This is a genomic window from Ruegeria sp. K11, assembly GCF_056531905.1.
In genome coordinates, this window is record NZ_JBQFMP010000005.1 from 1 (window position 1) to 57,671 (window position 57,671).

Consider the following 57,671-nt stretch of genomic DNA (forward strand, 5'->3'; position numbering starts at 1 on the left):
GTTCGGTTGGTCCCGGCAGCGCGGGCTTTCCCCGCGCTGCCGGGCCCAAGGCCGCTTAGGGGTATCGGCGCAGCCGATGGCCCGTGGCGGGCGCGGGAGCGTTCCGGGGATCGGAGCGGCGTCAGTCTTCCTCGAACGGGTCCCATTCGTCTTCGACCTCGGGCAGGGCTTCAGTTTCGACCTGTGCCGCGCGTTGTTCGGGGGTTTCTATGCTTTTGATCCGGGCCTTGGGGAAATGCATCAGGACAGCCTGAACCAATGGGTGTTTCTCGGCCTCAGCCTTGATCGCCAGATCGGCAGCATCGCGCAGTTCGGCGATGGTTGCAGCCTCTCCGTTGGTCACGATCGTGACGGCCCAGCGGTTTCCGGTCCAGCGTTGCAATGCTGTGCCCAAACGTGCGGCAAGGTCCGTTGGCGCGGAATCGGTTGGGGTGAACTCAATTCGTCCTGGCTGGTATGAGACCAGCCGAACACTGTTTTCGACCTCGACCAGCAGTTTCACATCCCGGTTGGTCCGGATGAGTTCGACCACATGCTCAAAGTTGGGGTAGCGGGCCAGAGCCGTCTGCACATCCTGGGCCAATGCGGTGGTCGGGGCGCCTGCCCCGCCGCGCGCGGGCGGAGCATAGGCCGTGGCCACCGGGGCCTGCGCGGTATGCGACGGTGCGGGCAGGCCGCGTCCGGGTCCGCCATTGGGCGGCGGCGGGGGGGTATCCTGCAGCCGTTTTATCAGCTCTTCCGGGCTGGGCAGGTCGGCCACATGGGTCAGGCGGATCACGGCCATTTCGGCGGCCATCATGGCGTTGGGGGCAGCCGAGACCTCTTCCAGCGCTTTCAGCAGCATCTGCCACATGCGAGTCAGGACACGCATTGGCAGCGCCTCGGCCATTTGCTGGCCGCGGGCGCGTTCGTCGGGGGAAACGGTTGGGTCCTCGGCAGCGTCGGGAGTGATCTTGACGACCGAAACCCAGTGCGTGATCTCGGCCAGATCGCGCAGAACGGCCAGAGGGTCGGCCCCTTCAGCGTATTGGGCGCTCAGTTCGGTCAGGGCCCCCGCCGCATCGCCGCGCAGGATCATGTCGATCAGGTCCAGCACCCGGCCCCGGTCGGCCAGGCCCAGCATCGCACGCACCTGATCGGCGCTGGTCTCGCCCGCGCCGTGGGATATGGCCTGATCCAGCAGCGAGGTTGCATCGCGGGCTGAGCCTTCGGCGGCCCGCGTGATCAGCGCCAGCGCATCTTCGGCGATCTGGGCGCCTTCGGCGTCGGCGATCTTGCGCAGCAGGCCGATCATGTCTTCGGGCTCGATCCGGCGCAGGTCGAAGCGCTGGCAGCGCGACAGCACCGTCACGGGAACCTTGCGGATCTCGGTGGTGGCAAAGATGAACTTCACATGCTCGGGCGGTTCCTCAAGCGTCTTGAGCAGCGCGTTGAAGGCGCTGGTCGACAGCATGTGGACCTCGTCGATGATATAGATCTTGTAGCGGGCCGAGGCCGCGCGATACCGAACGCTGTCGATGATCTCGCGAATATCATTGACGCCGGTGCGGCTGGCGGCGTCCATCTCCATTACATCGACATGGCGGCCTTCCATGATGGCCACGCAGTGTTCGCACTGGCCACAAGGCTCGGTGGTCGGTTTGCTTTCGCCGTCGGGACCGATGCAGTTCATGCCCTTGGCGATGATCCGGGCGGTGGTAGTTTTGCCGGTGCCGCGGATGCCGGTCATGATGAAGGCCTGCGCGATCCGGTCGGCCTCGAACGCGTTTTTCAGGGTGCGCACCATGGCGTCCTGGCCGACCAGATCGGCAAAGGTTTCCGGGCGGTATTTTCGGGCGAGAACCTGATAGGCGGGGCTGGGCGTGTCGGTCATGTCTGCTTTCGCGGATTCGAGTTCTGCCGCAGCGTAGAGGCCGCTGCTGTCCGCGTCCACATCCGCAGCGCAGGAAATTTCTTTGGATTGTGGTGGCGGGGCGATAAAGTCGATTGCAGGTTTTCAAGGGTGGTTTTTTTGTGTGTTTTGAAAGGGTCGGCAAATGACTCAGCTGGTGGTTTACGCTCTGCAAGTGGGCGGAGGGACGCTTGCGCTGACCTCGATGCCGGGGCGTGGCGGGGATTACGCCGGAGATCTTGAGCTGATTGTGGCCTGGAAGCCGGGGCTTGTTATCTCAATGACCACCGAAGTCGAGATGCTGCAGGATGGTGCAAGGTATTTTGGCAGCGACATTCAGGGGCGTGCCAGCCGGTGGGCGCATTTGCCGGTTGAGGATTTTGGGGCACCCGGACCCAATGTCACCGCGGCCTGGCCCGAAGTCGGCTTAGCAGTTCGGCATTCTCTTGCCGGTGGCGGTCGGGTGCTGGTGCATTGCCGAGGCGGATGCGGGCGGTCCGGGATGATTGTGTTGCGGGTTATGGTGGAATGCGGCGAACACCCGGACGCCGCATTGGCGCGATTGCGCAAGGTACGCCCTTGCGCGGTCGAGACGGATGCCCAGTTGGCATGGGCGCGAGCCCCCGCGAATATCCGGGCTCAAAGCTGACCTCAGGCGTGGGCGCCTTCAAACTGCTGATCGGCAATCTCGGACGTTAGCGTCAGTGCCTCGATCATCGCGCAGGGCGGTGTGGCTGCGCGTATCGAAGGCAGGCCAGTGCAGCCGTCGCCAAACATCATGTCAGCATAGACATCCAGCGTTTCGATCTCTGCATCCGCTGTGGCCCCGCAAAAGATACGGACCTCGTCGGGGTTTGCCCGGAACCGCGCGGTACATCCGTCCGCGCAATGGGTCAATTCGCTGCTGCCTTCGACCTGAAATGTCTCATGCGTTACGGGGTGCGCGGTTGCCATGGCCCGTGTCAGGCCGCGTGCCATGCGGGCAAGTGCCGGGCACGGTTGGCCGGTGACTTGGCATACGGTTGCCGAGAATGTGTGTGTTTTGGTCTTCCAGATCATATATGCGCCCTCCGCGCTGGACGAAGGGTGAAAGACAGGTGTGACAGCAAGCTGACGACCCGCCCGGACACCCCGCCCGAGTTTCGGTTTTTGTTCAGATGGCAGGTCTCCTGACTTGCGGGTCGTTGCTTTGCCGGCCTTCCCAACCTTTCGGTCAGTGGCATTCCGGCATCGCTCTCCGCTTACAGTTGCGGGGGCAGTCGCGGCCTTGGTTCGTCCCGAGCGTCGTCGGGCAGAACCGCACCGTGTTCCCTTTTCATTTCGACCTCGGATGAGGTGCGAAAACCATCGGTTCATGGCTAGCGGCGGTGCAACATCCGAGTCAAGCGGAATACGATAAAATCGCTTGCGTACGGCGACCATGATGCCTGGACAATCCGGTGACGTCGGGTCTGTCTTGACATGAAGCTGTATGACAGGGCGTATTGAGGGGTGAACCGAATAGTTCAGTTGCGTCCGGAGGGTCGAATGTTGGACGACCAGCACGCCGTTTTGATCGAAGACATACAGCTTCCATCCGGTCCGGCGCGTTTGTCCGGTCGGTTGTATCTGCCTGCTTCCGAGCCCGAAACCGTTGTTGTTATGAACAGTGCAACCGGCGTGCCACGGGATTATTATCAGCATTTCGCGCATTGGCTGGCGGCAGAACAAGGGATGGCCTGTCTGACCTATGACTACAGGGATTTTGGACATTCGTTGACCGGGCACCTTAGGGTGTCTCGGGTGGCAATGGCGGATTGGGCGCTGGTGGATATGCCTGCAGCACGCGCAGAGATGCATCGACGGTTCCCCGGGGCGGCTTTGTGGACCATAGGTCATTCCGTGGGCGGTATGCTGGGACCGGTTCAGCCGGATATCGAAGCGATCGACCGGATGATTTGCGTCTGTGCGGGCATGGTCACTTTGGCAGATCACCCGTGGCCCTATCGCGCATTGGCGGGTTTGTTCTGGTACGGACACGCCCCTTTGGCGGTAAGAACATTGGGATACCTGCCGGGTAAGGCGCTGGGCTTTGGGTCTGACCTGCCTGCGCCGGTCTATTGGCAATGGCGTAAGTGGTGCACCTCGCCCGTCAGTTATCATCCCGATATCGGTGGGGCCCTTCCCGCGGCCACATGGCATGAGACCGGAACCCCCGTCGATCTGTTTGCTTTTGAAGACGATCAGATGGTGCCCCCAGACGCGGTTTGGAGGCTGGCGGATCTTTATGGCCCCAAGGCGCGGCGGCACCTTCTGAAACCGGCGGATTACGGCCTGCCCGGGATCGGGCATATCGGTGTGTTTGCGCGTCGCAACGCAGCGGTTTGGCCCAGCCTGATCCGGCAGAGTTAAGGCACCGGCGAATCGGTGCCCCAGTTGATCAGGTCCGCCGCTGCGATTTCTTGTCCTGCATGACGGATCGCACCATCTTGCCGAACGCCTTGTCCCGCGCCCTCGATTGAGCAACGGTTTCCGAATTGCGCTGATCCTCACGCCGCAATTTGCGCCAGCGGGCAACCCGGTCCGGATCCAACTCTTCGGATTCGATGGCGGCCAAAACCGCACATCCCGGTTCGGTCAGATGCTGGCAATCGGCAAACCGGCAGGCGTGAGACAAATCGGAAATGTCCGAGAATACCTCATCCACCCCGTCGCGCGCATCCAATAGCCGCAAGGCGCGCATTCCCGGCGTATCGATCAGCCAGCCACCATTGATCATCCGGTTCAGAGACCGCGCGGTTGTTGTGTGCCGCCCGCGTGCGTCGTCTTCGCGGATGCCCGCTGTGGCCGCGCTGTGCCCGGTCATCCCGTTGGCCAGAGTTGTCTTGCCGACACCAGAGGATCCAACCAAAGCCGAGGTCTGACCTGCCGGGCACCACGACAGCACCTGATCCACCTGCGCGGGGTCCAGCGCGTCGAGTGTCAGCACAGTCACAAACGGACCCAGCTTTTGAGCCTGATCCGAAAACGCGCAGGGATCGGGGCATTCATCGGCCTTGGTCAGGACGATCACCGGATAGCATCCGGCCTGATGCGCCAGCGCCAGATAGCGCTCTAGCCGGGGCAGGCTGAAGTCGGCATTGCATGAGCTGACAATGAACAGCACATCGACATTGGCTGCGATCAATTGCTGGGCGGCACCCGTTCCGGCCGCGCGACGTTGCAGAATACTGCGACGGTCCAGAACCTGGTGAACACGACCCTGCGCATCCGCCAGCACCCAGTCCCCAACCGCAAAATCGCCGGTTGGTCGAGCGGGGGTGATCAAAGGTATCTCACCCTCCGGTGTCAGTCCGATAAGGTGGTCGCGGTGCACAGCGGAAATTCGGTGCGGCACCAGAGAAGGATTTGCCTCAAGTTGCCCGGCAAAGAAAGAGGACCATCCGAGGTCCGAAAGAGAATTGGACATTGTTCTGCCTGTCATCAGGTACAACGATTCCAACAGATGGCGCACGCGCATCCGTCAGAGGTGTGCTCAGGCAGTCGGTGATGTCAGTGGTTCAGAACCGATCCGCCCGAGGAGCTTTTGAAACAATCATAAAAACCCTCCTGCGGCTGGTGGTTACAAGTGAGAGGTTGGACATCGACCCAAGCGGGGCTCGTTGTGGCTGCTTCCTTCCGGACCTGACCAGGTTGGCGAGGCGCTCGCCCGCGCCAACCTCTCAAACGCTGATATAAGTCCGCACAATGAAAATGGCAACCCGTCAGAGTGTCAGCTCCACCTGCAGAAAGCCATCGGCGTTCAGGCCAAGAGGCTGCGGATCATAGGTCTGTAATTCGTCCAGATAGGCGTGAGCTTCGGGGCTGGTGAGCGCCACCGCTTGCTGGCCGTGTGCCGGGGCAAAAGTGAAGGGGTGCGGCGCGTCCGCCAGCGGGTCTGTGGGCAACTGCCCGGCAACATAAGCGCACAATATGTCGTGAATCCTCAAGGTGGGCAGAGGGATAGGCGTGATCTGATCGACCAACGGGAAATTCCCTCCGCCGTTCAGGCGATAGTCATTTGATGCAATGATGAACTCTTGCCGGGGGTCGATGGGGACTTCGCCAAAACGCAAATCCCGAATTCTGGAGCTTTTCGGATCAATGACCCGTCCCGCCTCGTCAAACCGCGCTGACGCGGACAGGTCGATCTGGTAGGTCACCCCGTGCAAGACGTCCAAGTTGTGACCGGTGCGTTGGGGGTCGGCCAGCATTCGGGCTGGTCCGTCAGACAGACGGTTGTAAATCCCGGCTGACATGTCCAGCCAGTCTTTGATCTGCGCGCCCGAGACCACTGCCGCCCTTATTTCGTTGGGAAAAACATGCAGGTCAGCGATGTGGCGGACGGAAATTTCGCCTGCTGGAACATGCGTATAGTAGCCTGGCCCCGCGCGCCCTCCGAATTTCGCGGGGGCGGCGGCAGAGAGGATGGGGATGCCTTCAAAAGCGGTGCCGGCGAGAATGGGGCGCAGGGCCGCGGCTTGCGCGGCGGCGATCAAAGCCAAACAGCGATCCGGCGCGAAAAAAGAGAAAAAACTATGCAATGGCTGCGACAGTTGCCCAACGGGCTTCGCCACGCGTTTGCGGGTTTTTTCGTGCCCCGGAGTGAACAAGCGTAGCATTTCGGGATCTTCGGCGACGGAATCCCCGGCCTTGACAATTGGTCGCGCCTCGGTCCGGCTGTGGGTGATTTGCCAGGTGTTGGATGAATTCCGGACCAACTCCAGATCGATGATACCCAGATGAGAGCCGGCCCAGCCCTGCATCACCACGGGTGTGCCGTGGACCCGGCCCTGTTTCGCGTCGACATGGGGCAGGCCAGCATGTGCAGCACCGGGCAGCGTCAGGTGTGTATGCCCCGCAATGATTACATCAATCTGGGCGATTTTGGCCATCGGAATCACCGCGTTTTCCATTCCCGGACGAGGGTCCGCCTGGGCCAGACCGGAATGGGCAAGGGCGATGACCAGATCGCATCCTTCATGTCGCAGTTCGGTTGCAACCTCCTGCGCTATTTCGAGCATGTCGCCCACGTCCAGACGACCTTCAATGCGGCGTGCCTCCCATCGTGTGGTCTGAGGGGGAATCACAGAAAACACACCGATCCGGATCGGAACATCGCGACCTGAAACCGATAGGGCGCGCTGCAAGACAACCTTGCGCAGAAGGAACGACTTGCCTGTCAAAGCTCGGACATTGCTACCCAGCGCAGGACAAGGGCTGTGCGCCAGAATCGCCTTCAAAGTATCGATACCAAATGCAAAATCGTGGTTCCCCAATCCGATTGCATCATAACCCAACGCGGCAAACGCCTTGGGCAGCGGATGCTCGCCCGGCGGTTGCTCTGCGGCCCAATCGCCAAGCGGAGTGCCCTGAAATGCATCCCCGTTGTCGAACAGCAGGACCTGCGCACCATTTGCAGTCGCCTCAGACCGCGCGGAACGTATTAACGTGGCTGTTCGGGACAGACCGACACCCGGGTCGGGCCGATCGACGTAATAGTCAAACCCGGTCAGATTCATGTGAAGGTCGGAGGTGGCCAGAATCCGGACGCGCGCGCGCGGAACCTGTTTCTGAGAGGGCGGTGGGGAGGGCTTCAAGTCTTCTACTTTTGGCTGTGTAAGTAACTGAATGTTCACTAAGCGGTAGATTTAGTGCAAATTCCGAGGCAATGCTGCGGTCATTCGGCGGCGCACGAAAATTTTTTCTGGCGAAATGCCGTTGCACCACAGCCGCCGACATGGCAGCCCTTTCAGGCGGCAGGCAGGGATCATGGAATGAAACGCGCAGAACAGGTGACCTTTGGCGGCTCGGGTCTGGATCGGGCCGCGCAGATACGCGCCGATGCAGACGCGTTGACCCAAGCCATGACCGACCAGGCTGCTCGGTGTCTTTTGCTGTGGCGCGGCAAGTTGCTGGTCGAGGGTGAGGCGCTGGATCGGCTGGCCATGGTCTCGATGTCGCACCCGCTGCTGCAAAGCGGCCCCGGCGGCATGATCGAAAGCCCGGTCCTGCTTGGCTTGTCCAATGATCGTGCGCCGGTCTTTGCGATGGATATCTCGAATTGGGCGGCGGAGGGGTTGGACCTGACCGGTGTCGGAGATTTTGTCGACCGCAGCACACAGCAGCACCCGGATCTGCCGGACGGTCAGGTCTTTGCCGAACTGCGCCGGATCATGACGCATCTGACGCCCCGCGATGCCGAATTGGCGGCAACCGCCAAGGCAATTGTCGGCTGGCACGAGACGCATAAATTCTGCGCCCGCTGTGGGGCGGCCAGCCAGATGTCGCAGGCCGGGTGGCAGCGCGGCTGCCCGTCTTGCGGTGGCCAGCATTTCCCCCGCACAGACCCGGTGGTGATCATGCTGATCACCCATGGCAATTCGGTGCTGATGGGCCGCTCGCCCGGATGGCCCGAAGGCATGTACTCATTGCTGGCGGGATTTGTGGAGCCGGGTGAAACGCTTGAGGCCGCAGTGCGTCGCGAGGTAATGGAAGAGGCCGGCGTGCCTGTCGGAGAGGTACAGTATCTCTCCAGTCAGCCCTGGCCCTTTCCCGCTTCGCTGATGTTCGGCTGTGCAGGCGAAGCGCTTTCGCGCGATATCCGAATTGACCCGGTCGAAATTGAAGACGCAATGTGGGTCAGCCGATCCGAGATGATGCAGGCCTTTGCCGGAGAACATCCGACCCTGATGCCCGCCCGTAAAGGCGCGATTGCGCATTTTCTGTTGCAAAGCTGGCTTGCCGATACGTTGGATTAAAGGCAAATCGCCACGTGAGAGGGCCGAGAAGACGCAAAAATGCAGTTTGTAGCGCACGAAGATATCGAAGCACCGATCGGCACGGTATTTGACATGGTCGCCGATTTTGATCGGTTTGAACGGATGGCCATGCGGCGCGGAGTTGAGGTTCGCCGTTTGAACGCGCAGGCCACACCTCAACCTGGTATGACCTGGGAAACTCAACTCAATATCCGCAACAAACCGCGTCAGATCACGATTGTCATGACGGAATTCGATCAGCCATCGCTGTTGCAGTTCGAATCCAGCAGCAAAGGTATGAGCGGCAACACGGCCATCGAGTTTCTTGCTTTGTCGCAACGCCGTACACGGCTGAGCGTCCAGATGTCGCTGGCGGCAAAAACCCTGCCCGCGCGCCTGCTGCTCCAGTCGCTTAAACTGGGACAGGCCCGATTCCGGCGACAGTTCCAGTCCCGCTTGAGCGACTTTGCCCGCGAGTTGGAAGAACGGCACTTGCACGGGTTCTAGTCTCGCGCTCGTCTGGGCCAAGGGGGGCTGCATGAGTCACATCATTTTTCTCCACGGCGCATCCAGTAGCGGAAAGACGACTGTGGCGGTTCACCTGCAAAATACAATTGATCAGCCGTTCTGGCACATTTCAATTGATCATCTGCGTGATTCCGGTGTTCTGCCTGTGGAACGGTTCAATAGTGGAGAATTTGTGTGGCAGTCCCAACGGGAGGCCGTGTTCGATGGCTTTCATCATTCGTTGGCTGCCTATGCCAACGCCGGGAATAATCTGATTCTTGAGCATATTCTGGATACGAGCGGGTGGGTGGAAACCCTGAAGCGGCAACTTGCCAGCCACGACGTTCTGTTTGTCGGCGTACAATGTCCGCTGGACGTTCTGGTTGAAAGAGAGAAAACCAGATCAAACCGACAACAGGGAAGCGCCGCGCGTGATTTCCACACGATTCACGTTGGCAGGACTTACGACCTCGAAATCGACACAACCAAAGATATCGAAGCAAACGCCGCATCCGTAATTGCGGCGTGGCGCGGCGGCAAGCGAAGGTCCGAGTTCAGTGTCCCCGAACTGCTCTAGCCGCGCGGTTGGGCCGCTGGATAGACGCCGAGGATTTCGACATTTGTGGTGAAATGCTCCAACTCGTCCATGGCCAGTCGGACGTTTTCGTCGTCCGGGTGGCCCACGATGTCCGCATAGAATTGCGTCGCGGTAAAAGACCCGTCCACCATATAGCTTTCCAGCTTGGTCATGTTGACGCCGTTGGTCGCAAAGCCGCCCATCGCCTTATAAAGTGCCGCCGGGATGTTGCGCACCTGAAAGACAAAGCTGGTGATCATACCATGGGTGCCGCGGCGTGACATGTTGGCCGCACGGGACATCACCAGAAAGCGGGTGGTGTTGTTGTCCCGGTCTTCGATATGACGGGCCAGCACATTCAGGCCGTAAATCTCGCCCGCCAGTTCGCTGGCCAGGGCCGCTGAATGCACCTCACCCTGTTCTGAGACTTCGCGGGCCGCGCGGGCGTTATCTGGGCTGACGCGGCCACGAATGCCGTGCTCCTTCAGGAACCCTGCGCATTGAGGCAACAGGACCAGATGAGAATGCGCCTCTGTGACATCAGCCAGACTGGCCCCCGGAACACCCAGTAGGTTGATATGTACACGCACGAAGGCTTCGTCGATGATGTGTAGCCCGCTATGCGGCAGCAGCCGGTGAATGTCAGCCACCCGGCCATAGGTCGTGTTTTCAACCGGCAACATCGCCAGATCCGCATCGCCGGACCGAACCGATTCGATGACGTCTTCGAAGGTGCGGCAGGGCAGGGCCTCCATATCGGGGCGGGCGTTGCGGCAGGCCTCGTGGCTGTAGGCGCCGGGTTCTCCCTGAAATGCGATACGATTGGTCATTTGGTCGATTCCGTGCAACAAGTTCGTGGATTGGGCGTTTAGTCGCGGTGTCTATACCTTGCCTCTTGTCAGGGGAAGCCTTAGACACCCCGCAGACAGCTGAAATGGACTCGCGATCAATGTTCGACACGATGACAGTTACCAAGGCCGCAGCAGGCCTGTTTGGCACCTTCCTGGTGCTGCTTCTGGCCAAGTGGGGCGCAGAGGCTCTTTACCATGTTGATGGGCATGGCGAGACGGCCTCGTACATCATCGAAACCGACAGCGCTGGCGAAAGCGCCGACGGCGAAGAAGTGGTCTTTGAAGACCTGCTCGCCGCTGCTGACCCCGAAAAGGGTGCGCGCGTGTTCCGCAAATGCTCGGCCTGCCACAAGCTGGAAGATGGCGCGAACGGCACCGGTCCTTACCTGTACGGTGTGGTTGATCGCCCGGTCGCATCGGCCAGCGGCTTCGGCGGGTATTCCCCCGCAATGCAAGCCCATGGCGGCAATTGGACACCCGAGGCGCTGGATGCGTTCCTGGCCAAGCCGCGTGATTACATCTCGGGCACCACCATGAGCTTTGCAGGCCTCAACAAGCCGCAGGAGCGTGCAGATCTGATTGCCTATCTGCAGACCATCGGCAACTGACCTTTCCTGATCCGGGATTTCTTGAAAAGCCGCTGTTTCGAACAGCGGCTTTTTTTGCGGATGTCGCCCAGGGCACGCAACCTTGCATCAATTGCGCAATCACGCCTGTACCGCTTTAAGAATCTGTGATTCAACAAATGCCAAAAAATCTGAGGCTGATCCGAATATGGCTAATGCGAGCTTTCTGCTGTCTACCGGGCGAACCTCCACCCAGAACATTGCATCGATTGCAGCCCGATCTCATCCAGATGCAATTGTCGAACATGAAAGTTTGGGACCGGACTTTTTTTCCAGACGTGTGTTTCGACGACCGCAAAAACTGCCAGGCGCACTGGGAAGAAACATACCCCTGCAGCGGAAACTGATAGAAATTGAGGATGCGATTGCCGGCGGTGTTTCTTATCTGGACGCGGGCTGGCCGTCTTATGCATGGCTGCCTTACCTGGCGGATCGTTTCAAGGGGTCTTTCAGATTTGCGCACCTGGTTCGAAATCCGTTCCATGTGGCGGCCTCCCTGACGACGCACGGCCTGTTTTGGCCCGAGATCAGGCGGGGGAAGCCCTTTGAACGCCGGGCTATGATCCACACCAGCGATTCCAATCTGCACTACAGCGAAATTGCAGAACGCGGGCAAGGGTTCAGCCCTTTCGAACGAAACCTGTTCCATTGGCTGGAGCTGAACCGGTTCGTGTTGGAACAGCATAACAGACAGGGTTTCATAGGGCTTTTTCGCTTTGAAGACTTGTACAAAAGTGGCGAGAAGGAAGTCACAACCCTTTTGGATGCACTTTTGGGTCCGGCAGTTTATGACCTGAACGCTCCGCCGGTTGACAATATCCGGTTCACGCTGCCCTCTCCAATAACGCCTCCGAACGGGCAACTTGTGGAGGCCGTTACAGACCTGGCCCGGCAACTCGGTTATTCTGAAAACGATCTGACGGTGGCCGCAGACGTAGATATGCTAAACAAGCGCTATGGCGAGCAACGTCTCTAGCGGGGTCATCATCAATGGGCACCCAGAATGTGCAGGCCAATTCACGATCAGCGATCCGATCCATCGTCAGACCCGGCGTAACCTTAGAATTCAGAAGGCCTGAGTAAAACGCTCGGAGAACACGCGAGGGGGGTGGGAGCATTGAACCTCAAAATCTCGTTGGTGCCAGAACGCATCCACAGGTTATTTCTGTGACATCGGTGGAATTCACCCCGTTTTGCGTCCGCAGTTCATGCGAACTAAGCCATTCACATGGTACCTGCCGATTACACAGCGGGCTTCAAGCTACCGGTTTTCTGAGCCGAAAAGGCGTGCGCCCTGCTCGTCAATCACCTGCTTCGCCTTTGCGATGCTGAAGCTTTCAGCCTGATCCCGGCTTTCAAAGACATCCGCACTGATCACCGTATGGGTCTTGCGATCTCCGTCTATGATCTTCTCGATACGGGCCAATAGGCGGTATTTACCGCCCTCGGGCATCAGGTCAGGGAAAATCTCGAACCCTTTGTACGAAACCGGCTCCGGCTCAGACTTTCCGCTGGCACCGAATAGTTTAGAAAAGAGGGACATTGGGCGGCTCCTTTCAGCATTGCCAGGACCGGAGACTAGCGCCGCTTAAGTCAGGCGTGAAGCTACTCCTGTTATCAAATCACTGATCGTCAATCTTATGGTACGCTCTGTTCGTGGTCTCCAACGTCCCGATCGACAGCGAAAACCGATTTCTCCGCCCCAATCTCACATTTGCGGATCGGCCCTGAAGCTGTTGATATTTTCTCGAATACGGATGTGCATTGGCACAAGCAACTGGGCGCGTCTGAACGCGCCCAGTTTCGTCAAGTCGCGACGTGAGATACCTCTTTGTCCGGCGAGTATATGTCCAAGATGTTCCAATGTCCGGTCGTTGGGGTTGGGTTATTGATCATTGGCACATCAAGCACGGTTGCCTTGCCACTGGCGATTGCCGCTTCCAGTGCAGGCAACAGTTCGTCGGCAGCGCTGAGTCTGTGCCCTTCCGCGCCGTAGGCTCGCGCTATGTCGGCATAGCCCGGTCCGTTTGCGGGTGCGGCGGCTGATCCGGGGAACGTGGTTCCATAGGTCAGACCGTAATGCGCTTTTTGAAGGCCGGCGATCGTTCCGAAGGCGTTGTTGTTCATAACCAGCCAGATGATGCCCAGATCAAGCTCGACCGCTGTCGCCAACATTGACGGGTTTTGACCAAACCCACCATCGCCAACGAGGCTAAGCACCACGCGATCCGGGGCTGCCAGTTTCGCGCCGATCGCGCCCGGAGGGCCAAAACCCATCGTCGCGAACCCGCCCGGGGTCAGTATTGAACCGGGTGTTAGGATATCGAATTGCTGTCCGACGCCGTTCTTGTTCCATCCCACATCCGTAGTGATAATGGCATCCTCGGGCAGTGCCTTGCGGGTATCTGCCAGAATACGCTCGGGCATCATTGGAAAGGCCGATGAGGTCGCCATTTCCACGTTGCGCGCTTTGAAGTCCGTCCGGAAGTCAGCGATCTTCTGTTCCAGCGCGGGGCGTTTGAAGCCCTCAGGATACATCTCGCGGGCGACCCGGTTGAGGACGCGCAAAGCGGCCTTGGCGTCCGCAACGACGCCGACCTCAGTGGGATAATTACGGCCGATTTCCTGCGGTTCGATGTCGATATGGATGACCTTCGAACCGGGAATGTTGAACGTATAGCCGGGATACCAACTGGAACAATCTGCCTCTTTGAACCGTGTTCCCACGGCGAAGATGTAGTCGGCGTCAAGGCAGGATTGGTTGACCAGTTCTGTGCCCCAAAAGCCAGTCATTCCCAGAACAAGCGGATGGTCGTCCCGCAGCGCGCCCTTGCCCATCAGGGAATGCGCGACGGGCAGTCCCATATGTTCAACGAATGCATGCAATTCCTCACTGGCTTGCGCCAGCAGGATGCCGCCGCCGACATAAGCGACAGGGTTTTCGGCTTTAGCCAACGCTTCGACAATCTCTCCCGCTGTCTCGTCGTCAATCGACGGTTTCTTGAGCGCGCGCGTGTTGTCGCGAATACGGTCGAAACTGTCCGAGGGGATCACCTCGGAGAAGATGTCCATGGGGACGTTGACCAGTACCGGCCCGGGCTGGCCACTTTCAGCGAGATGAAACGCCTTTTCCAGAATTTCGGCCATCAGGTCTGCCCGGTCGACCCGCCAGGCGCGTTTTACGAAGGGACGATAGATCTCCCACTGGGCGGCGTCTGCATGCAGGTTCACTTCCTGATGAGGATGTTTGCCGTAGTAGTGCGTAGGAATATCGCCCGCGATCACGACCATCGGGATACAGTCCAGTGCGGCGTTGGCGACCCCAGTGGCGCAGTTTGTCAAACCTGGGGAGAGGTGAGACAAGACCACCGAGGCCTTGACCGTCACGCGGGCATAAGCGTCCGCCGCATGGCTGGCTATTTGTTCGTGCCGTACGGTGACGAAATCGATGGGACTTTCCGCCAGCGCAGCCAGTACCGCGATGTTCGTGTGGCCGCACAGGCCGAAAACGTGCTTGACCTCACGGCGTTCGAGAAAGTCAACGATATGTTCGGCAACGGTTTTGCCGTCCAGTTTCGCTCCGTCCATCACGCGACCTCCTGTCCGTAGAACTCACCGAACAAGTCCGCCTCCGAGGGGCGATCCTCGGGGATTGGACGGCTGACCCAAGTGTAGTTCATCATATGTTTCATGGTGACGTTTTCATTGGTGATGTTGCCGCCCCAGATGCCGCAGCCCAGGCTGCTGGTCATGGGCATGCCATTGGTCCAGGCACCCGCATTGGCCTTGGATTGAGGCTGACGCACCATCATACGGCTGACCGGAGCCAGACGCGCCAACCGATCGATGTGATCGTCATTGTGGCTGTAGATGCCGCAGGAATGGCCCTTGCCCCCCGTGTTGTATATCTGGCTGACTGTTTCCAGCGCATCATCGAACGTGTCGAAGTGATAAAGCGCCATCAACGTGGTCAGTTTTTCCTTGGAGAACTTGTGCTGCGGGCCGATTTGCCCCTGATTTTCAACCATCAGAAACTTGCGATCTTCGGGGATGCTAAAACCGGCGACCTTGGCCGTTTGCTGCGGCGGACAGGCGATGGTCGGAAACGTACGGTTTCCCTTTTCATCCCACATGGCCGCTTCGAGCATGGCCTTCTCTTCATCCGAACACAGGTAGCCGCCCTCGGCTTGAAGCGCCTTGACCATATCGTCGTAAACTGAGCGCTGGATGATGATGTTGCCGTCGGCCGAGCAGCCCGACCCAAAGTCGGAGGTCTTTGAAATGCGAGTGTTCTGCGCGGCGATGTCCAGATCGGCGGTTTCATCGATGACGATGGACGAATTGCCCGCGCCGACACCATAGGCCGGGCGCCCAGAACTGTAGGCCGCTTTGACCATCGGCTTGCCACCCGTTGCCAGAGTCAGGTCACAAATTTCCATGAGGTGCTGTGTTAACGGGATCGATGGTTTGCGGATCGACTGGAATAGGTCTTCGGGGGCACCGGCCGCACGGCAGGCTGCGCGCATGACCTCGACCATCTCAAAGGTGGTATGGGCGGTTCGCGGGTGCGGGCTGAAGATGACCGCATTCCGGGCGTTTGCGGCGGACACGCCGGTCACCGGTGGCGTCATCGCAGGGTTGGTCATGGGAATCAAGGAGGCGATCACACCAGCAGGTTTGGCGTATTTCACGAGCCCCTTTTCTTCGTCGACTTCGACGATCCCCGTCGAGGGCGTGCGCAGTACATCACGCAGCACCATGTGAATCTTAAATCGCTTCGCAGGGCGCCCTTCGCGATCTCCGATACCGCTTTCGTCCACGCCTTGCTGGGCCAGACGCGTGAAGGTTTTCTCATTGCCCGCATACCACGCTATGGCCTGAGACAGGCGGTCCAGCCTGTCCTGATCCCAATCCTCGATTTCGGCCATGGCAGCGCGGGCGCGCGCCAGCATATCGGCCGCCATATTACGGTCGTTTTCAGTGAGCTCTTTGCCCATGATGATCCTCTTGGTGTTTTAGAATGGCTGCATCGGGCATACGGCGCTGTGACCGCGCCTCGCCGAATGTTTGCTTGGCGTGGCTGAGACAGCGACGCGCGTGTTCTTCATATCCCAACTCGGCAACGCGGCTTTGGTTGGGCAGTTCAATAGAATAGTCGACGGGCGGCATCCGTTCGATGATGCCGGTGAAATCGATCCAACCTTCGCCAGGATAGAGCCGCGCATCGCGCGCTAGCTGGATCATGCCCTCGCGCGTATCAGCGATGCCGGGTAGGCAATCGGAGATATGCAGGAAATGGAACAGGTCCGAAGGGACGTGCAAAAGCTCTCCCAGATCGACACGGCTGAGATGCAGGTAGAGCGTATCGACCAGAATACCGCCATTCGGCTGATCAGAGGCGCGGACAATATCCAGCGCCTCATCCAGAGTGCGCAAGCGGGAGAAGCTTGGGAACTCAAGGTCCACCGTCAGTCCATAGGGTGCTGCCAGTTCGCAGGTCTCAGAATAGACGTCGATCAGAAAGTCACGATCATCGCGGGTATTGGTCCACGCGCTCATGATCATACGTTTGGCGCCCAGTTCTCCGCCGATCTCCAGTGACGGCTCAAAACTGCGCGGATCGACATCTTCGGTGATACGCGCAAGCTCGACATCCAGGACTTTCAAGCCGGTGGTGGAAAGAGCCGTCTTGGTGGCCTGCACCTGCGCCTTGTCGATCGGGGATTGGGTGAATTCGCCGGGCACATGCATCGGAATGAACCGAGGGCTGACGGCACCGTAACCGGCCCGCGCGGCGATATAGACCAGCTCGGGCGGCGTACAGCCGATCAGCGTCAGATGCGCCAAGGAATAGAGAGAGGGGCTTGTGCCAGCCTCTTCGGGTTTCACCATGAACGACAGCTCCACGTGTCTGCGAATCTAAAATTCATCACACGTAGTAAAAAATATCTGATATTTTTTAAAATATCAACTTTTAATACTGGGCAGGAAATGAAAATGCCCGGGCAATAGCCCGGGCGTGTTTTACATTCGTGTTGGCAGGGCCTTAGAGAGTGACCCAGTTCCCTCCGGACTGGTGAGAGCGCACTGAGGCGTCAATAAACCGGACGCCATCTGCCCCTTGTTCGACACTGGGATAAGTAAGCCAATCGGCCGGAACAGTAACGCCATCCCGACGCGCAGCTACAGCCATAGCAAATTCCGTATAGAGGTTGGCCCACGCTTCGATAATCCCTTCAGGGAAGCCACGCGCGGTACGGATCAGACGTTCTGCGCCGGGTCCGATACCATGCCCGTGACCTCGGCTGATGGTACGATCCGGCTCACCGAACCGATTGAACTTCAGCTGTTCCGAATTCTCCAGGTCCCACTCGAGGCCTCCTTCGTTCCCGAATATCCGCAACCGCAACCCACCCCGATTTCCGGGAGCAAGGCGCGTCGCCATCAGGGTGCCCGGAACTTCATTTTGGTAACGGGTGAACATGAAAACTGTGTCTTCCAAAGGCTTTGGCGCGCCGCAAACATGGAATTCAGCCCGCAGATCGGTCATCGGCAGACCCGAGACAAAACTGGCGAGATGCGCGGCATGGGTGCCGATATCGCCGACGCAACTAGTCGGGCCAGAAATCTTTGGGTCCAGCCGCCATTTGACATGGGGCGCATCAGCCACATCATCGGGCGTCATCCAGTCTTGCATGAACTCGACGTGGATTTGGTTGATTTTACCGATGCCGCCTTCCGCCACGATTTGTTTGGCCTGACGGATTACTGGAAAACACGACATCGCATAGCCGACAGCAAAGATGTTTCCCGTGCGCGCGGTGATCTCTTCAAGCCCCTCGGCCTCGGCAACTTCGTTAGTCAGGGGTTTGTCGCACAGTACATCAATGCCTGCCTCCAGAAACGTTTTGGCAGCTTCAAAATGAACGTGGTTCGGAGTAGTGATCATGACGGCATCAACGCCATCCGGGCGTGCCGCCTCGGCCTGCGCCATCTCCTCGAACGACGCGTAGCACCGGTCGGCCGGCAGGAACCACTCGGCCCCGCGCGCTTTGCTGCGCTCCGCATCTGAACTGAGCGCGCCTGCGGCGACCTCCCACCGGTCGGCCATCCGCGCGGCCGTTGCCTGCGTGACAGAGATACGTCCGCCGCCAACGACGCCCAGCCTCAAACGACGAGACAAACGGGGGAAAGGTCCGTCAAAGTTCAGGTCTTCGGAAAAAAGTCTCTCAGCCATTCTGAATCTCCATTTCCGGGACCCGTGCGCCCTCGGGCAGCATTTCCACCGCCATGAAGATGCTGGGGGTAATCGTCTCGTATTGATGCCAGGGATAGTTGCCTTCAGCGTCATACATCGGCTTGTGCGTCGTGCCGGGGGCCATGAATTCTTCGAGGTAAAGGGTTTCAACGTCCCGTTCGCGGCATTGCTGCATTTTGCCAAAGCCTACGATTTGCGTATGCACTTCGCGAAACCCCGGTACCGGGCAGAACGGATGATCCTTGTGCAATCCGACATTCAGCGGCACCGAGCCCGAGTGGTACATGGTCAGTCCAACGTTACCCACGAAGACCTTCGGCGACATGTAGTGGCTGACACCGCGCAGTCGCTCCTCTTGGCGAACATCAAAAGCAGATGGCCATGTATCTTTCACCCATGCAAACAACTCGTTGTCATCGGCATGGGCGTCGAAATCGCGGACAATGACTGCACGTTCCACGCCGCTAAGCGTGCTGTCTTGCACGATCACGGAGGAAAGCGGCGCAATGATCTGATCCTCGACACAGAGATTTCGCCCCCCAAGGTTAAGGACGATGGCGCGACCCTCGATAGAAATTCTGCGCTCGTCAGTTATGTGCTGGACGCGAAAGAATGGCTGAGCAAAGTCGAGTGTCTCAATCGGCATGAACCAATTCCTTCCTCTCATCATTCAGGAAATCGACCGGTAAAGGCTCGGGTGCCGCGCAACGGCTTTCTATCGTCTGATAGGCGCCGAATTTCGGTGCCCGTTCAATCGCGTCCATGACTTCGAAAACGTGATAGGCCAACGCTCCACTTGCACGGGGTTGGCGTCCTTCTTGCGCCGCCAGGGCCAGATCCAAAAGGCCGAGCCCGCGGCTGTCTTCATTAAACCCATGTTTGTTCTCGACCACCTGCCAGTCTTCGCGACCGGTTGGACGAGGCTGATGAGACCAACGCGAGGTCTCCCGCGTTTTCAGCCAGACATCCCCTTGAAAGATATTGGCACCATGAACCGGGTCAGGGTCAGGGATGCTGATGGTTCCGTTTTCACCATAGATCTCGAACCGCGGAGTTTCGCTGTCCCAGACGTCGAAGCTCATGGTCATCGACCCTATAGCTCCGGATGAGAACTGAAGCAGGCTTAGGGAGTGCGTGTCCACCTCGACATCCATCCATTCACCGTTGCGAGGGCCATTTTCGATCATCCTTTTGTCGAACGTGCGCCGAGCCATTCCGGCAACCCGGTCAACGGGACCAAGGCAGCAGATCATGGCGGTCAGGTAGTACGGCCCAAGGTCCAGCAAGGGCCCTCCGCCCGCCTTATAGTAGAAATCCGGGTTGGGATGGTGGCGCTCCGTCCCGTGGGTCCCGACATGGGCAAAAACCCCTGTGGGTTTGCCAATGGCACCCTCGTCGATCAAGCGCCGAACGGTCTGCCAGCGACCGCCCAGAAATGTGTCGGGCGCGCAACCGACCAGTAACCCTTTTTCAGAGGCTGTGTGCAGAATCGCCTTACCATCCGTTCGATCCATAACCAGTGGCTTTTCGGAATAGACGTGTTTCCCCGCCTCCAGCGCGCGCAGGCTGATTTCGGCATGCGCCGCCGGAATTGTCAGGTTCAGAACGCAGTCAATCGTCGGATCGTCAAACACTTCATCTGGCGTGCAGGCCTTGGCGACACCGTATTGATCCGCTTTGGCGCGACTTTCCGAAGGATCAAGGCTTGCGCAAGCCACGACCTCGACGCTCGAAAATTTGGATAGTGTTATTAGATAGATATCGCTGATACGACCACAGCCGATAAGGCCGACCCGGAAGGATTTCGATGTCTCACGTATCATCATTCCTGTCTTCGTAGAGGGGTAAGTAATTCGGGGGCATCGGCCCTTTGTTCCGCCCACCCTGGTTCATCTGTTCCCATGCGTGGGCGAGTATTCCGACCGAGCGGGACAGGCAGAACAACCCTCGCGACAAGGGCGCAGGAAAGCCAAGCTCGCAGAAGACCACTGCTGTCGCGCCGTCAATATTCATAGCAATTGGCAGACCGCCGCGTTGACGACCGAGTTCGGCTTGAACCTCTTCCCCGATATCAGCAAAGCGATCCGATACAGTGTCTTCTGCCGCCGCATCACGAACAAGTTGCATCAATCGAGGCGCACGTGGGTCGACGGGTTTGTGGAACCTGTGACCAAAGCCCGAGACGATCTTGCCGTAAGTTTCGCGCCAGTTGTTCAGACCGTCCCGAACCGCATCGTTCAACGATGCGCCAGCATCCAGCCGGGCCGAAATATCATAGTACAGCTCTGCGCACTGCTCTCCTGCCCCGCCATGCACGTCGCCCAGCATGTTCACCGCAGTCGCCATCGCATTATTGAGACCTACCCCGCAGGTGGCGGCCATACGCGCTGCCGCGATTGAGGGAGCCTGTGGGCCGTGATCCACGCCTGCGACCAAAGCAGCTTCGAACAGGCGCGCTTGGGCGTCGCTGGGCAGATCGCCCCGCACCATCATCCAGATCATCTGCGGGAAAGATACGCTCCCGATCAGATCCTCTATGGCGTTGCCGCGAAAAGCGATCTGTCCGGGTTTCATGTCGATGATGGAGGTACGCCACCACTGGCGAACGGCGCGCTCATCGTCTGTCATCTGCGCGGTCATTGCGTCTGCACCTCTTTCACCGGCTGGGTTTTGCTTTGCGCAGCAAGGCGAATGGGTGCATTGCGCGCGCCATAACCGGCATAGCCCATACGGCGTTCAACGATTTCGAAGAAGAAGCCGTTAAAGATGGGGCGGCTGTATATCTGAAAATACTCGGCACCTGCTGCCCGATCGTAGAGAATGTTGCCCCGGCGCAGTTGGGCGATCAGGTCGTCTTCCAATCCGAAAGTCGCTTGCAGATCAGCGTAGTAGTTCTCCGGGATGGACAGGCTGGGAAAGTCGGACTTGAGCAACTGGGCTGAGGTTTCAAAAATATCATCCGACTGGAAGGCAATGTGCTGAACACCAGCCCCAAAGCCATCTTCAAGGAATGACGCTGCCAGAGTTCGGCGCCCAACCGCCCCGTTCAGGTTCAGGCGCACTTCGCCTTCGGGGCTTTCGATAGCCTGGCTTTGCACGACACCGGACGGGTCGGCAACGTTCACGATTGGCGACTTCGCCATCTCGAAAGTCGAAATGTAGTAGAGCAGCCAGCTTTGCATCTCATCGTGACGCATCGTCTGTGCCAGATGATCGATGCGGCGCAGACCGGCAGGTTGGGTCGCTTTGGTCTTGGCGACTGGCTCAAACTCGATGTCCCAAACCCGATGCAGATCGGATTTCTCATCGATGAAATGAACGACGTTGCCGCCAACGCCCCGAATGGCCGGGATATCCAACTCCCCGGTCCCCACCGGCTGTGAGAAATCCGGCGCGCCCAACGCGGTCGCCCGCTGAACCGTCTGATCCGCATCTTTGACACGCAACCCCATGTCACACACAGAGGGGCCGTGACCCAGGAACGCCGAATGGGCAAAACCTTCCTTTTCGGTATTCACAACGATGTTTATCGCGCCCTGCCGCCACAACTCGACGGACTTGCTCATATGCTTTCGCTCCATTCGAAAACACATTGCTGACAGCATATCTGCCAGCTGCTCGCCGCTTGTTTCGTCGGCTGTAAATTCGACGAACTCAAAGCCTGACGCATAGACGCGTTCCGGCAGGTCCGGGATGCTAAAATCGGTTCCCGGCTCGGTCCGGGATACCTCATCCAGGAGGTTCACCAGCGACCTGTAGCTGTCTCGGGCCAGTGTCCGGCCACCAGGTTGAGGCGCTGCTTCGTTGACGCGTGCAATTGACCAAGGCCCTTTGTATCCGGCGCGGGACAACACGCGAACGAAGCCCGCAAGGTTCAGCGATCCAAGCCCCGGCAGAAGCCCAAAGTGCCGTTTGAGCCTGCGAATATCCATCTCAAGTCGCGGTGCATCGGACAGCTGTACATGGAACAGCCGCTCTCCGGGAATGTCCCTAAGGCGGGCTGGTTTGGATCCGTCGGCAAGCGAGAAGAAGGAATTCAAAGCCAACCCCAAATGAGGGCTGTCGATTGCTTCGACGATGCCTAACGCCTGCTCATCCGAGTGAACAAGATCCGACCATGGCAAACCCATATAAGCCAGACGCATCTCCATTTCCTTAGCGATCTGGGCCGCCTCGCCAAGATCTGCGATTACCTGTTCTTCGGTCACTGCGACATCGGCCTCGAAGGCTGACCCGATAAGCAGCAATTCCGTTCCCAACTCGCTCATCAGATCGAGTTTGCGCTTCAGTCGATCAAAGGCGCGCTCCCGTCCACCGCCGGACTGGCCTTCAAGATTATGGAAGGGTTGCAGCAGGCAAATCTTAAGGCCGAGATCTGATGCAATGTTCCGAATTTGCGATGGCGGCCCGTCAAAAGCGGTCAAATCCGGTTCGTGTAATTCGACACCTCCGAACCCCGCGTCGGCGATAGCACTCAGTTTTTCGGCCAGATCACCGGGGATCGACGTTGTCGAAACCGAGAGGCACATTATCCCTGATATCCAAACATACGCGGCAACCACAGGACCAGATCCGGCATCAGCATCATGATCACCAAGGCGAAGATGAGAACCGCGAGGAAGGCCCAGATTTCGGAGATGATTTCGCGCAGCGGAATGTCCGTCACGGCGTTGATCACAAAGAGTAGAATGCCATAGGGCGGCGTGATCAGACCGATCATCGAGTTCACGACGACCAACACTCCGAAATGCACCAGATCAATCCCGAGCGCTTCGCAGGTCGGGATGAACAGGGGCACGATCACCAGAATGATCGTAGTTGCGTCCAATACGCATCCCAGTGCGAGGATCAGCAGGTTCACCAGGATCAGGAACACAATCGGGCTGACATCCGAACCTTCCAGCAAGGCTGAGATCGACTGCGGGATCTGTTCCTGAATGACGATGAAGTTCAGTATGAACGCGCCACCAATGACCACCCCGACGGCGGCGGAGGAGCGCGCGCTATCGACGAACACTTGATAAAGGCCACGGAAGGTCAGCGCGCGGTAGAACAACGCTGCCAGTAGCAGAGCGTAGAATGCAGCAACTGCGGCGGCTTCGGTCGGAGTGGTGACGCCGCCATATATACCGTACAGCAGGATTGCGGGCATCAGCAGTGCCGGAAACGCGTTGGCGGTTTTAGCCGGCAATTCGCGCAGAGGAACAGGTTCTTCCAATGCAAAGTTCCGCTTTCCGGCCAGGTAATAGTTCATTGCCATGAGGACGACGCCCATGATCAGGCCCGGCAGGATACCGGCCAGGAACAGCGACCCGATAGAGGCTTTCGACACAAGCGCATAAAGGACCATCGGGATCGAGGGCGGGATGATCGGGCCGATCGTCGCGGATGCCGCTGTGATTGCGGCTGCATAGCCCCGGCTGTAGCGGCCATCCTTGGTCATCATCTCAATGATGATCTTGCCGATCCCGGCGGCATCCGCGACAGCCGAACCGGACATACCGGAAAAGATCAGAGACGCCACAACATTGACGTGCCCAAGGCCGCCCTTGAAACGCCCGACGGCAGCGACGCAGAAGTTCAGCAGACGATCCGTGATCGACCCTGCGTTCATGATATTGGCAGCGACGATGAACAAAGGCACGGCAAGCAGGATCGTGCTTTTGTAGAAACCTTGCAGGATTTTTTCGCCCGCCAGCGCAACGTCCAGACCTGCGACACCCAGATACATCAGTGACGCCAAAAGGATGGAATAGCCGATAGGTGTCCCGATGCCTGCCAGAACGAAGAGGGTCAGCAGACAGGTTAGAAGTTCAAAACTCATTTGCTTGCGTCCTCGTCGTCTTCGCCGTCAACGCGGGGGTGATCGTCGACCACGTTAAATCCCACGACCATTTCAAGTTCGGTTTTAGGTGGGCCGTTGCGCATGATGTCGAAGAACAGCCAGCCATAGCGCGCAGCGACGACCAGCATGAACACGGCATAGATCGAGAACACGGTGCGCAGCGGTATCTTCTCGCCCGAGAACGGGTTGCGAACCGTCGCGGTCTTGCGGATTTTCATCCAGTCGATGTAGTCCCACGTCGGCAGGAAACTGTAGAGCATCCCGACCACAATCGCCGCGGCGGCCAGCATCGCAAAGACCTGACGCACGCGCATCGGCACCGAAAGGTAGATGATGTCGAACTTCACGTGATCTCTCTCGCGCACGATGAAGGCGCAGCTGAAAAAGATCACCCAGACCCAGAGGATGCCGATCAGTTCAAGCGTCCAACCGGCGGGGGTAAAGAAGTACCGCAAAAGAATTTGCAGAAGGAAGATCAGGAAGATTGCCGCCAGCATCCCGCCGGCAATCGCTTCGGTGAGTCGGGAGAACCCCTTTATGAAGCTTTTCATCGTGGTTCTCCCTCCCGTCTTCAGATGAGCTTAGTTGCCCAGAGCGTTGATCTGCTCCAGAACACCGTCCGGCCATGATCCGGCGAACTCGCTTTCCAGATACATCGACTGTACCTGATCGCGGAACGCCGCCAGGTCGGGCTCGTAGACCTCCATGCCCTGCTCCTTGAGGAAGCTGACAAGGTCCTCTTCTTTCTGAAGCTGCTTTTGCCGGCCGGATTCGGCTGCCGCATCCGCAGCTTCCTGAACCTTGGCCTGCTGTTCCGGTGTCAGCCCGTCCCAAACCTCTTTGCCGATGGCGATATAGTTTAGGTCCACCAGATGTGACGTCAGAACGATCTGGTTGGTCACTTCGTAGAACTTTGCGTCCACAACGGTCGGTAGCGGGTTGTCCTGACCGTCAACCGCACCGGTCGACAAAGCGGTGTAAACTTCCGAGAACGCCATCGGGGTCGGCGCGGCACCCAGCGCTTTACCAAGGAACTGCCATGCATCGGTGCCCGGCATCCGCAGGTTCACACCTTCCAGATCAGCCGGAGTGCTGACGGTCAGTTCATCCTTGGGCTGGCGCAGGTTCACCTGACGACGGCCCAGATACATGACCGACAGCAGTTTCACGCCCAGTTCTTCTTCGGCCTTTTGCTTGAAGGCATCCATCAATGGATCATTGAAGACTGCCACCTGATGCGCGGCATCCTGATGGACATAGCCTGCAGTAAAGATCGAAAACTCGGGGAAGAACTGCGCCAGTTCCTGAGCTGAGGTGATCGACATTTCCAGGTTGCCCCGGCTGATCGCGTCCAACTCAGTGCCTTGGGCAAAGATGGTTCCGTTATAGCTGGGCTCATAACTTGCGAAATCGGCGACCATCGGCGCGAAAACCTCGGCCATAGCGACCGAGCGCTGGTCAGTCTCTGACCCTGATGTTGCGAGGCGGAGTTGCACTTTGTCTGCCGCCAGCGCTCCGCTTGTTGCGGTAATCAGGACACCGGTTGCGATCAGGGCTGATACAGCAGCCCGACGGGTTAGATAGGTAATCACTTTGTTCCTCCCTGAAACATCATGAGCGTTTTTCTGTGATTCTCATTTTTGCCATTTTTATACATTTTTACAAGATTTTTTTAAAAATATATGATATTTTATTATGAGGCCGCTTTTACCTTTTCTGTCTGATAAACGCGCTCTATTCGGACGATCTCTCCGGTCCGACAGGAATTCTGAATAGCTTCAATGACTTGAAGCGTTCTAAAACCTTCCCACCCCGATACAATCGGATCTACTTCATGCCTTGCAACTTCAACAAAGTGACTGATTTGACGAACCAGAGGGTCAGAGGCCCCCTTCTTCAGCGCGGTTGATGAGATTGGCATCCACCAATCCCTTTTCTCGCTCTGGTAACTCCACAGTCGAAGATCGGGAACGGACAACGAACCATGAGAGCCGCCGATCATGTAGCTACTCTCAGTGGTCGACGGATAGATTGGATATTCCTGAGACGTCATCTCCCAGCTCCAGGGAGCAACGATGCTGTCGGACACACTTATGGTTCCTATCGCTCCGCTTTCAAACGTCAACAGTGCTCCTGCAACATCTTCGTTGTCATAACCGCGCAGCGATGCAGCCGACTGAGCCTGAACGGTCAAGACTTCTCCGGCCAGGTACCGCAGAAGATCCACATCGTGCACAAGATTGACCGAGATGGGCCCTGCACCGGGTTTCTTTCTCCAGGGCGCGGCATCAAAATACTCGTCTGGCTTATAGAACCAGCAGTTCGCATGGACAGCCCTCACATCCCCGATCTTCCCATCGACGATGGCGTCTTTCGCTGACCTGATCAGGGGATTGTGACGACGATGATGACCGACCATCAGCGGCACATTGGTCTTCTCCGCTGCTTGAATAAGCTCCAGCGCAGCCGCGGCTTCCACGGCGATCGGTTTTTCGACGAGAACGGGACAACCGTGTCGAACACACGTGAGGCCTTGCTTGACATGAAGCGTGGTTGGGGTCGCAAGCACAGCTCCGTCCGGTGTCTGACTTGAGAACATGTCCTCAAGCGTTTCATAGCATGCGACCCCATGCCCAATGGCGTAAGCTCGGCCTTCATCGCTGGGGTCGACCGCAGCAACAAGGTCAACATGACGCAAAGCTCGGATCGCGTCTGCGTGGCGGCGACCAACAAGGCCAAGGCCAACAATGGCAATGCGAAAGTTCTGGGACACTGTGTTTCCTTCCGGAAGTTTCGGACAACTCCGAAACCTGAATTTTCGATTGAGCGGCACCGCTCGCTTTGCCGCGACCGTATTTGGGTTTCTTCGATTCTGCAATAATATATGGTATTTTAGTTTTTATCATATTTTAACTTGGATTGTTGGTGCCGTCAAAAAATGCTAATTGAACGATGAAAAAGAAAATATCAGGTGAAACGCATGGCGAAACAGCCGTCTACGATTGGTGCAAGCACCTATCAGCGCATTAAGCGGGATATCATCTTCGGAGAATTACAGCCCGGTTCAAAACTGAAGCTGGACGCCTTGAAGGAACGCTACTCTGCAAGTCTTTCGACACTTCGTGAAACCTTGAACAGGCTTGCCAGCGATGGTTTTGTCGAAGCTCCAGAACAACGGGGATTCCTGGTTTCACCGGTCTCACGAGAAGACCTGACCGAGATATCAGAACTGCGTGTCTTGTTGGAATGCCACGCATTGGAGTTGTCCATTGCAAACAGCGACACGGACTGGGAAGGAAACCTGGTTGCAGCACACCACAAACTTCACCTGATGGAACAGCAGCTTCTCAAGGGCGACGAGTCCGAGAAGGAAACCTGGAAACGATATGATTGGGAGTTTCACCAAGCGATGATCGCGGCCTGCAATTCCAAGAACCTTCTGTCTCTGCACTCGATCATCTACGACAAATATCTGCGGTATCAGATGCTCGTGCTGACCTATCGCGGTGAAGAGGCCGTCAAGGAGCACAAGGGCATGTTCGATGCCGCATTGGCCAGAGACGCCGATAAGGCCACGAAACTGTTGGAAAATCACATCCGAAACGGCCTCACCCACACGTTGGAGGCTATGTAAGGCGGCATGCTGATTGTTTGCTTCGACGTCTTCAGGTCAATTTGGCGGGGGTCCGCTCAAAATTCTGCGTCAAAATCGAGAAGCCTGTGAAACGATCCAAACCTGCCTTTCACCCGCCATTCAAAATGCTGCAGTAGCGGTCCGCATCGCAAACATTCGCCGCAGGGGCGAAATCAAATGCAATCCGAACTGGAAATTTGCGGACGGATCGGACCGATACATTTGCAGATATTGCTTGCGCAGCATTTGTTCGCATGTGCTGTGCCCCCGTTGCTGTCTTGCGGCATGTGTAGCGAGACCGTTCATTGACAGCAGTGGAATTGGCCAGGATCGAAACTGTACATGTGCCGCAGTCTTGTTCGGCAACCGAGCCTGATCGACTCAGGGGCGCTGCAAACCACCACGCCCGCTGCGGGGTCTGCGGAAATTGGGAAGCGTGTTATGCTACATCTCTCAAAATCGGTTGTCACCTCCTCGTACGATTACTTAGACGCCGTCGGATTTACCTATCATTGTCGAAAACTTTTCAAACTCGTCGTCCGTGATCGCTGCAGTTTCGGCAAAGCCAGGGTAATCTCCGGAAATGGCAGCTTGGTGGAAAGCGGTCAGTGCGGTCCGGCGTTGAGTCCGGATCTGCTCCTGTAACGTGTGAAGATTGCCGAATGCGCGGGCGTGGCGCGGGCTTTCGGGCTGTTCACCGCAGATGTCGTTCTGGAACAGATAGATTATATCGGCAACGGCGCCCGATCCGAGCGACGACGTAATCAGCGTTGTACGTTTGCTGATCTCGGCCATCACGCGGTCGCAGATCACCTCTGCCTCAACAGAAAAGGCGCCAGCATTCTCCATGTCGCGGAAAGATTGCCAAAGTGCCATAGCTTCGCCGGCCGTCTTGCCAATGGCGCGCAGGCCACCGTTCCAGGTCGACCGACGCGGAACGAGACCGAGGTGGCACATGACCGGGATTTGCTCTCGCGCCAGCAATTCGACGACGTGGGGACCTCGTGCGGTATAAACCGAGTCTGCGCCCTGTTTCATGGCCCGAAAGGCCGCCTTTAGCACATCATTTTCCGTCGGGTGATCCGGCATTGGGATCGCGGCTGTGTAAAAGTGATTTGGTGCACCGCGGCGGACCGCCTCGGCATTGACCGCGTTGCCCATCACCAGATCGATCCCGGCATCTGCCGCCGCCGCTGCCTCCTCTTCGGAATTTGCCGTGGTTTGGGTGAGTTTTCGGACACCCTTCAGCGCCTGAAGATCGGCGGCTGTGTAATTGCGCAACGAAAACTTCGCGTCCCAATCATAGATGCGTTTCATCCGAATTCTCCTGTTCAATTGCCAGCTCTATGCCAGCCCTTTCGGGGCCAGATCACCAATGGATTTTTCTTCGGCACCAGCCGTCTGCCGGCGAGTGGTTCTGGCCGATGCGGGCAATGGCGTGTCGAACGTATAGTCAGAGTCGCTCTTCTGACGCTCCCAAGTGTCGAGCATTTCGCGCCATGCCTCGCGTAATGAGCGCGGCTCTGGCATGTCGGCTTTGATCTCTTCGGCCAGGAGCGGCAGGTTATAGCAAGGCACACCGGCGTACATATGGTGTTCGGTGTGCCAGTTCATGTGCCAATAGAGGAATTCGACAAATTTCGGCAGTCTAATGGAGCGCGTATTCTTGCGGAAATCCGTTGTCGCTTCGGTCAGCCCGCAATGCTGGGTCAGCCCGACGAAGTAGCTCAGCCAGTTTGCAATGTAACTTGGAAGCGTCAGGATCAGTGGCAATACCCATTGGCCCGTGGCAATCGCCACCACCAGAACGAGGCCATGAAACGCCAGTTGGATGCGCGACCACTCCATGGATTTACGGGCTTGGTCGGGTTGATCTTCGTGCAATGCATGAAGCCATTCGTTCGCGGGAACCTCACTTGAGGGCAGCTTCCCGACCGCATCCAGCATCGTAATCCAGATGGTCGACAAAATGCCACCCTTTCCAAAGGTACGCCCAGGCTGTGTCAGAAGGTTCAGCGTGAACATTTGCAAGAGGAAGGTTCGGCCCACATTCGGATGAACAGGCAACAGAACTTCGCGGTCGCCCTCGGGATGCAGTGTATAGCGGTGGTGATGGGTATGACTGGCAGCATAATCGAACGGGTTCCACCAACTGATCATGCTAAAAAGGTAAAGGAAGAAGTCGTTCAACCGCTTGCTCTGAAACACCGTACCGTGGCCCAGTTCATGCACGGCTGTTCCGCGAAAGAATGAGGCAATCGTGCCATGCGCAAAAAGAGCGATCGGAAACAGAAGCCACAGACCTTCTGCCCATGTCAGGTATACCGCGGCACCCGTCAGGCAGAACAAGGCGAAATGGCCGCCGGCTTGTATCCAGCCTTTCTTGTCGTCGCGCTTGGACAATTCGCGGAAGCGATCGGGGCGCATCTTGGAGCGGTACCATTGCGGGTTCAGTGTATTTCTTACTTCAGAGAGCGGTTGAAAGGGCATGCTTTTCACCTTCAAGCTTGGCCGGTATGCCGCGAGACCAGGCGATCCCCAGGGACGCTATTTTCCGGTATGTCATGGCGAAACGAGCCGGTTCTCGCTGAAAGAACCCTTCAGGCTTTGACATGGTGCGTTTCTTGTCCGTTTCCTTCGACGCTGGTATGTCCAAAATCGTGTAGTTGCGCATCGCCAGTTTGCGGGAGAAGCCACAAATGCGGTTCATGGTACAATGCATTGCTCAAGCAAAGGCGCTTTTGGCGCCACCGGACTTTTGGACTTGAAAGATCGAGCTGATGTCGGCCGCCGGTGGGTAGGGTAGCCGAACCGGGACCTCCTTCATGCGCGGTTGTAGGACGGGTTCCCCAATGATCATCCTTTCCAACAAGTCGTTCCATTGGTCTTGCTGTGACAGGCGCTGGATGTAGGCTGATCCACCCATGAGCGGCCAGGCATCTGCCGCGCAGCATTCATAGAACAGCATCAGCCTCGCACGATCAGACGCATTCGGGGCCGAGCCGTGCAAGGTCCGCGCATGATGGACTGACATACTGCCGGCCTTGCCAGTGATCGTGACAGCCTTCTCGATCTGGAATTCCGGGTCAGATGGGTCCACTGCGCCGCAAAACACACCTTGCGTGCTGTTGTGGTCCAAAACCGGGCCTTTATGGGAACCCGGTATAACTTGAAGCGGGCCATTTTCTTCGGTGACGTCTTCCAGAAACACGCCTAAGGCCAACATGTCGTCATTCGTGTGGGGATAGAAGGCCCAGTCCTGATGCCATTCAACCGCCGCCCCGCCCCCAGGCGCCTTTGCATTCAGTTTAGATGTTTGCAGAACCGCGTTTGGTCCGACCAACTGTCGTAAGACCTCCGTAATCCCGGAGGCCTTCAAAACGTCCCAAAAGAATGGGTGCTGTTTATGTGGCAGTTTGATCCGCGTCAGCTTGGGATTCTCGGAACAATGACCTTCGTCCAAGTCATAGACGTCGTTGCTTTCAGTGACATACCGTGAGCGGTCTATGAACTCATGCGTGATATCCTGCATGCGTTGAAGCTGTTCGGGCGTCACAACATCTTCGACAAGAAGATAGCCATTCTCGAAGTAGGATTCGATCTGTTCCTGTTTCAGCATTCTGGTTCCTCCCTGCGATGTTTCTGGTATCGATACCATTCTTGATTTGGTATCGATACCAAGTCAACTAGGTCAGTTAATGAGCCAACGTAGGAGACGAGCCTTGGGCAAAGGCAAATGGGTTACAATGAAGGATGTCGCCGATCGTGCGGGCGTGGGAACGATCACCGTGTCCCGTGTTCTGCGAACCCCCGAAAAAGTCTCAGTAGCAAAACGCAAGCGGGTTCAAAATGCGATCGAGGAGCTCGGATACCTCCCCGACAACACGGCCGGGGCGCTTTCATCTAGCAAGAGTCGAGTGTTTGGAGCCATCGTATCCACAGTAAACGACTCGGTGTTTGCACAGACTTTGGACGGCCTATCGAACACCCTGCGAGCAGCGGGATATGAACTGTTTCTGACCAGCACCAACTATGATCCGGACGTGGAAGAAGACGCACTGCGCGCGCTTCTCGCCCGCCGCCCGGATGGCATTGTTCTAACAAGCACGTCCCATTCTGCGGGGGTCACAAAACTCCTCAAGTCTGTGAATATCCCCGTTGTCGAAATTTGGCAGTTGCCGTCTCAGCCCCTGGACATCGCCGTTGGCTTTTCGAATTTTGAAGCCGGATACGATATGGCGCGTCATTTGATCGACGCTGGCAGAAAAAAAATCAGTTTTCTTGGAGGCCATGAGCCACAAAATGAGCGCGGGCACCGTCGCCGAAACGGGTACATCGCTGCGCTTAGGGATGCTGGCTTGGCACCGATCATGTGGCCAGACGAAGATCAAGACCTGTCTTCCGGCATTGAACTTGGCGCTGCATTTTTTGAAGGTTGCCTGAAGGCAAATTCTGACATCGACGCGGTCATGTGTGTAAGCGATCAGGTGGCGGCTGGTGTTCTTTGCGAGGCTAGGAGACGTGGGGTTGATGTCCCCGGAGATCTTGCCGTTACCGGCTTTGGTGGGTTTGAACTGGCAATGCCAACTGGCTTTGACCTAACCACCATTGACGTTCCCGGACTGGAAATCGGAGTAGAAGCTGCCAAAGCGCTTCTCGATCCCGAAGCGGCAAGAGTCAACAAGATCAAGGACCTTGGCTTCAAATTGATCGAGCGCGGGACAACTTAGGAACGTGGTCGGACGTTTTGCTTTGTGTAAAAAAGGAGCGCTACGTCCCCTGTCTCTCGCGTTGCCTGGCGATATCTGCTGTGCCTTGCGCGAATGACCGCGTTTTTTGGCACATTTCGGAGCTCAAAATAATGCGCTCGCGGTAAGTTCTGTGCTGCGTGCGCACGCAGCGAGAAATTCGCACTAGGAAGCAGAGCAACATCTTGTCGATGCTGGATAGTTCACTCAGGCCTGAACGGCCGTTTGCAGACGTTAAGAATTGTTTGAACCGCCGCATCACAGCGTTCCTAAAGCAGTCGTTGGATTTGCTTCGTATCATTGTTTAGGCTCAAGAAACGGGTCATTTGGAATACGCACAATTCGTCTCAAGCCGTACCCGACGATCAGGGGCGCACCGGCACTTTCGGGCCGATGAAAGCCTTGCAGTGGCCTTGTTCGATCATGCGTGCTGGTGGCGCGACGCAGCGGTCACTTCATTGCAAGCCCGTGGAAAGCCTATCGCGTTGTCTACGCCAGCCAAAGCGTCTCTGGTGTGATTGCAGCAGTAGAAGCCGGGATCGCAGTGGGTTTGCTCGGTCGCTCCTCGCTGCACGGTGGTCTATCGGTGGTTAACGATGCATTGGGCCTCGGAAACACGCTTGCCTCAAAGCTGGTTATGGCATCCAGCAAGCCGAAAGACCAAGTGCCTCAGGACGCTATGAAAGCCGCGATCCGAGCCGCATTTATGGCCAGCCCATGAAAAGACCGACCTTCGCTACGCTACGTCGAATGGGCAGGCCGGGTTCAGACCAGTCTTCTGAAGGTTTCTGTAGGTCAACAGGTCGGTCCGGATGGCATCAAGGCCAGCCTAGCGGACGTTACCGCAATTTGGCAACCTGGCGCTGAACGACTGCTTTAGGTGCATCGCGACCGCAGTGAAAAACAGCGAAGATAGGGAGGCTAATTCCGACGCAGATGCACTGCCGCAGGTTGAGTGAATAAAATGCACACATTGCGTGGAGTTGAATTGGTGAAAGAATGCTTCGACCGAGACGACTTGCATAATCAAACGACATAGCCGACGTTTTGAAACGGATCTGGAAACACCCTGTCTCACAGACAGTTAAAGGCTGCGTTGCAGAATGAGGTCAATACGGACTCAAACCGGGCTTACTGCGCGTTCGCACAACCAGATGGTACGATCTCTCGTCAACGTCGCGGCGGGGTGTGGCGGATCGGAGAAGTGTGCGCGCTTGAACGAGATTGTCACAGTTGGCTTTTGTCCAAACATGGGACGCAATCGACAAGATTATCTCGTCTCGGGTAAGGATGCCGAAAACTTGCTACACGACTTTTCAACTGACGCGGTTTGAATTGGCCCGCGCAATCGGCGGTGACCTACCTTTTTGCGGTTGTCACCAAACTGAATCCTAACCGTCACAAAACCGCAATGAACCACGGCCATGCCACTCTCATCCAAGTGAGAGAGGAACCCACCGATGTCATTGCGCTGTGTCTGCCTGACATCTGCCCTAGCCCTGACCGCCGGTCAGGCCATGGCAGAGATGAATTTCAACCGAATTGCATCCTTCCCCGTTGTCAAAAACATGGCCGAGGGCGCGGATACCGCGCGTGAAACCTCGCCAGAAATCATCGCGGCGACTGCGGACGGTATGACGCTGGTCTACACCGACAGCCCGCTGGGCGTGATCGGCATGGTCGACATCACCGATCCTGCGAACCCCACCCCTTTGGGCGCGATGGAAGTCGGTGGTGAGCCCACCTCTGTCGGGATTGTCGGCACAACGGCATTTGTCGGCGTGAATACCTCCGAGAGCTACAGCGCGCCGTCGGGCAAGCTGATCTCGGTCGATATCGCTGGCAAGGTTGAAACCGGCACCTGCGACTTGGGTGGTCAGCCCGACAGTGTCGCCATCGCCCCCGATGCCAGCTTTGTTGCCGTGGCGATTGAAAACGAGCGTGACGAAGACCTGAACGACGGCATCATCCCACAGCTTCCCGCAGGTGAGCTGGCGCTCGTGCCCTTGAAAGATGGCGCGCTGGATTGTGCCGGCATGACGATGGCCGCTCTGACCGGTCTGGCTGAGGTTGCGCCCACCGATCCCGAGCCTGAGTTTGTGGACATCAACAACCTTGGCGAAACCGTCGTCACCCTGCAGGAGAATAACCACATCGCTGTTGTCGGCAAGGACGGCACTGTCATCAGCCATTTCTCGGCCGGGGCGGTTGATCTGGAGGGCATCGACGCCACCGATGAGCGCGGCGCGCTGATCTTCACCGAAAGCCAGCCCGGTCGCCTGCGCGAACCGGACGCGGTGAAATGGATTGATGACAACCACTTCGCCACCGCCAACGAAGGCGACTATGAAGGCGGATCGCGAGGCTGGACCATCTTCCACAAAGATGGCACCGTTATTTACGAAAACGGCACCGAGTTCGAGAAAGCCATCATCCAGATCGGCCATTACCCCGACAAACGGTCCGACAGCAAAGGCGTTGAGCCGGAAAGCGTAACCGCAGCCACCTTCGGCGGCACACCGATGATCTTTGTGGGGGCCGAGCGTGCCTCGGTCGTGGGGGTCTATGACGCCACCGATCCGGCGAACCCGGTGCTGAAGCAACTGCTGCCGTCGGGCGTTGGACCGGAAGGCTATGTGGCGATCCCCGGCCGCAACCTGCTGATCTCGGCCAATGAAAAGGACCTGATCGAAGACGGTGGTCCGCGCGCGCATGTGTCCATCTTCGAATATCAGGACGCCCCCGCCGCCTACCCGCATCTCACGTCAGAAGGCGCGGATGAGCTGATCGGATGGGGTGCTCTGTCCGGTCTTGTCGCGGATGAGGACGGCATGATCTATGCGGTCAATGACAGCTTCTACGGCTTCCAGCCTTCGATCTTCAAGATCGACCCCAGCAAGACCCCGGCCCGCATCGTGGACGTGATCCGTATCCACCGTCAGGACGGCAACCCGGCGCAGAAGCTGGACCTTGAGGGCATCACGCTGGACGGCAAGGGTGGCTTTTACGTCGCCTCCGAAGGCCGCACCGACCGTGTGATCCCGCACGCGATCTATCATGTCGGCGCGGAAGGTCTGATCAAGGACCGCAAGGGCGAAATCGGCCTGCCTGCCGAGTTGATGGCGGTCGAGAAACGCTTTGGCTTCGAGGGCATCACGAAGGTCGGCGACACGCTGTGGATGGCGGTTCAGCGCGAGTGGAAGGACGACCCGGAAAACCACGTCAAACTGGTGGCTTACAATCTGGAAAGCGGCGAATGGGGTGCCGTGCACTATCCCAAAGCACAGCCCGAAACCGGCTGGGTTGGTCTGTCGGAAATCGTGGCCTATGGCGATCATGTCTATGTCATCGAACGCGACAACCAGCATGACCATCGCGCCGTGACCAAAAAGGTCTATCGAATCCCGCTGTCGGAAATGGCCCCAGCCCCGCTGGGCGGTGAACTGCCTGTTGTCAGCAAGCAAGAGGTCCGCGACCTGCTGCCCGACCTGACCTCGACCGGCGGCTACGTTCTGGACAAGATCGAAGGTCTTGCCATCCTGCCCTCGGGCGAGGCGTTTGTGATGACCGACAATGACGGCGTCGACGATGCCTCGGGCGAGACGATGTTCTGGTCGATCGGGTCGGTGACGGCTGGGAACTAGGTCAACCTGCGCGCAGTGACGCTGCTCTTGGGTCACACCAAGATTGACAGTACCGTCCGTTAGGTCGGCGTTGCGCTTGAAGATACGTTGGCCATTTCGGAAGTCATTGAAATCTGACCAATAGGGCCGCCTTCGCGGGCGGCCCATTGCTGCCGTTCGACCCTGGTCGCCTTCGCTGCGGTGCGGCTTGCCAAAACTACCGTTCGCTGAAATCGTAAAGCTGGAAAGTAGACGATGATTTGAAGCAAGGCTCTGAGCAGAGATGTGACAGTAATGGTCGATGTTGCGACTCAATCCAACAAAACAGCAATTGTGGGATTGTGCGATTTGTTGGAACCCAAAAGGGGGTGGTGATTTGGATGGCCTTTATGTACTTCGAGGTTCTCACGTGCAAACCATCACCCCGGCTCGAACATCTGATCAGTCGGACTTGGTGATCTCCAATGCTTGTTCCCTCAGCCAATTGACCGCTGGATTGAAGCGGCTGCGCTCGTGGCGGACCAGGAAATAAGGAAAACCGCAACTTGGTTGAAACGGCGCTGAACAAAGAGAGGTCAATTTCTGGACTTGCATTGCCAGCCGCTTGGGGACAGCTGCAACCGCATCCGTCTGCCCTACCAGAAATGGCAGTGTGGTGAAGTAGGGCTGCTGGAATACGGTCTTCGACCCGTCTCCGTCTTGCCGCATGATCGTATCCGGTTTCAAACCTGTAGTACCCGGAAAATTGAACTCGATTAACCGATAAGGCGACACGTTCTTTGGTGTAAGAGCCCGTTTTGATGACGCATGTTTCTCAAGCGGATGGCCTGGTCGGAAGAGGACTTCGTAGGTTTCATCAAATAGCTTTTGAACAAGCAAATCGTTCCTGGCATCCAAATCCGCGTATAGCAGCAAATCAATTGCTCCTTTTTCCAGATCGCTAAAGCTTTGCGGCACCAGTGGCGAGACATCGAACCTTAATGCTGGTGCGGTGACGGCAAAGATTTCCATCATTGGTCCCAGGACCGCCGCGACGCCGTAGTCTGTCGAAGCGATGCGGTAGCAATGGTTGGACTGTGCCGGATCAAAGGAGGACTGCCTGAAAACGTCAACGATTGCCGACAGTGCGGCATCGACAGAAGCGCTCAGGCCCAGAGCATGATCCGTTAACTGATATCCAGACTGCGTTCGGATCAGCACCGGGTCACCAATCAGGTCGCGTACCCGCGCGAGGATTCGACTGGCGGCAGGCTGGCTGATCCCCAGATGCATGGCCGTGCGTGTCACGCTGCTCGTGCGAAGCAGGAGTTGCAGAAACCGAAGAGTCCGCAAATCCAGAGAAGTTAGACCATCATTCACTTTATGCATGACCGCCATATTATCTGTGTCATCCCAATTATGCCGATTGCGAGCTAACTGACAAGCAAGCCCAACCGGGCCCCTCCGATCAGGCGTTCTGCCCATGATCGTTTGGGTGCGGGGGCCATCAAATTGACTACGAAAGGACAGCGACAATGATTACACGACGCGTGTTCAACCCAATTGCCATCGCAACACCTGTGACCGGAGCTCTCGCAGCCATGTCCAGTGCCGCGGCGTCGTCCGGTGACACAGATCAATCGTCACTTGGCTCTTATGATGCTCAGACGGTGTCCTTTGACAGTTCTGGGGAAACCCTTGTTGGAAAGCTGCTATTGCCTGCTTCGGAAGGACCTCACCCGGCAGTCGTGATCATCGGGCCTGTTGCATTTGTCAAGGAACAGTCACCGGTGCAATACGCATCCCGCCTGGCATCGCGCGGGCTGGCCGTTCTGATATTCGATCCGCGCTTTCACGGGGAAAGCTCAGGCACACCCCGACGCTACGAGTCTGGTGAAGCCAAGGTTGAGGACTGCCAAGCCGCCCTCGGTTTTCTCGTAAACCAGGAAGGCATCGATGCAAACCGGCTTCATCTTCTCGGGATCTGTCAGGGCGTCAACTGGGCGATTGAAACAGCAGTGACAGATGATCGCGTGGCCTCTCTCGGGATTGTCGCGGGCCACTATCTGACCGCGGAGACCGCAAGAATGTACCTCGGCAGCGATGCCGTAGTTCAAGCGCGCATGAAACGCGCGACCAAAGCCGCCACTGATTTCGCAAAAACAGGGGAGGCAAGCTACATTCCAATCGTCGGTTCTGAGGATGCCCTTCTGACAGCGACAGCCATTGCAGACTGGTACCTGCCCTGGGACAACAGGGCCCCTTGGCTGGCTTTCAAAGGGGGTTGGGAAAACCGCATCACTGCGATGAGCGAAGCGGGCATTTGGGGCTGGCGGATCGACGAAACAGCCCCTCAACTGAGTCTGCCAGTATTGATGATCCATGGCGACAGAGCTGCAAGCGGCCCCGACATTCCGCGCCGCATTTTTGAAGATATCGGGTCAGAGCAGAAGACATCGCATTGGATCGACGGCGCCAATCAGCTTCAATTTTACGAAGACCCGCTGATCATTGACGCCGCCGTCAACGCGCTTGTTCCGCATTTTCTGGCCTTCGGGTGAAGCCTTTGATGCAGACCGCTTGGTTCGTTGCGGCTGCCCCGGAGCAATCATTGCCGGAAAAACGGGCGGCAACATCAATGCGTAATCACACAGGAGAATTATTGAGATGAAAGTTCTTTCGTTATTGGTCGCTTGCACCGCGGCCTTCCCTGCTGTCGCCGAACAGGAGCTGCCGCCCTTTACCGAAGCGGTTTTGCCGATGGGAAACGATGTCTATGCCGTATCGATTGGACCGGGAGGGCCAGATGAAGAGTTCGGCTCGGACGCCACTAATGGCGGGCTTTATAAGCTCACTCCTGACGGCGCGACCGAAGAAATCAAACTCTCGGATGGGCAAGGCCTGCGTAACCCGACAGGAATGGTGCGCTCTGGCAACCAGATTGTCATTGTGGATGGCAATGAGATCATCTCTACCGCGCTGGATGGCACGGTAAACTGGCGGCAGGCTCTCGATGACGATGAAGTCTTTCTCTACGATATCGAAGCCCTCGACGACGACACCCTTCTCGTGAGTGATTTTGGGCGCGGCGCATTCCTATCAGTCGCAACCCAAACCGGACAAAATCAACCTTACCTCGGCGATTTGCGCATCAATGGGCTCGCCCGCTTTGCGATTACAGAGACAGGGATTTACGCGGTATCCTGGGGCAGCGACGACGCCTGGGACAGTGCATTATATTGGGTTCCGCATACAGACAACGGGGATACCGCTGTGATTGTTTCAAACGGTTTCGGTAACTTGGAATCCGTTGGAATCGTTAGCGACACAGTTGTTGTCGGAGGATATCGGGGTCACGAAGAGTATCCGAATTCGAAGCTTTTGCGCGTTGCAACTGATGGGACCATTCATCCGCTGAGCGCCGGGGCTCATTCGCGTGGGATTTCCGATATTCACTTCGATGGGTCGTCAATATGGCTGACTTATTTCTATGACGCATCCTATGCAGAATTGCCGTCTCAGGCGGTACAAAAACTCGACTAATAGACGGTTTCCATGGCACCAGACTTCCACCTTTAGCATATACACTGGGAGCTAACTGGCGGCCCAAAGCCGACCTACACGGCTTGGTCAAGATGCTACGGCGCGGCCCTTCGAACCGGACATTCGTTGCGAACGCGAAACTTGAGGCCAATCGAATTCACAGTTTGCGGGACTTTGCTGCCATTTAACCGCAACCCAACAAGGACAGAAGACGGCCAAATGCGGCCGTCGATGGATCATATTCGTAAAACGTCACGTGAGTGAAATGCCAAATTTTTGCCCCAGTTCCAAACTACCCGTTTCGAATGAAAAAGCTGATTTTGATTTGTTTGCTTGCCGTTGTCCTGACGGCCTGTGACAGTCAAACACCCCGAGAAAGAATGTTTGATGAATTGAAGGCGCAGCGCAACGTCGTCACGCCTTTTCCAAAACCGGGCTTCACATATGCCAGCTTCGACACTGGCCACGGCTATCAGGTCGAGTATCTCAGCCCCAACGGACGTGCTTATCTCTGGTATCCAGGTAATCGGAAATCAGTAATTGGTGAGTGGAAGGCCCTATTGGATGAAATCTGTTATCGCTACGGATCGAACACCTTCAATCCACAAACTCTACAGCGAGGCGGTTCTTGGAACTGCGAGTATGCCGGGGTTCTGGAGTATCGCGTCACCGCTTACCAAAGGGGCGATGTTTTTAACTTGAAGTCTGGAAGTCTCCCCTACATCAGGGAACGTTGCGACCTGCCCAAAGGATTGGCGCAAATAAAAGAAGTGAGTTGTAAATGAGAATTGTCCTATCTGCGTTGGCGCTTGTTCTTCTGAGCCACTCAGCCGCCACCGCATGTACCAACATGAAGCGTCTACCTGTCTTTAACTACAAAAAGCATGCAACCGGCGAGCCGAATTTTTCAGGACCGAGTTCGAAAAACGGGCGTTTTATCGTTGTTCGCCATAGCAGCGGTATTTCCAAAGTTAAGATATACGCAAAACGCGGGGCAAAGGGCTTGTATACGCGCAACGGAACAGGTGAACCTCTTCCTGTGACTGTGGCCGTTACAGACAACTTATGCACGCAAGGCAGTAAGAACCTCTTTACCAAAAAGTTTCATGCCCGCTTGAAAGATACCTATACTACGCAGTTTTATGCACCTTTCTCGGCGGCGCAGAATAAGTCTCAAGCAATTTCACTGGCCCAAACCGTACTTCGGGCAACCTATTGCCCCAAGGGTGAAATCAAGCTGAACCACAAATTTCAATATGTGGACAAACAAGGCAAAAAACCTGTTGTCAAAACCGCTCCCGCAGCGGCCCCATGGGATAGTCCGCCGTTCGATTCACAGTGGACAATTCAACTGACGTGCTCGGAATGGCGCAAGCTTCAATAGGTCCCAGCCAAGTGTCTGGACCAAACCGCATGCGGTCACTTCGGCTTGTTCCATCGATGAATGCTCGTGTGGGGGATGATTTGCTGCGGCAACGTCTATTGTGATGATGGTGCACTGTAGGGCCGTCAAACAACTGCGCAAATCCGCCATTCAAGCCCTACGCAGCATCAGGTACTTTGGGGCTCGCTGTCAGGTTTCGCCACGCCATGCCCGAACGGCCGGTTCCGGTCTGGGTCAGAAATGCTTGACGTTTGGGCCAACAATGAATGACGCCGCGCGCTGTTAAGATTCAGGAAATCTCGCATCGAGAGACAGCTATCAGTGACGTTCCACACTGATACTGATGAACGTCACACGAACCTGACCCAACCGTCACAATGCGACCAGGACAGGGTGAACGATCAACATCAGATGGCGCACTAAGCCGAACAATCCTTTTGCAATGAAATTGGCGACGAGCTGCAGATCGACACTGAAGATCACCTTCGCTGCAACACGCGTGGAGGGACAAGACGCGGACGAAAGGTGAATTCGCTGCAACCAAACGAATGCCAGCTTCAACATTCCAAGCCTATGCATCCCCCGATGCGGACTCTAAGTTCTAGAAGTCAGCAGTTTGAAGCTCGCAAAGCAAAAAAACAGACCCAATCCAGTTTCGACCCATCGCCGCGCTTTCGCGAAACCAGCCACCATGGGCTTGGTCGAGAATGCGACAGCATAAGCCATATGACCAGCAAAAGAGATGATACCGGTTCCGAACACGATCACGCCACCAATCCACCATGGCGCTTCGGGTGACAGTCCCAATGAAATCGTCGCAGTCCAGGTCAGCGCGGCCTTTGGGTTGGTCATTTGGATCAGGAGACCACGACGGAAATAGGCACTGGAACCTCCATTGAGGGACAGAGCATTAGCATCGATATTGCGGTCAGACATTGCCGAGCGGAACGCTTTGAAAGCGAGCCAAAGGAGGTATACAGCGCCGGCAATTTTGATGACAGTCATCAGTGAGGCGTAAGCGACCAATACGCTCGTCAGTCCGCCCCAAGCGAGCAATCCCCAAATCAACGATCCTGTTGCAATACCGAGCGCCAACGATTTACCCGCATCGCGATTGACACTCATTGAGGTGCCCATGATCGACAGAATATTAGGACCGGGACTGAACATACCCATTATGAAAACACCGTAAGCGACAAGGATACCCGGCAGGGCGATTGCGAGAGCTTCCAAAGGTTCTTTCCATTCAATTTTTAATGCGATCACTATCCGCGACCGTCGACACCGGATCAACCTCTTTCCCGCGCTTTGCTGCCTGTGTCGACATTCGTGCACCGCGCAGCATCAGTTAAAGTGGGCTAAATATTACCGTTCTCTGCGGTTTACATGGTTGGCGGGTCGCAGCCCGAACGGACCTTCAAATTCCAACTTTGCAGTTCTCGTGTTGCGGATAAGTTTGGCATCATTCTGCCAAGATCTCAGCGTCGCTCGCCACTGTAATCTGACATTGGCTCCGCAACTACAATAGCTTAACACAAACTTTGCGCCTAAGACTGTTACCAAGCTCTGTTTCAGTTCATTCTGCCGGAAATAGTTTGCGTTGGCAGTTCTCCAAAGAATGCTCTGTAGTCTCGCGCGAACTGTCCCATGTGCCAAAAACCATAGGCGTTTGCGATGTCCGATATACTCTCCTCGGGCGAGCAGGATACCAGTTCATGGCGTACTGCACCGAGACGGGCTCTTAGATAAAACTGTTTGGGACTTAACCCGTATGTTTCCTGAAAGGCGCGCCGCAACGTGCATGCGGAAACCTGAGTGTCGGCACATACTTCGCCAATTGAAACGTTGTCCATCAGATGGGCACGCATGAATTCAACGGCCTTTTGCGCCAAGCGGGTTCTGTTCTTGCTGTTGCCCCTATCACTCCAATTCTCGTCGTTCACTAACATTTCCAGAAGCTCTAGGATCAGATCGCTCTCTTCACCTTCAGAGCTGGGGCCTGTCTCGGACCCTATGAGAAAACGCGCTTTGTTTTTGATCTGAGAATGAAGTCTGCCGGCGTCACCCACGAGAGAACGCGAAGCGTTTTTACGAACGGTGCTGATATCAAGGCCGCAATCGTCGGCGATCCGTTCAGCCCTTCGTATGTCGATGCCAAAGGTCAGGCCTGTGAGCGTTGAATTGCTCACGCCTTCAAAAGGGTCTCCGCTACCAAAATTCATCAGAGCGGTGTCTGAGGGGTAGCCGTTTAGCCAAGTCCGTACACTCCCCTTGTCTGGTAAGCCAAACGCCAGAATGTCGGGACGAGATACTCCTGTTTGGTACACGGCTTTGTCAAACGACAAATCTATCATCTGGAGGCCAGCCCCGGCCCAAACGGATACCCTCGAATTCATGCTTCCTTTTTCAAGTTGGCGTAGTTCGACATCCCACTGGGAAAGCTCACGGAATTGCGAAGGATCCTGCAATAAAAGTGTATTTGGAGCGCAGGTTTTTCCCTCATCTGATCGTTTTTTGATGTGGTCCATTCCGCCGCTCACGTAATTGTCATGCAATGTTATCTCGCAAACGTAGGCTTAGGCAATTGCAAGGCAAGGTAGTCAAATCGGGGGAAAAGAGGTTTGGACGTCCATCTTTGCCTGATGACATAGCGCGCACTGAGCGTGTCGTAACCCTCCTCACCAAAAGCGAAAAAGATCTGTTGCGCTCTCAGGCTGAGGACAGCGAACTCTCCCTCTCGACCTACTGCCACCACCTGATCCTTGAAGGTCTGAAAACACATAAATCATGAAACAGGGGTATCTCATGAAGTCAAAACTGTTCCTTTCCACGCTGGTCTTTGCCGGGTCCGCTTTCACGGCGGCAGCTCAGGACAGCAACATCGTGCATGATGCGGAATACTATGTGCTAAAGCAACAAAACGAGGCCGTTTGGGTCGAGAACGACGCACAGGTTGATCAACTGCTGGCCGATTTTCGTGAGAAGAACGGAGGGAACCCTCCAAACATCTTTTACATCCTGATTGACGATATGGGTTTTGGCGACATGGGTATGCCCGAGATGAACGCCATACGCGGGTATTCGACTCCCAATATCAACGCGCTGGCAGAAGAAAGCATGCGGTTCGCGCGCATGTACACCGAGCCGTCCTGCACCCCGTCGCGCGTGGCCTTCATGACGGGTCGCCAGCCATATCGCAATGGGATGGGCGATACCGCCGTCGATATTTCGGGTTTTGGCCTTGCCGATGAAGAAGTCACAATTGCCGAAGTTCTGAAATCCGCAGGCTACAACACCTCGCATGTTGGCAAATGGCACATGGGCGACATTCAGGAATCTTGGCCTACTTATCAGGGCTTTGACTACGCGGCGTTCCCCATCCATCAGCAGGGCCAGTTGGCCATCTTCAACGAAGATGCAGCCAAGGAAGAAATCACCATGGCCATTGGGGAAGACAACTACAACTCCAAATACACGTTGGATGATTGGTTTCGCCCTGATCCGGGACACATGATTACCGGCCTTGAAGCTGTTATTGGTGGGGACGTCCGCGAAGTCCATATGGAACCGGGTGAGAAATGGACCCAGGACAAATACAATGAAATGAACATCCGCTATCAGGCGCAGGCGATGGAGCAGCTACGCCTGCTTGCAGAGCGGGATGAACCTTTCTTCCTGCAATACTGGCCACTTGTACCTTTGTCGACAACGCGCACTACGAAAGAGGCGTTCACGACACCCAACGGCGGTACATTCGTGGAAAGCATGGAAGAGCTGGATGAGTGGATCGGTGTCATTCTTGAGGAAGTCGACACACTTGGGCTTAGAGACAATACTCTGATCGTTTTGATGGGCGATAACGGTCACTTCACCAAATATGCTCCCGGCAGTGGGTTTTCACCTTTGGTCTTCCGCGGCGGCAAGGCCGATACCTCTGAGGGAGGTGTTCGGGTGGACGCGTTTGCCCGCCTGCCCGGCCTGATCGAGGGAGACTCGATTGTATCGGACATCATTCACATCTCTGACCTATTCACTTCAATCGCCCGTATCGGTGGAGCCATGGATGCCATCCCGCGCGACCGGATCATTGACGGAGTCGATCAGACGTCCCTGATGTTCATTGGCGATACGCATGGGCGCCGAGATCATGTGCTGATCTACTCGATCAACTCGCTGAAAGAGGTGGTGAAGGAACACATCAAGCTCAAGGTTCCGGCCAAAGGTGAAAACGCCATCGTGGCCAAGTTCTACAACCTGTTCCGAGATCCTCGCGAAGAACAGAGCGTATCGACAGAGATCGGCGCGTGGGCAGGTCATGAGTTCAACCGGATCATTGCCCGCCACCTGAAATTCAAGGAAATGTACCCCGATCAACCGGCCGCAACGGGACGCCCCTACGAAGGTATCGTGAACCTTCGCCCTGAAACCGTTGCAGCGGTGGATGCCTTTGTCGCCAAGCGGGACATTCAGCCCGAATAATAGGCGGCTCCCGCACAAATCGCGCAAACCCCGCGTTGCAAAACGATTCACTCAACGCGGGGTTTGACAACCACATCAAAGATCATGGGAACAGTATGAAACTCCAAGCGCTTGCCCTGTTATTGGCAACTGGCATTGTCGCGGCCCCTTCATTGGCAGATGAAAACGCCTCGAACCCTTTGGCCGCCGCAAACAACACGGACATCCGCTACCAGTATTTCGATCTGGGCAATGGTGCTGATCGGCAAGATGTCTTTATCGACGGCGCATACATGCTGCGGCCTGATCTGAAACTGAAATATGAGTTGCACTACAACTCAACGAATGTGACCGGAACGCGGTTCACTGACTTCGAGAAAGCAAGCCTAAAAGCGATCTATTTTCCCTCTCAGAGACCGCTCAACGACACATGGGCCATCAAGTCGGCCATTGGTCTGGAGTGGATACTGGACCTTGGCGACCCGGAAAAAGGGATCGGCACCGGGTCTGACCAGATCGCACCTTTCGGCGGCTTCGCCTTTGCAAATACAAAATCAGGGCTGACGCTGATCCCCTTGCTCCAGCATTTTGCTTCGTATAATGGCCCGACCGACATCAGCCAGACCGCGATGCGGTTGATTGCGCTGCAACCGTTTGGCGATGGGTATTGGGCCAAGGCTGATATCAAGGCACCATATGACTGGGAAAACGATGCTTGGCCAGCGACCGCTGAACTCCAGATTGGCAAGAACCTCAGTCCGGGCATAGCGATTTATGCCGACTTTCTCATCGGAATAGGGCCCGACCGCCCTTACGACAAAGGCGCAGGCCTGGGTCTGCGGTTCAACTACTAATGCACCCTCAATCAACTTCGGTGGAGATCGTCTATGCCAAAGCCCGAAACCCTGTTTAGCCTTTTGTTTTCTGCGTCCCTCTTGACCTTTCCCGGGACCGTTTTGGCACAATCCCTGCCTTCCCCTGGACAGGATGAAGCAAATTGGCGTCACGCCGCATCATTCTATCTGTTTACTCCACTTCGCACTCGGGGAACCTCAACGGTCGCTGGGCAATCCGCTGAGTTGGATTTGAGCCTGGGAGATGTTCTCGACGTTCTGGATTTTGCAGCAGCAGGCCGATACGAGGCGTGGAAAGGTGATTTCGGTATCATCGTTGATGCGAATTATGTCGGCATCGAACAGGATGCCAGCCTACCGGGGTCACTGAACGCAGATGTAAATGTTGACGTCCGACAAAAATGGTTTGGCATCCTCGCTGCGTATCGCGTTGCGGACGGGACTTACGGGGGAAAAAAACAAAGATACGCAGTCGATATCCAAGGCGGTGCGCGCTTCAACTCGATCCGACAGGAAATCTCAATTACAACTCCTGGTCCCATGACGCTTCCAGTTTTGGGGGGCGATGAAGGTTGGATAGAACCTGTGGTGGGCGCAAGGGGCATGTGGCGCTTGAATGAAAAATGGACCTCTATCGCGTCTATTGATTTGGGCGGGTTCGGCGCCGGAGGAAACGATTTGCAGATTGGGGCCAACGTGGGCTTCGACTACCAACCCTGGGAAAAGGTCGCTCTGACGTTCGGTTACCGCTATTTCAGTATTGATTATAGCGACACACTCAGTTCAGGCGAATTCGCATACGACGTCACGCAGCAGGGACCGTATTTCGGGCTGAAGTATTTCTTTTAGATTGTATGCCCGATTGTAGATCGGCGAGACTCGATGCCTTTTTCCTAAACCCATGCTGCCTTTCACGCTAATTGCCACATCGGTAACTCTGGGCTCAATATTGCTGTCCAGCGCACTTTGAATGATTTGCGGAACGCAGCTCAAAGCCGCATGTGCTGCTATTGGACGGAATACCGCTTTGAGCATTTTGCTACACTTTGCAAAGCCCGCTTTCTGCGCATTGCTGTAATTGGGGCATCTCGCAGCATCGGTCAAATTGGGCTCAAAGCAGTCATCTTGTGGATTTAGTTGGTCTATATCGCTCCAACGACGGCACAGTTGGACGAAGCCCCAACGTCTCGTAACACGTCCCCATCGTTTCGTCTGGCACACTAGTCAAAAAGTCCAAATACCCCGCGCTTGGTATGCGTGGGGTATAAACAAAACAGCGCGGCGCGCAGGTGAGGCCGGGGCGTGGGGTGCGACATTCCGACACGGCAGATGCTTGGCGGGGTCTCTCAGTGGATGCCGAGCAATGCGAAATCCTATAAGGGGGCAGATACGGGGGCTGAGAGTATCGGGGTTCACTAATTCATTGTTTTTATGAGAAAAGTGGCGGAGACGAAGGGATTCGAACCCTCGAGACGATTCCTCGCCTACTCCCTTAGCAGGGGAGCGCCTTCGACCACTCGGCCACGTCTCCGCTGGCCGGTATATCCTTGGCTGTGATCCAGTTACAAGGCGATTTTCTGTCATCATTGAAAATTTCTGCATTTAGGAAAATGTCGATGCGCGGCGCGCCCGAACAAAACCAACTCTGTGAATGCTGTGTCCAATGCGTTCATTTTATCCGGAAACAACAGCCCGCATACAACAACTCCAGCGCTCGGACTTGCCAATCGGGCGGTTTACGCGCATATTTGTGCAGTTTTAAAAGACAAATAGACTAAAAAAGTTTATTATCTGAGGCAAGATATCGGGCGCGGGGTCGTTTTGGCTCCAACAGGAACCTTTGGGGGAAGGGGACTTGGTTTTGGCCTGGTTAAAAGTGTGTCTGGTTATTGTAACATTGATGGCGGTGCCCAATGCGGCGTTTGCAGTCATAGGTAAAGTGCTTCGCGTCTCACAGGGTGCAGAAGTTACGCGCGCGGGAAAGACCGTGCCTTTGCGGGAAGGAATGGAGGTCGCATCCGGGGATGCGATTGCAACCAACCGGACCGGTCTGGTTCAGCTTCTTTTTGTTGATGAAACAAAGATTGCTGTTGGGCCGAACGCGCAAATGGTTCTGGATGTGTCCATGTTGCGCGGCGGGCGCAAGGCCAAGAACTTCACCGTTCGGGCGTTGGGTGGCAGTTTCCGGTTTATCTCGGGCAAAAGTCGCAAGCGCGCCTACGCGATCAAGACCCCGTCGGCCACAATGGCCGTCCGGGGCACAACTTTTGATATGTGGATCACGTCGGGCGACCAAAGCGCAATGCTTGTGATCGAGGGAGCAGTGCGTATGTGTGGGTCCGGCGGATCCTGCCGATCAGCCAGCCGCCAATGCAGCATGTTTGCCACAAGCGCGGGTGGCGCGGTTGGCCGACCTGCGGATCGGGTACAATATGACAAAGCTTTGAAAGGCGGGTTTCCTTTCATTCAATCTCAGCAGGGGTTGCTGCCTGCTTTCCAGGCGGATTCTGACGGGTGTCGCGACGGGGCTGTTCGAAGAGTTCGGCAACGCGTTGAAACCGACCCACCAGAGCGAAACCGCCCCGCTCCGGCCCCTGTTCGGAGGGCTGGTCAGGTCAAGGCGGTTGCAAAGGCGGCTAAACCAAAAGAACCCGAGCGTGAGGAACGCCGAGAGCCAGAGCGTGAGGAACGGCGAGAGCCCGAGCGTGAAGAGCGGCGTGAACCCGAGCGCGAAGATCGTACCGAGGCCCGGTCCGAAGCAAGCCCAGAGCGCGAAGCCGGTGCACAAGCGACCGCAGGCGAGGTCAGCGCCTCAGCCGGATCGGAAGGGGATGACAAAGAGACGGGCGCCAGAGCAACCGCAACCGCAGGTAATGTGACAGCCGTTTCGCGGTGACCGGTTGGACAGAACGCCTCGCGCAAGCGCCAAGGAGGATCACGTGGCGCGCAGAACGATAGACAGAAAGGCGCGGATGCTGGCCTTCCGTCTGGTGGGCATCATTCTGATCATGTTCGGCTGTTTCATTCGCGTTGCGGACCCCTACCCGGTGCAGATTTCCCGGCTGATCTATTTCGACGCTCTGCAACGGATTTCGCCACGTGTCTATGATCCCGATCTTCCTGTGCGCGTCGTGGACATAGACGAGCAATCCCTGACAGCCTGGGGTCAATGGCCCTGGCCGCGCACCCAGTTGGCGCAGATGGTTGACAGATTGGCAGATTACGGGGCCGCCGCGATCGCCTTCGACATGCTGTTTGTCGAGCCGGATCGGTATTCTCCGTCCAGATTGCTGCAGGATCCGGCGCTGTCGGGTGTTCTGAGCGTGGACTCCGACGCGACAGAGTTGGACAATGATGTGAAATTCGCGGCGGCCCTTGCGGGTTATCCGGTTATTCTGGGTGTTGCCGCTCGGATTTCCGATGGCGGGGCGGTCGTGGCCCCCAAGTCCGGGCTGATCGAAATCGGCGAAAACCCCGCAGCCGGACTGACCGACGTGCCCCATTGGACTCCGCTGGCCCCGCCTTTGGGCGATTACGCATCCGGTGTGGGCGGGGTGAACGTGTCTCCGATCGGCGGTCTGGGCGTGGTTCGTCGGGTTCCGGTTCTGTGGGCCGGTCCGGGCGGCGTCATGCCTGGGCTGGGCGTTGAGGCGCTGCGGGTCGCACTGGATGAGCCGGTCTACTTCGCCGAAGGTGCACAGGACGAGGCCGGTATCATGCTGGGTGTCGGGCTTGCGGATTACTGGATGCCAACCACCGAACATGGCGAAATCTGGGTGCGGTACCGCAAGGATCATCCCGATCTGTATCTTTCTGCGGACGATGTCATGCAAGACCACGAGAACCCGCAATTGCGCGAACAGATCGAGGGGCGGATCATCCTTGTCGGAACTTCCGCAGCGGGGCTGTTTGATATGCGCGAAACCGCGCTGGGCGAATCCGTGCCGGGTGTTTCTATCCACGCGCAGATCATTGAGCAGATTCTGCTGGGCGAAATGCTCAGTCGCTCGGATGTAACATCGGCGCTGGAATTGGTGGCCTTTGTCATCCTTGGGGTTGTTGTAACGGTGGTGATGTCCAGCTTTGGTGCCGTGGCCTCGTTTGTGGCGGGTGGTGTCGCGGCCGCTGTCGTGATGGGCATCAGTTGGATGGCGTTCCAGAATCAGTTGGTCCTGTTTGACGCTACATTTCCGCTGATTGGCGGGATGGCCAATTTCGGATTGCTGGCCGCATATCAGTTCGCGTCGACCGAGCGTGAGAAGCGTGTGATCCGCCAGACCTTCTCGCATTATGTCGCGCCGGAAATACTGGATGAGATGGAGGCCAACGGTCACCAATTGCAACTGGGCGGCGAGACGCAAGAGATCACCGTGATGTTCTCGGATATTCGCGGTTTCACGCCACTTTCCGAAACGGTCTCGGCCACTGGTCTGGTCGCGTTGTTAAATGAACTGTTCTCGGAAATCGGGGATCGCATTCTGCTAGAGCGCGGAACGATCGACAAATTCATCGGTGATGCCGTCATGGCGTTCTGGAACGCGCCGCTTCCGGTTCCCGATCATCCCTGCAAAGCCGCGCTTGCGGCGCTGAACATGCGCCAGGCCCTTACAGTGTTCAATGACTCTCCGACCATGCAGGGACGCCCGCCAATAGCGCTGGCGACCGGTTGTGCGACAGGCACCGCGTGTGTCGGCAATATCGGTTCGCGCCGCCGGTTCAACTATACGGTTATCGGGGATGTCGTAAACGTGGCAGCGCGGATCGAGCAGACCTGCCGCCACGTAGAGTACGACATTCTTGTCTCACACTCAGTGCAAGCGGCGACCGGTTCGGACCTGGCGGTGCTGGAGGCCGGGTTTATAGATCTCAAGGGGAAAAGCGAGCCAGAGCCGGTATATCTTCTGGTCGGTAATCGCGACGTGGCCCTGAGTGACGCGTTCAAATCTCTGGAAAGGGCGCATGAGACACTGATAACCGCGATCAGAAACCGCGAGACTCAGGATGAAATACTTAGATACTGCAGTGATTGCATCCACTTGTCGGCAGAGGTCGAGCGGGGACTGGTTGATTTCTATCGGGCGATTCCCGGGCGCGTGGCAGATTTTCGCGCCGATGTATCCGCGACGCAGGTGGTGTTTAGCCATCACAATGGCCCCAACAGAGCCACCGGTTAGATTGGAATTTGCTGGGCAAATAAAATGGGCCGCTGTTGGTAATTCAACAGCGGCCCGTCTGATGGAACAAAGAGGTCGGTCTCGCCCCCTCGAATACTATCTAAAACATAACGGGCTAAAACTTTCGATATACTCGAGACCGCCCGGGTGTTCTCATCAGCACAACCTCACATTGCACCAAATGCGCAGCGGGTTCAGTGAACAAGTTCACATTCGTTGAAAATTAATTGCTTATCGCCAATCAAAAAATCCCGGACCGGCCTTGGCCAGCAAATCTGCAGCCATTTTCTGACCGATGGACGCCCCGTCCGAGGCTGGGCCCGTTGCTTCAAGCGCGATGGATTCCGACCCGTCCGGGCGCAGGACTTCGCCGCGCAGGTGAAGGGTGCCATCCTGGATTTGCGCCAGCCCGGCAATAGGCGTTTCGCACGAGCCGTCCAGCCCCAACAGCAAGGCGCGTTCCGCTGCAAGCCGGTTACCGGTTTCGGTGTGGTGTATTGCGGCCAACATATCAGCGGCGCGGCTGTCGTCGGCGCGCCGTTCAATCCCGATGGTGCCCTGCGCAATCGCGGGCAGCATGTCGTCGGGCGAGATTGCCGTGGCCGGAACCTCGTCCATCTGTAGACGCCGCAGCCCGGCCATTGCGAGAAAGGTGCAATCGGCCACCCCGTCGGCCAGTTTCTTCAGCCGGGTCTGCACATTGCCGCGAAACTCGACCACGTTCAGATCGGGTCGCCGATTCAGCAGCTGTGCACGCCGCCGCAGTGAAGACGTTCCGACCACTGCGCCTTCCGGCAGATCGTGAATGGAGCGCAGGCTGGGAGAGATAAAGGCGTCGCGCACATCTTCGCGCGGCAGGAACGTGTCCAACACCAGCCCGGCCGGTTGCTCGACCGGCATGTCCTTTGTCGAATGCACCGCAATGTCAATATCGCCGCGCAACATCGCCTCTTCGATTTCCTTGGTGAAAAGACCTTTGTTGCCGATCTCTTTCAGCGGGCGGTCCGCATCGATCATGGCGCGGTTGTCGCCGGTGGTCTTGATCACCACGATCTCGAACGCGTCTTCGGGCAGGTCGAACGCTTTGCTCAGACGCGCGCGGGTTTCATGTGCCTGCGCCAGCGCCAGCGGCGATCCACGGGTACCGATTTTGAGAGGCGAGGCGGGGGTGGGCAATGTGAGACTCATGCGCACAGCTTTAGTCGCGTCACATTGCCCTGACAATGGGGGCAGAGCTTGACAAATTGCCACTGAGGGACGACCGGTGACGCCAAACCGGAAGATTGGGGACAGGCATGGCCGAAACAAAGACATTGCTGCGGGCGCTGGCGGGCGAGGTTCAGGACGTTCCGCCGATCTGGATGATGCGCCAGGCCGGGCGCTATCTGCCCGAGTATCGCGCGACCCGTGCGCAGGCCGGGGATTTTCTGTCGCTGTGTTACAACCCCGAACTGGCGGCCGAAGTTACATTGCAGCCCATTCGCCGCTATGGCTTTGACGCGGCGATCTTGTTTGCAGATATCCTGCTGGTACCGCAAGCGCTGGGCGCTGACCTGTGGTTTGTCACCGGTGAAGGCCCGCGCCTGTCAAAGATCACGCAGCAATCGGACTTCGATGCGCTGAAACCGGTTGAGGATATCCACGAGACGCTGTCGCCAGTCTATGAGACCGTGCGCATCCTGTCGCGGGAATTGCCCTCCGAGACAACGCTGATCGGTTTCGCAGGTGCCCCTTGGACGGTGGCCACCTATATGATCGCCGGGCGTGGCACGCCGGATCAGGGGCCGGCGCATGCGTTGCGTGAAGAAAACACCGCTCTGTTCGAGGCTCTACTGGATCGAATTACTCTGGCGACCATCGAATATCTGTCGGCGCAGATCGAGGCCGGGGCCGAGGTGGTCAAGATTTTCGACAGCTGGGCGGGATCTTTGAAGGGCGAGGCGTTCCGGAAATACGCCGTTGAACCTTGCCGGGCGATTACGCAGGCGATCAAGGCGCGTCATCCGGGTATTCCAGTGATCGGCTTCCCGCGTGAAGCGGGTGAAGGTTATGTCGGCTTTGCCAAGGCCACGGGCGTCGATTGCGTGGCGTTGGACAATTCCGTGTCGCCGGACTGGGCGGCTGAACATGTGCAGGTGGATGGCTGTGTGCAGGGCAATCTGGCCTCGTCGCATATGGTGACGGGCGGGCAGGCGCTGGTGGATGAGACCCGCGCGATTTTCGAGGCGTTCTCGAAAGGCCCGCATATCTTCAATCTGGGGCATGGGATCACGCCGGATGCGGACCCTGAGAATGTTCAGTTGATGATCGATACGGTGCGCGGGCGGTGATCGGGTGAGGGGGCCAGCCCCCTCTTGGCCTGCGGCCAATTCTCCCCCGGGATATTTTTAACCAGATGAAGCGGGCGGGAGTTCGTTCAGGATGTCCTGCGTGTGCTCTCCGCGTTTGGGGCTGGGTTTAGGGTGCCAGTTGCGGGTGGAGAAGCGGGGGGCGGCGGCGGCTTGTCTTGTACCGTCGTGGTCCAGCCATGTTTGCCGGGCGGCATTCATGGGATGTGCCTGGGCTTCTGTGGGGGACAGGACAGGTGTAACGCAGGCATCTGTGCCGTGAAACAGCGCGGCCCAGTGATCGCGCGGCTTGGTGGCGAAGATATCGGCGAGCCGGTCTGAAAGTCGGGGCCACGCGGTATGGTCATATTGCTGGGCGAATTCCGGATCATCCCCTAACTTCATGAGATCAAGGAAACAGGTGTAGAATTTCGGCTCGAGGCACTGAACCGAGATATGGCCGCCGTCGGCGCAAGTATAGCTTCGGCTCCAATGGGGGCCATCCAGCAGGCTTTGGCCGCGGGTGTCTGAGAGGTTTCCGGTTTGCCGCAGGCTCATCAACAGGTTCATCATATGGGCTGAGCCGTCATAGATGGCGGCGTCGACCACTGTGCCAACCCCGGTACGCTGCGCATTGAGCAGGCCTGCCAAAAGACCGGCAACCAGATACATCGCGCCGCCGCCGATATCGCCAACCAGAGTTGCGGGTGTCACAGGGGCCTGACCGGGGGCCGAGGCGTACCAGAGCGCTCCAGAGAGCGCGATATAGTTCAGATCGTGCCCGGCGCTATGTGACAATGGACTGTCCTGACCCCAACCCGTCATGCGCCCATAGATCAGTTTGGGGTTCAGATCGTGGCAGATGGATGGGCCAAGCCCGAGTTTTTCCATCACTCCGGGGCGGAAGCCTTCGATCAACGCATCTGCCGTGGCGATCAACTTGCGGGCCACATGAAGGTCTGCGCTGTCCTTCAGGTCCAGAGCGATTGAGCGTTTGCCGCGATCCAGCAGGGACCGACCCGGCATGCCGGGCGTCACGGGCGCGCCTTTGCGGTGGATGGTGATCACGTCCGCTCCCATATCTGCAAGCAACATGGCAGCAAAGGGCCCGGGGCCCAGCCCTTCGAATTCAATGATACGGATACCGTCAAGCATATCGTCCTCCCCAATGCTCAGGGTTTCCGGGGCGATGCTGGAATGCAAGCCGGAAATGTCTGGCGGCAGGCAATCTGATTCAATCGCGCCGTCCGAGGCCTCGCTGGCCCACATCTTTGCGGAAATGCCCTGTTCTCTGATCAGTTGCCGCGATAGGGTCTGGGCCAGAATGAGGGCATGAATGACGACGATACTATCGATCCGGGATCTGCGAAAATCCTATGCGGATGGGTTCGAGGCACTCAAAGGTGTCTCGCTGGACATTGAAGAGGGTGAGATTCTGGCCCTGCTCGGCCCGAATGGCGCGGGCAAGACGACGCTGATCTCTACGATATGCGGTATCACCACACCAACCTCTGGCAGCGTGACTGTTGGGGGGCACGACATTCAGACCGATTTTCGCGCAGCCCGCCGGATGATCGGACTTGTGCCGCAGGAAATTGCGCTGGAACCGTTTGAGAAGGTCTGGAACACGGTGCGCTTCTCTCGGGGCTTGTTTGGGTATGGCTCAGACAACGCCCGGATCGAGGAGATCCTTCGCAAGCTCTCGCTGTGGGACAAGCGCAAGAATGCGATCAAGGAACTGTCGGGCGGAATGAAGCGCCGGGTGCTGATCGCCAAGGCACTGGCGCATGAACCGCGTGTGTTGTTTCTGGACGAGCCTACCGCAGGCGTGGATGTCGAACTGCGCAAGGACATGTGGGAGATTGTGGCCGAGCTGAAACAGGCCGGTGTCACCATCATCCTGACCACGCACTACATCGAAGAGGCCGAGGCCATTGCCGATCGTGTCGGGGTCATCGACAAGGGTGAGTTGCTACTGGTACAGGACAAAGACACTTTGATGGCTCAGATGGGGAAAAAGCAGATCGAGGTGATGTTGACGGAACCGATCTCGGCCATTCCGGAAAGTCTGGCAGCACATAGCCTGACGCTGAGTGGCGCTGGCGATGCGCTGTTTTATACCTATGACACAAATGCGGACCGAACTGGCATTACAACATTGCTGAACGATGTGGCCCAGGCAGGGTTGGTCTTGCGCGACGTGCAGACCCGGCAGTCGAGCCTTGAGGAAATCTTTGTCAATCTGGTGTCCGGAGAACCCGCATGAACTGGTCCGCCATCGCCGCCATATACCGGTTTGAAATGGCCCGGTTCTTTCGCACTCTGGCGCAGAGCTTTCTGTCGCCGGTTCTGTCGACTTCCTTGTATTTCGTGGTCTTTGGCACCGCCATCGGCAGCCGCATTCAGGAGGTTGAAGGCGTGTCTTATGGCGCGTTCATCGTGCCCGGTCTGATCATGCTGTCCGTGGTGATGCTGGCCATCTCCAACGCGTCCTTCGGGATTTACTTTCCGAAATTCCTGGGCACGATCTACGAGCTTTTGTCGGCCCCGGTGAATTTTATCGAGATCGTTATCGGGTATGTGGGGGCTGCAGCCACCAAGTCGCTTTTTGTGGGGCTGGTGATTCTGGCCACGGCCACATTCTTTGTGGATTTACGCATCGAACACCCCATCGCGATGGCTGTGTTTCTGATCCTGACCTGCCTCAGCTTTTCCCTGCTGGGTTTTATCATCGGTATCTGGGCCAGCAATTTCGAGCAGATGTCGCTGGTGCCGCAGCTGATCGTGACCCCGCTGATCTTTCTGGGGGGCACGTTTTATTCGATCTCGATGCTGCCGCCGGTCTGGCAGACGATCACCTTGTTCAACCCGGTTGTCTATCTGATTTCGGGCTTCCGCTGGTCCTTTTACGGTCTGGCCGATGTTCCTATCGGGTTCAGCCTTTTGGCAATTCTGGCGTTCACAGTATTGTGTTTGGGAATCATTGGCTGGATCTTCAAAACCGGCTGGCGCATTCGCAGCTAAGTCAGGTTGGCCGTTGCATTTTTGCCCATCACACTCAGGAAAATGTGTTCACGTCACATTTAACGCCCGGACCGTCCCTTGTTTACCGGTTGGGCGCACTCTACATCGGCACCCATGAAGTTCAGCCTGCCATTTGTCAAAAAGCACCCTTGCGTCGCCATTGTCCGCCTGTCCGGTGCAATTGGAATGGCCGGGCGTGGGTCGATGTCGGATGCCGGTTTGGCGCCGGTGCTTGAAAAGGCATTCCGCAAGGGCAAACCCGCCGCCGTCGCGCTTGAGGTGAACTCGCCCGGCGGTTCCCCGGTGCAAAGCTCTCTGATCGGGGCGCGCATCCGGCGGCTGGCGGATGAGCTGGATATCCCCGTCTATGCCTTTGTCGAGGATGTGGCGGCCTCGGGCGGGTATTGGCTGGCGGCGGCAGCCGATGAAATCTACGCGGATGACAGTTCCGTTCTTGGCTCGATCGGGGTGATTTCGTCGGGGTTCGGCGCGCATGTCTTTCTCGCCCGGCAGGGGTTCGAGCGGCGGGTTCACACGGCGGGCCAGTCGAAATCGATGCTCGACCCGTTCGCGCCGGAAAAGAAAGAAG

General features: G+C 57.0%; 51 protein-coding genes, 1 tRNA gene, 1 other RNA gene and 1 riboswitch (1 of these 54 running past the window's edge). Of the genes, 24 read left to right on the forward strand and 29 right to left on the reverse strand.

Features of this window, described 5'->3' with window-relative positions; genetic code table 11:
* Positions 1-121 precede the first annotated feature (121 nt).
* The gene (locus ACR0K4_RS08960; protein ID WP_480853690.1) at positions 122-1,873 is read right to left on the reverse strand and encodes a DNA polymerase III subunit gamma/tau; all 1,752 of its coding nucleotides are present in this window, start codon (positions 1,871-1,873) and stop codon (positions 122-124) included.
* A 163-nt stretch (positions 1,874-2,036) separates the two neighbouring features.
* On the opposite strand from ACR0K4_RS08960, the gene ACR0K4_RS08965 reads away from it, so the two are divergent.
* Complete coding sequence (locus tag ACR0K4_RS08965; RefSeq protein ID WP_480853691.1) at positions 2,037-2,540, forward strand: protein-tyrosine phosphatase family protein; 504 nt, start codon at positions 2,037-2,039, stop codon at positions 2,538-2,540.
* A 2-nt stretch (positions 2,541-2,542) separates the two neighbouring features.
* On the opposite strand, the gene ACR0K4_RS08970 is transcribed toward ACR0K4_RS08965, so the two are convergent.
* Positions 2,543-2,950, reverse strand: coding sequence for a hypothetical protein (locus tag ACR0K4_RS08970; RefSeq protein ID WP_480853692.1), 408 nt, complete (start codon positions 2,948-2,950; stop codon positions 2,543-2,545).
* 83 nt (positions 2,951-3,033) lie between these two features.
* Positions 3,034-3,255, reverse strand: a riboswitch (cobalamin riboswitch).
* 163 nt (positions 3,256-3,418) lie between these two features.
* Here ACR0K4_RS08970 and ACR0K4_RS08975 point away from each other — a divergent pair.
* The gene (locus tag ACR0K4_RS08975) at positions 3,419-4,282 is read left to right on the forward strand and encodes an alpha/beta hydrolase family protein (RefSeq protein ID WP_480853693.1); all 864 of its coding nucleotides are present in this window, start codon (positions 3,419-3,421) and stop codon (positions 4,280-4,282) included.
* A 28-nt stretch (positions 4,283-4,310) separates the two neighbouring features.
* Here the strand turns inward: ACR0K4_RS08975 and rsgA are convergent, their stop codons facing one another.
* From rsgA to ACR0K4_RS08990, 3 genes are all read right to left on the reverse strand, one after another.
* Positions 4,311-5,339, reverse strand: a complete 1,029-nt coding sequence (gene rsgA, locus ACR0K4_RS08980; protein ID WP_480853694.1) for a ribosome small subunit-dependent GTPase A — start codon at positions 5,337-5,339, stop codon at positions 4,311-4,313.
* Between the two features lie 157 nt (positions 5,340-5,496).
* Positions 5,497-5,595, reverse strand: an RNA gene (ffs, locus tag ACR0K4_RS08985) — signal recognition particle sRNA small type.
* A gap of 39 nt (positions 5,596-5,634) precedes the next feature.
* Positions 5,635-7,509: a bifunctional 2',3'-cyclic-nucleotide 2'-phosphodiesterase/3'-nucleotidase gene (locus ACR0K4_RS08990; protein WP_480853695.1), complete on the reverse strand. Its 1,875-nt coding sequence runs from the start codon at positions 7,507-7,509 to the stop codon at positions 5,635-5,637.
* Between the two features lie 177 nt (positions 7,510-7,686).
* Between ACR0K4_RS08990 and nudC the strand changes: the two genes are divergently transcribed.
* From nudC to ACR0K4_RS09005, 3 genes are read left to right on the forward strand one after another with little or no spacing between them, the layout of a single operon-like run.
* A complete protein-coding gene (gene nudC / locus ACR0K4_RS08995) occupies positions 7,687-8,670 on the forward strand; it encodes an NAD(+) diphosphatase (protein ID WP_480518024.1) in 984 nt (327 codons plus the stop codon).
* A 39-nt stretch (positions 8,671-8,709) separates the two neighbouring features.
* Entirely contained in the window at positions 8,710-9,177 is a 468-nt protein-coding gene (locus ACR0K4_RS09000) for an SRPBCC family protein (protein WP_480853696.1), read from the forward strand.
* Positions 9,178-9,208: 31 nt separating this feature from the next.
* The gene (locus tag ACR0K4_RS09005) at positions 9,209-9,754 is read left to right on the forward strand and encodes a chloramphenicol phosphotransferase CPT family protein (protein ID WP_480853697.1); all 546 of its coding nucleotides are present in this window, start codon (positions 9,209-9,211) and stop codon (positions 9,752-9,754) included.
* Here the strand turns inward: ACR0K4_RS09005 and ACR0K4_RS09010 are convergent.
* Positions 9,751-10,584, reverse strand: a complete 834-nt coding sequence (locus ACR0K4_RS09010) for a prephenate dehydratase (protein WP_480853698.1) — start codon at positions 10,582-10,584, stop codon at positions 9,751-9,753. The two genes, ACR0K4_RS09005 and ACR0K4_RS09010, sit on opposite strands and share 4 nt — an antisense overlap.
* 119 nt (positions 10,585-10,703) lie before the next feature.
* Here ACR0K4_RS09010 and ACR0K4_RS09015 point away from each other — a divergent pair, with 119 nt between their 5' ends.
* Both ACR0K4_RS09015 and ACR0K4_RS09020 read left to right on the forward strand, forming a co-directional pair.
* Positions 10,704-11,213, forward strand: coding sequence for a c-type cytochrome (locus tag ACR0K4_RS09015; RefSeq protein ID WP_480853924.1), 510 nt, complete (start codon positions 10,704-10,706; stop codon positions 11,211-11,213).
* Between the two features lie 82 nt (positions 11,214-11,295).
* Positions 11,296-12,207: a hypothetical protein gene (locus ACR0K4_RS09020; protein ID WP_480853699.1), complete on the forward strand. Its 912-nt coding sequence runs from the start codon at positions 11,296-11,298 to the stop codon at positions 12,205-12,207.
* Positions 12,208-12,492: 285 nt separating this feature from the next.
* On the opposite strand, the gene ACR0K4_RS09025 is transcribed toward ACR0K4_RS09020, so the two are convergent.
* The 13 genes from ACR0K4_RS09025 to ACR0K4_RS09085 all read right to left on the reverse strand — a co-directional run bounded on the left by ACR0K4_RS09025 (position 12,493) and on the right by ACR0K4_RS09085 (position 27,107).
* Positions 12,493-12,774, reverse strand: a complete 282-nt coding sequence (locus ACR0K4_RS09025; RefSeq protein WP_480853700.1) for an HlyU family transcriptional regulator — start codon at positions 12,772-12,774, stop codon at positions 12,493-12,495.
* Positions 12,775-13,037: 263 nt separating this feature from the next.
* On the reverse strand, positions 13,038-14,819 hold the full coding sequence (locus ACR0K4_RS09030) for a thiamine pyrophosphate-binding protein (protein ID WP_480518036.1): 1,782 nt from the start codon (positions 14,817-14,819) through the stop codon (positions 13,038-13,040).
* Entirely contained in the window at positions 14,819-16,228 is a 1,410-nt protein-coding gene (locus tag ACR0K4_RS09035) for an aldehyde dehydrogenase family protein (RefSeq protein WP_480853701.1), read from the reverse strand. The genes ACR0K4_RS09030 and ACR0K4_RS09035 overlap by 1 nt, the downstream gene beginning before the upstream one ends.
* Complete coding sequence (locus tag ACR0K4_RS09040; protein WP_480518040.1) at positions 16,209-17,123, reverse strand: sugar phosphate isomerase/epimerase family protein; 915 nt, start codon at positions 17,121-17,123, stop codon at positions 16,209-16,211. Before ACR0K4_RS09040 ends, ACR0K4_RS09035 begins: the two co-directional genes overlap by 20 nt.
* Before the next feature lie 154 nt (positions 17,124-17,277).
* Positions 17,278-18,468, reverse strand: a complete 1,191-nt coding sequence (locus tag ACR0K4_RS09045) for a Gfo/Idh/MocA family protein (protein WP_480853702.1) — start codon at positions 18,466-18,468, stop codon at positions 17,278-17,280.
* The gene (locus ACR0K4_RS09050; protein WP_480518044.1) at positions 18,461-19,135 is read right to left on the reverse strand and encodes a hypothetical protein; all 675 of its coding nucleotides are present in this window, start codon (positions 19,133-19,135) and stop codon (positions 18,461-18,463) included. The genes ACR0K4_RS09045 and ACR0K4_RS09050 overlap by 8 nt, the downstream gene beginning before the upstream one ends.
* On the reverse strand, positions 19,125-20,312 hold the full coding sequence (locus tag ACR0K4_RS09055) for a Gfo/Idh/MocA family protein (RefSeq protein ID WP_480853703.1): 1,188 nt from the start codon (positions 20,310-20,312) through the stop codon (positions 19,125-19,127). The genes ACR0K4_RS09050 and ACR0K4_RS09055 overlap by 11 nt, the downstream gene beginning before the upstream one ends.
* Complete coding sequence (locus tag ACR0K4_RS09060; protein ID WP_480518048.1) at positions 20,302-21,129, reverse strand: citryl-CoA lyase; 828 nt, start codon at positions 21,127-21,129, stop codon at positions 20,302-20,304. The genes ACR0K4_RS09055 and ACR0K4_RS09060 overlap by 11 nt, the downstream gene beginning before the upstream one ends.
* Complete coding sequence (locus tag ACR0K4_RS09065) at positions 21,126-23,018, reverse strand: bifunctional sugar phosphate isomerase/epimerase/4-hydroxyphenylpyruvate dioxygenase family protein (protein WP_480853704.1); 1,893 nt, start codon at positions 23,016-23,018, stop codon at positions 21,126-21,128. The genes ACR0K4_RS09060 and ACR0K4_RS09065 overlap by 4 nt, the downstream gene beginning before the upstream one ends.
* Positions 23,018-24,313, reverse strand: a complete 1,296-nt coding sequence (locus ACR0K4_RS09070) for a TRAP transporter large permease (protein ID WP_480853705.1) — start codon at positions 24,311-24,313, stop codon at positions 23,018-23,020. The genes ACR0K4_RS09065 and ACR0K4_RS09070 overlap by 1 nt, the downstream gene beginning before the upstream one ends.
* Positions 24,310-24,885: a TRAP transporter small permease gene (locus ACR0K4_RS09075; protein ID WP_480518052.1), complete on the reverse strand. Its 576-nt coding sequence runs from the start codon at positions 24,883-24,885 to the stop codon at positions 24,310-24,312. Before ACR0K4_RS09075 ends, ACR0K4_RS09070 begins: the two co-directional genes overlap by 4 nt.
* Before the next feature lie 30 nt (positions 24,886-24,915).
* The gene (gene dctP / locus ACR0K4_RS09080) at positions 24,916-25,923 is read right to left on the reverse strand and encodes a TRAP transporter substrate-binding protein DctP (protein ID WP_480518627.1); all 1,008 of its coding nucleotides are present in this window, start codon (positions 25,921-25,923) and stop codon (positions 24,916-24,918) included.
* Positions 25,924-26,027: 104 nt separating this feature from the next.
* Positions 26,028-27,107, reverse strand: coding sequence for a Gfo/Idh/MocA family protein (locus ACR0K4_RS09085; RefSeq protein WP_480853706.1), 1,080 nt, complete (start codon positions 27,105-27,107; stop codon positions 26,028-26,030).
* 207 nt (positions 27,108-27,314) lie between these two features.
* Between ACR0K4_RS09085 and ACR0K4_RS09090 the strand changes: the two genes are divergently transcribed.
* Positions 27,315-27,968 carry a GntR family transcriptional regulator gene (locus tag ACR0K4_RS09090; protein ID WP_480518056.1) on the forward strand — a complete coding sequence of 218 codons (654 nt, stop codon included), beginning with the start codon at positions 27,315-27,317 and terminating at the stop codon, positions 27,966-27,968.
* A 486-nt stretch (positions 27,969-28,454) separates the two neighbouring features.
* On the opposite strand, the gene ACR0K4_RS09095 is transcribed toward ACR0K4_RS09090, so the two are convergent.
* Genes ACR0K4_RS09095 through ACR0K4_RS09110 form a run of 4 tightly spaced genes read right to left on the reverse strand, consistent with a single transcriptional unit; the run spans position 28,455 to position 31,587 of the window.
* The gene (locus ACR0K4_RS09095; RefSeq protein WP_480853707.1) at positions 28,455-29,285 is read right to left on the reverse strand and encodes a 3-methyl-2-oxobutanoate hydroxymethyltransferase; all 831 of its coding nucleotides are present in this window, start codon (positions 29,283-29,285) and stop codon (positions 28,455-28,457) included.
* A gap of 27 nt (positions 29,286-29,312) precedes the next feature.
* On the reverse strand, positions 29,313-30,458 hold the full coding sequence (locus ACR0K4_RS09100; RefSeq protein WP_480853708.1) for a fatty acid desaturase: 1,146 nt from the start codon (positions 30,456-30,458) through the stop codon (positions 29,313-29,315).
* Positions 30,436-30,678: a hypothetical protein gene (locus tag ACR0K4_RS09105; protein ID WP_480853709.1), complete on the reverse strand. Its 243-nt coding sequence runs from the start codon at positions 30,676-30,678 to the stop codon at positions 30,436-30,438. The genes ACR0K4_RS09100 and ACR0K4_RS09105 overlap by 23 nt, the downstream gene beginning before the upstream one ends.
* A gap of 15 nt (positions 30,679-30,693) precedes the next feature.
* Positions 30,694-31,587: a phytanoyl-CoA dioxygenase family protein gene (locus ACR0K4_RS09110; protein ID WP_480853710.1), complete on the reverse strand. Its 894-nt coding sequence runs from the start codon at positions 31,585-31,587 to the stop codon at positions 30,694-30,696.
* Between the two features lie 103 nt (positions 31,588-31,690).
* Between ACR0K4_RS09110 and ACR0K4_RS09115 the strand changes: the two genes are divergently transcribed.
* From ACR0K4_RS09115 to ACR0K4_RS09125, 3 genes are all read left to right on the forward strand, one after another.
* On the forward strand, positions 31,691-32,698 hold the full coding sequence (locus tag ACR0K4_RS09115; protein ID WP_480853712.1) for a LacI family DNA-binding transcriptional regulator: 1,008 nt from the start codon (positions 31,691-31,693) through the stop codon (positions 32,696-32,698).
* Positions 32,699-33,149: 451 nt separating this feature from the next.
* A complete protein-coding gene (locus ACR0K4_RS09120) occupies positions 33,150-33,437 on the forward strand; it encodes a hypothetical protein (RefSeq protein ID WP_480518068.1) in 288 nt (95 codons plus the stop codon).
* A 739-nt stretch (positions 33,438-34,176) separates the two neighbouring features.
* Positions 34,177-36,360 (forward strand): esterase-like activity of phytase family protein, encoded by a 2,184-nt coding sequence (locus tag ACR0K4_RS09125; protein WP_480853713.1) that lies wholly within the window; start codon positions 34,177-34,179, stop codon positions 36,358-36,360.
* Between the two features lie 420 nt (positions 36,361-36,780).
* Here ACR0K4_RS09125 and ACR0K4_RS09130 read toward each other — a convergent pair whose 3' ends face one another.
* Positions 36,781-37,803: a LysR family transcriptional regulator gene (locus tag ACR0K4_RS09130; protein WP_480853925.1), complete on the reverse strand. Its 1,023-nt coding sequence runs from the start codon at positions 37,801-37,803 to the stop codon at positions 36,781-36,783.
* Positions 37,804-37,853: 50 nt separating this feature from the next.
* Between ACR0K4_RS09130 and ACR0K4_RS09135 the strand changes: the two genes are divergently transcribed.
* From ACR0K4_RS09135 to ACR0K4_RS09150, 4 genes are all read left to right on the forward strand, one after another.
* Positions 37,854-38,879 carry an alpha/beta hydrolase gene (locus ACR0K4_RS09135; RefSeq protein WP_480853714.1) on the forward strand — a complete coding sequence of 342 codons (1,026 nt, stop codon included), beginning with the start codon at positions 37,854-37,856 and terminating at the stop codon, positions 38,877-38,879.
* A 106-nt stretch (positions 38,880-38,985) separates the two neighbouring features.
* Complete coding sequence (locus ACR0K4_RS09140; RefSeq protein WP_480853715.1) at positions 38,986-39,861, forward strand: hypothetical protein; 876 nt, start codon at positions 38,986-38,988, stop codon at positions 39,859-39,861.
* 305 nt (positions 39,862-40,166) lie between these two features.
* Positions 40,167-40,646: a hypothetical protein gene (locus ACR0K4_RS09145; protein ID WP_480853716.1), complete on the forward strand. Its 480-nt coding sequence runs from the start codon at positions 40,167-40,169 to the stop codon at positions 40,644-40,646.
* The gene (locus ACR0K4_RS09150) at positions 40,643-41,245 is read left to right on the forward strand and encodes a hypothetical protein (protein ID WP_480853717.1); all 603 of its coding nucleotides are present in this window, start codon (positions 40,643-40,645) and stop codon (positions 41,243-41,245) included. Before ACR0K4_RS09145 ends, ACR0K4_RS09150 begins: the two co-directional genes overlap by 4 nt.
* Positions 41,246-41,839: 594 nt before the next feature.
* On the opposite strand, the gene ACR0K4_RS09155 is transcribed toward ACR0K4_RS09150, so the two are convergent.
* Positions 41,840-42,511, reverse strand: coding sequence for a LysE family translocator (locus ACR0K4_RS09155; protein ID WP_480853718.1), 672 nt, complete (start codon positions 42,509-42,511; stop codon positions 41,840-41,842).
* A gap of 305 nt (positions 42,512-42,816) precedes the next feature.
* Positions 42,817-43,773, reverse strand: coding sequence for a helix-turn-helix domain-containing protein (locus ACR0K4_RS09160; RefSeq protein WP_480853719.1), 957 nt, complete (start codon positions 43,771-43,773; stop codon positions 42,817-42,819).
* Positions 43,774-44,050: 277 nt separating this feature from the next.
* On the opposite strand from ACR0K4_RS09160, the gene ACR0K4_RS09165 reads away from it, so the two are divergent.
* From ACR0K4_RS09165 to ACR0K4_RS09175, 3 genes are all read left to right on the forward strand, one after another.
* A complete protein-coding gene (locus ACR0K4_RS09165; RefSeq protein ID WP_480853720.1) occupies positions 44,051-45,724 on the forward strand; it encodes a sulfatase-like hydrolase/transferase in 1,674 nt (557 codons plus the stop codon).
* Between the two features lie 95 nt (positions 45,725-45,819).
* On the forward strand, positions 45,820-46,557 hold the full coding sequence (locus tag ACR0K4_RS09170) for a hypothetical protein (RefSeq protein ID WP_480853721.1): 738 nt from the start codon (positions 45,820-45,822) through the stop codon (positions 46,555-46,557).
* A gap of 33 nt (positions 46,558-46,590) precedes the next feature.
* Positions 46,591-47,406, forward strand: coding sequence for a hypothetical protein (locus ACR0K4_RS09175; RefSeq protein ID WP_480853722.1), 816 nt, complete (start codon positions 46,591-46,593; stop codon positions 47,404-47,406).
* A 592-nt stretch (positions 47,407-47,998) separates the two neighbouring features.
* Here the strand turns inward: ACR0K4_RS09175 and ACR0K4_RS09180 are convergent.
* A tRNA-Ser gene (locus ACR0K4_RS09180) sits at positions 47,999-48,088 on the reverse strand.
* Between the two features lie 330 nt (positions 48,089-48,418).
* On the opposite strand from ACR0K4_RS09180, the gene ACR0K4_RS09185 reads away from it, so the two are divergent.
* Positions 48,419-49,453, forward strand: coding sequence for a FecR family protein (locus ACR0K4_RS09185; protein WP_480518084.1), 1,035 nt, complete (start codon positions 48,419-48,421; stop codon positions 49,451-49,453).
* A gap of 43 nt (positions 49,454-49,496) precedes the next feature.
* Positions 49,497-51,731, forward strand: a complete 2,235-nt coding sequence (locus tag ACR0K4_RS09190; protein ID WP_480853723.1) for a CHASE2 domain-containing protein — start codon at positions 49,497-49,499, stop codon at positions 51,729-51,731.
* A 231-nt stretch (positions 51,732-51,962) separates the two neighbouring features.
* Here ACR0K4_RS09190 and hemC read toward each other — a convergent pair whose 3' ends face one another.
* Positions 51,963-52,919: a hydroxymethylbilane synthase gene (hemC, locus tag ACR0K4_RS09195; protein ID WP_480853725.1), complete on the reverse strand. Its 957-nt coding sequence runs from the start codon at positions 52,917-52,919 to the stop codon at positions 51,963-51,965.
* A gap of 107 nt (positions 52,920-53,026) precedes the next feature.
* Here hemC and hemE point away from each other — a divergent pair, with 107 nt between their 5' ends.
* The gene (gene hemE / locus ACR0K4_RS09200) at positions 53,027-54,061 is read left to right on the forward strand and encodes a uroporphyrinogen decarboxylase (RefSeq protein ID WP_480853726.1); all 1,035 of its coding nucleotides are present in this window, start codon (positions 53,027-53,029) and stop codon (positions 54,059-54,061) included.
* Between the two features lie 57 nt (positions 54,062-54,118).
* On the opposite strand, the gene ACR0K4_RS09205 is transcribed toward hemE, so the two are convergent.
* Positions 54,119-55,213 carry a CaiB/BaiF CoA transferase family protein gene (locus tag ACR0K4_RS09205; protein ID WP_480853727.1) on the reverse strand — a complete coding sequence of 365 codons (1,095 nt, stop codon included), beginning with the start codon at positions 55,211-55,213 and terminating at the stop codon, positions 54,119-54,121.
* A 181-nt stretch (positions 55,214-55,394) separates the two neighbouring features.
* On the opposite strand from ACR0K4_RS09205, the gene ACR0K4_RS09210 reads away from it, so the two are divergent.
* The 3 genes from ACR0K4_RS09210 to ACR0K4_RS09220 all read left to right on the forward strand — a co-directional run.
* Positions 55,395-56,324, forward strand: coding sequence for an ABC transporter ATP-binding protein (locus ACR0K4_RS09210; protein ID WP_480853728.1), 930 nt, complete (start codon positions 55,395-55,397; stop codon positions 56,322-56,324).
* Complete coding sequence (locus ACR0K4_RS09215; protein ID WP_480518094.1) at positions 56,321-57,082, forward strand: ABC transporter permease; 762 nt, start codon at positions 56,321-56,323, stop codon at positions 57,080-57,082. Before ACR0K4_RS09210 ends, ACR0K4_RS09215 begins: the two co-directional genes overlap by 4 nt.
* A gap of 114 nt (positions 57,083-57,196) precedes the next feature.
* Positions 57,197-57,671: the 5' portion of a S49 family peptidase gene (locus tag ACR0K4_RS09220; protein ID WP_480853729.1), read on the forward strand. Its footprint extends 323 nt past the window's final position; only the first 475 of its 798 coding nucleotides appear in the window; the start codon lies at positions 57,197-57,199; its stop codon lies beyond the right edge, outside the window.

Bases quoted from the DNA above. Each gene is read 5' to 3' on its own strand.
- ACR0K4_RS08960 (WP_480853690.1), bottom strand. From the start codon at position 1,873: ATGACCGACACGCCCAGCCCCGCCTATCAGGTTCTCGCCCGAAAATAC.
- ACR0K4_RS08965 (WP_480853691.1), top strand. From the start codon at position 2,037: ATGACTCAGCTGGTGGTTTACGCTCTGCAAGTGGGCGGAGGGACGCTT.
- ACR0K4_RS08970 (WP_480853692.1), bottom strand. From the start codon at position 2,950: ATGATCTGGAAGACCAAAACACACACATTCTCGGCAACCGTATGCCAA.
- ACR0K4_RS08975 (WP_480853693.1), top strand. From the start codon at position 3,419: ATGTTGGACGACCAGCACGCCGTTTTGATCGAAGACATACAGCTTCCA.
- rsgA (WP_480853694.1), bottom strand. From the start codon at position 5,339: ATGTCCAATTCTCTTTCGGACCTCGGATGGTCCTCTTTCTTTGCCGGG.
- nudC (WP_480518024.1), top strand. From the start codon at position 7,687: ATGAAACGCGCAGAACAGGTGACCTTTGGCGGCTCGGGTCTGGATCGG.
- ACR0K4_RS09000 (WP_480853696.1), top strand. From the start codon at position 8,710: ATGCAGTTTGTAGCGCACGAAGATATCGAAGCACCGATCGGCACGGTA.
- ACR0K4_RS09005 (WP_480853697.1), top strand. From the start codon at position 9,209: ATGAGTCACATCATTTTTCTCCACGGCGCATCCAGTAGCGGAAAGACG.
- ACR0K4_RS09010 (WP_480853698.1), bottom strand. From the start codon at position 10,584: ATGACCAATCGTATCGCATTTCAGGGAGAACCCGGCGCCTACAGCCAC.
- ACR0K4_RS09015 (WP_480853924.1), top strand. From the start codon at position 10,704: ATGTTCGACACGATGACAGTTACCAAGGCCGCAGCAGGCCTGTTTGGC.
- ACR0K4_RS09025 (WP_480853700.1), bottom strand. From the start codon at position 12,774: ATGTCCCTCTTTTCTAAACTATTCGGTGCCAGCGGAAAGTCTGAGCCG.
- ACR0K4_RS09030 (WP_480518036.1), bottom strand. From the start codon at position 14,819: ATGGACGGAGCGAAACTGGACGGCAAAACCGTTGCCGAACATATCGTT.
- ACR0K4_RS09035 (WP_480853701.1), bottom strand. From the start codon at position 16,228: ATGGGCAAAGAGCTCACTGAAAACGACCGTAATATGGCGGCCGATATG.
- ACR0K4_RS09040 (WP_480518040.1), bottom strand. From the start codon at position 17,123: ATGGTGAAACCCGAAGAGGCTGGCACAAGCCCCTCTCTCTATTCCTTG.
- ACR0K4_RS09045 (WP_480853702.1), bottom strand. From the start codon at position 18,468: ATGGCTGAGAGACTTTTTTCCGAAGACCTGAACTTTGACGGACCTTTC.
- ACR0K4_RS09050 (WP_480518044.1), bottom strand. From the start codon at position 19,135: ATGCCGATTGAGACACTCGACTTTGCTCAGCCATTCTTTCGCGTCCAG.
- ACR0K4_RS09055 (WP_480853703.1), bottom strand. From the start codon at position 20,312: ATGATACGTGAGACATCGAAATCCTTCCGGGTCGGCCTTATCGGCTGT.
- ACR0K4_RS09060 (WP_480518048.1), bottom strand. From the start codon at position 21,129: ATGACCGCGCAGATGACAGACGATGAGCGCGCCGTTCGCCAGTGGTGG.
- ACR0K4_RS09065 (WP_480853704.1), bottom strand. From the start codon at position 23,018: ATGTGCCTCTCGGTTTCGACAACGTCGATCCCCGGTGATCTGGCCGAA.
- ACR0K4_RS09070 (WP_480853705.1), bottom strand. From the start codon at position 24,313: ATGAGTTTTGAACTTCTAACCTGTCTGCTGACCCTCTTCGTTCTGGCA.
- ACR0K4_RS09075 (WP_480518052.1), bottom strand. From the start codon at position 24,885: ATGAAAAGCTTCATAAAGGGGTTCTCCCGACTCACCGAAGCGATTGCC.
- ACR0K4_RS09090 (WP_480518056.1), top strand. From the start codon at position 27,315: ATGGCGAAACAGCCGTCTACGATTGGTGCAAGCACCTATCAGCGCATT.
- ACR0K4_RS09095 (WP_480853707.1), bottom strand. From the start codon at position 29,285: ATGAAACGCATCTATGATTGGGACGCGAAGTTTTCGTTGCGCAATTAC.
- ACR0K4_RS09100 (WP_480853708.1), bottom strand. From the start codon at position 30,458: ATGCCCTTTCAACCGCTCTCTGAAGTAAGAAATACACTGAACCCGCAA.
- ACR0K4_RS09105 (WP_480853709.1), bottom strand. From the start codon at position 30,678: ATGAACCGCATTTGTGGCTTCTCCCGCAAACTGGCGATGCGCAACTAC.
- ACR0K4_RS09110 (WP_480853710.1), bottom strand. From the start codon at position 31,587: ATGCTGAAACAGGAACAGATCGAATCCTACTTCGAGAATGGCTATCTT.
- ACR0K4_RS09125 (WP_480853713.1), top strand. From the start codon at position 34,177: ATGTCATTGCGCTGTGTCTGCCTGACATCTGCCCTAGCCCTGACCGCC.
- ACR0K4_RS09130 (WP_480853925.1), bottom strand. From the start codon at position 37,803: ATGGGCAGAACGCCTGATCGGAGGGGCCCGGTTGGGCTTGCTTGTCAG.
- ACR0K4_RS09135 (WP_480853714.1), top strand. From the start codon at position 37,854: ATGATTACACGACGCGTGTTCAACCCAATTGCCATCGCAACACCTGTG.
- ACR0K4_RS09140 (WP_480853715.1), top strand. From the start codon at position 38,986: ATGAAAGTTCTTTCGTTATTGGTCGCTTGCACCGCGGCCTTCCCTGCT.
- ACR0K4_RS09145 (WP_480853716.1), top strand. From the start codon at position 40,167: ATGAAAAAGCTGATTTTGATTTGTTTGCTTGCCGTTGTCCTGACGGCC.
- ACR0K4_RS09150 (WP_480853717.1), top strand. From the start codon at position 40,643: ATGAGAATTGTCCTATCTGCGTTGGCGCTTGTTCTTCTGAGCCACTCA.
- ACR0K4_RS09160 (WP_480853719.1), bottom strand. From the start codon at position 43,773: ATGGACCACATCAAAAAACGATCAGATGAGGGAAAAACCTGCGCTCCA.
- ACR0K4_RS09165 (WP_480853720.1), top strand. From the start codon at position 44,051: ATGAAGTCAAAACTGTTCCTTTCCACGCTGGTCTTTGCCGGGTCCGCT.
- ACR0K4_RS09170 (WP_480853721.1), top strand. From the start codon at position 45,820: ATGAAACTCCAAGCGCTTGCCCTGTTATTGGCAACTGGCATTGTCGCG.
- ACR0K4_RS09175 (WP_480853722.1), top strand. From the start codon at position 46,591: ATGCCAAAGCCCGAAACCCTGTTTAGCCTTTTGTTTTCTGCGTCCCTC.
- hemC (WP_480853725.1), bottom strand. From the start codon at position 52,919: ATGAGTCTCACATTGCCCACCCCCGCCTCGCCTCTCAAAATCGGTACC.
- hemE (WP_480853726.1), top strand. From the start codon at position 53,027: ATGGCCGAAACAAAGACATTGCTGCGGGCGCTGGCGGGCGAGGTTCAG.
- ACR0K4_RS09205 (WP_480853727.1), bottom strand. From the start codon at position 55,213: ATGCTTGACGGTATCCGTATCATTGAATTCGAAGGGCTGGGCCCCGGG.
- ACR0K4_RS09210 (WP_480853728.1), top strand. From the start codon at position 55,395: ATGACGACGATACTATCGATCCGGGATCTGCGAAAATCCTATGCGGAT.
- ACR0K4_RS09215 (WP_480518094.1), top strand. From the start codon at position 56,321: ATGAACTGGTCCGCCATCGCCGCCATATACCGGTTTGAAATGGCCCGG.